The organism is Streptomyces sp. NPDC006512, assembly GCF_040611935.1.
Taxonomy (GTDB): Bacteria; Actinomycetota; Actinomycetes; order Streptomycetales; family Streptomycetaceae; genus Streptomyces.
Genome location: NZ_JBEXPG010000004.1, coordinates 156243 through 211031 on the forward strand (window position 1 = coordinate 156243; position 54789 = coordinate 211031).

The window sequence follows — 54789 nt, forward strand, 5'->3', positions numbered from 1 at the left end:
CTCCACCCCAAAGCCCCACCCCCCCCCCCCGCCTCCCCCGCCCCGGCGGGGGTCCGCGGGGGCCCCCCGCCGCGGGCGCCCCCCCCCCCCCCCCCCCGGGCCCGTGGCCCCGCGGGTGTTACGCGCCGCTCGCCTTCAGCATGCCCTCGCGCTCCACGATCTTCACGCGCTCGCGGCCCTCGGCCTCGCCGAGCGCCTTCTCGGCGGCGTCCAGCTTGTACCAGCCGTCCCAGGTGGTGAAGCGGACCTGGCGCTCGGCCAGGAAGGCCTCCACCGCGGCCGGTTCGGGCGTGGACGGGGTGAGCAGCCGGCCTTCGGCGTGGTCGGCCAGCAGGTTGGCGACGGTCTCGTTGGCGTCGCCCTTGGTGTGGCCGATGAGGCCGATCGGACCGCGCCGGATCCAGCCCGTCACGTACGTCGAGGCCAGGTGCTCGCCGTTCTCGATGACACGGCCGCCCTCGTCCGGCACCGTGCCGGACTCGACGTCCCAGGGGAGCTTGGGGAGCTCGTCGGAGAGGTAGCCGACCGCGCGGTAGACGGACTGGACGTCCCACGTGGTGAACTCGCCGGTGCCCTTGACGTTGCCCGTGCCGTCGAGCTCGGTGCGCTCGGTGCGCAGGCCGACGACCTTGCCGTCCTCGCCGACTATCTCGGCGGGGGACTCGAAGAAGTGCAGGAAGAGCTTGTGCGGGCGGTCGCCGATGTCGCGGATCGCCCAGTTCTCCAGGGTCTTGGCGACCATGTCCGCCTGCTTGTTGGAGCGGCGGGTGGTGATCGAGCCCTCGTCGTAGTCGATGTCCTCGGGGTTGACGATGACCTCGATGTTGGGCGAGTGGTCGAGCTCGCGCAGCTCCATCGGGCTGAACTTCGCCTGCGCCGGGCCGCGGCGGCCGAAGACGTGGACCTCGAGCGCCTTGTTGGCCTTGAGGCCGTCGTAGACGTTGGCCGGGATCTCGGTCGGCAGCAGTTCGTCGGCCGTCTTCGCGAGGATGCGGGCCACGTCGAGGGCGACGTTGCCGACGCCGAGGACGGCGACCTTCTCGGCCTCCAGGGGCCAGGTGCGCGGGACGTCGGGGTGGCCGTCGTACCAGGAGACGAAGTCCGCGGCGCCGTAGGAGCCGTCGAGCTCGACGCCGGGGATGCTCAGGGCGCGGTCGGCGGTCGCACCGGTGGAGAAGACCACCGCGTCGTAGAACGAGTGCAGCTCGTCGAGCGAGATGTCGTTCGGGTAGTCGACGTTGCCGAAGAGGCGGACCTGGGGCTTGTCCAGCACCTGGTGCAGGGCCGTGATGATGCCCTTGATGCGGGGGTGGTCGGGTGCCACCCCGTAGCGGATGAGGCCGAAGGGCGCCGGCATCCGCTCGAAGATGTCGATGGACACGCCGGGAGCGGCAGCCGCCTCGGACTTCAGCAGCGCGTCGGCGGCGTAGATGCCGGCGGGGCCGGCACCGACGATGGCTACCCGCAGGGAGCGAGGCATGACTGGGTTCCCTTCGACCGAAAATCGGACTGATCAAGGGAAACCCTAAACTAAGGACACCCTAACCCGGCACTCACCCCCTGGTTATGACGTCATAACCCGATCTTATGGCTTACCAAAGGCTGACTTTGGGCTGACAGCGGCGGGCCGGACCGGGGTGCCCCGAGGGCCCGTTCACAGCACCGCGATGCCCAGCGGGCGGCTGCCCGCGGGGAGCCGCCGGGTCCCTCCCGTGGTCAGGTCGACGACCGTGATGCCGTTCCAGTACCCGTCCCGGGTGAAGCCGCCGGTCACGTAGGCGGTCTTCCCGTCGCGGGAGACCGCCACGTCCTCGTGGGGACCGCTCAGCGGGTGGACCCGCTCGGTCCCGTCCGGGGAGCGGACCGTGAGCGAGGGCCCCGCGCCGTCCCCGTCGACGGCCCCGGTCCCGACCACCAGGAGGCGGCCGTCCGGCGTGACCGCGGCCCCGTGCTGATGGGTGTTCGCCGTCATGGGTTCGACGGTGGTGCGCCCGGTGCGCGGATCGACGACGGCGAGCCGTTCGCCCTCGAAGGGGAGCAGCAGCATGCCGTCGGCGGGCCGGACCGCCGCGTAGTGCGGCTTCAGCCAGGAGCCGAGCCCGCCCTCGGTGCCGTACGGGGCGACCTCGATGCGGCGGGGCCGGAGCGTGTCCGCGGCGACGGCGGTGACGTCGAAGGAGTCGTGGCCGGTGACGTAGACCTCGCCGCCGTCGCGGGAGACGTCGACGTCGAAGGGACGCCGGCCGACGGGCACGGTGGCGGTGACCTCGCCGGCGGCCGTGTCGATGACCTCCAGCACGCCGTGGGCGCCGGGCACGTTCACCCCGACGTACGCGTGCGCACCGTCCGGGGAGAGCGCGATGCCCATGCCCCCGCCCCGGTACTCGCCGCCGGTGGCCGGGCCAATGGCGGTCCGGTACGGGATGAGCGCGGTCCGGGTGCGGGTGCGGGTGTCGACGACGGCGACGCCCTCGGCCGTGGCCACCCAGGCGCGGCCGTCCGCGCCGACGGCCAGGCCGTACGGGGCCCTGCCGACGGGGACGGAGGCGACCGGGCCGCGCAGCGGGTCCACGAAGGTGACGCCGCCGGCGCCGAAGTCGGCCACCAGCAGGGTGCCGGCCGGGGTCGGGGACGCCGCCGGGAGCGGGGCGGCCGGGGCGACGGCCGGGGCCGGGGCGGCGGCGTCCCGGCCGGGGTCCGCGCCGGCGCAGGCGCCGAGCAGCAGGGCCGCGGAGAGCGCGGCGAGGACCGTACGGGGGGTGCGGGGGATGCGGACCGCGCGGTCGGAGCGGTTCACCGTCCGGCTCCCGGCTCCGCGGCGGCGCCCGGCCGTAGGCCGGGGCGGGGGTCCGGCTGCGGGCCCCGCCGTGGGCCCTGTCCCGGGTCCGGCCCCGGTGCCGCGTCCGGGCGTGCCGCGGCGGCGAGCAGGCGGGCCATGCCGTCGAAGCCGAGCCGGACGGCGTGGGCGTGGGCGGTCACTCCGGCGAGGTCGGCCAGGGCCGGGTCGGCGCCCGCCGCCAGGAGCAGCCGGACGACCTCCTCGTGGCGCGGCCCGCCGTCGCCGAGGATCACCGCCTCCAGCAGCGCGGTCCAGCCGAGCCGGTTGACGTGGTCCACGTCCACGGCGGTCTCCTCCAGCACGGCGCGTACGTAGCCGGTGTGGCCGCGCTCGGCGGCCGGGATGAGGGAGATCCCGCCGAACCGGTTCAGCTGCTTCAGGTCCGGGCCTGCGGTCAGCAGCAGCCGCATCATCCGCACGCTGCCGGTGACTCCGGTGACCAGCCAGGGGCTGTCCGCGCGGGCATCGGCGGCGTCCGGGTCGGCCCCGGCCGCGAGGAGGACCCGGGCCGCTTCGAGGTGGTCGCCGAGCACGGCGAGGAGGAGCGCGGTGCGCAGCTGGTCGTCCCGCGCGTCCACGGCGGCTCCGGCGGCGAGCGCGGCGCTCACCGCGGCCCCGTCGCCGCGGGCGGCGGCGTCCAGCAGCGGTCGGTCGTGCGGGTTCATGGTGTACCTCCGGGTCCGGGGCGGGAGGTGCCGGTGCCCGCTCCCCGGTTCCATGCTGGTCCCGCTCCCCCGGTCCGGCGGTCGGCCCTGTGGAGGGGGCCTCCCAGCGCTCCGGTGGACCTCCGGGTCATCCGATCGGACGATGCGCCGCGGCTGCCGGTCAGGCCTCGTACTCGGTGAGGTCGATGCTGTGGAGGGTGAAGAGGTGTCCGGACTCGCGATCGCTGAGGTTGCCGTCCGATTCCATGCCGAGCTTGCGGATCACGTTCTCCGAGTCCTCGTTGCCCGCGCGGTTGACGCAGATCACCCGGTCGAGGCCGCGGTCCTGGAGGGCGAACTCCAGGGTGGCCTGGGCCGCTTCGGAGGCGTAGCCCTGGCCCCAGTAGGACCGTCCGAGCCGCCAGGTGATCTCCACGGCCGGCATCACCTGGGGCAGATGCTCGGGGACGCTCAGGCCGACGGCTCCGATCAGTTCGCCGGAGGCGAGCAGTTCGACGGCGAAGAGGCCGAAGCCCTCCTCGTCCCACTCGTCTTCCCAGCGCTCGATGGCGTCGGCGGTCTGCTCCAGGTCGAGGGTGGAGCCGTCGCCGATCCAGCGCATCACCTCCGGGTCGGCGTGGATCTCCGAAAGGGGGACGAGGTCGTCGTCGCTCCAGCGGCGGAGGACGAGGCGGGGGGTGCGGATCTCGGTCATGCCCCACATCCTGCCGAACGCGGCCGACCAGCGGTAATCGGGTCCTTCGTTGCCGCCGTATTGCGGGTTCGTGGCCATTTCGGGGCGCCCCTCCCGGGGGCCGGTGCGGGGCCCTACGGTGCGTCGGAACCCGTCGTGAAGGAGTGTCCCGCCCATGTCCCTCGACCTCTCGGACGAGAGCCGGTACGACCGTGCGCGCCTGCGGCAGTGGGCGCGCGGACGCGCCCGTTCCGCCGGCGTGGACCGCCGTCACCTGCTGAAGCTGTTCGCCGCAGGGGCGGCCGCGGCGGGGCCGCTCGGCCTCGGGGCCGGAGCGGGAACGGCCGGGGCGGCCGAGGCCGCCGGGACCGCGGCGCCCGCCGCCGCGCCGGCGGCGCCGGGCATCGTCAAGCCGCTGCCGCCCGAGCTGTTCACCGTGCGGGGCACCAACGCGGAGACGAACTTCGCGGCCCTGCGCGGCACCGGGCCGCTGACCCCGCTCGACCGGTTCTTCGTCCGCAACCACACCTCGACCCCGCGCCTGGAGGCCCGGGACTGGACGCTGCGGGTGTGGGGCGACGGCCTGCGGGGCGGGCCGGCGGAGTTCTCGTACGAGCGGCTGCGCGCGCTCCCGGCGGTCGAGCGGACCCTGTTCATCGAGTGCGCGGGCAACGGCCGCAGCTTCTACACCAGCCAGCAGGGCCAGCAGGTCAGCGGCACCGCGTGGACGCTGGGCGCGATCGGTGTCGCGCACTGGCGGGGCGCCCGGCTCTCGGACGTCCTGCGGCGGGCCGGGATCCGCCGGGACGCGGTCGACGTGCTGCCGCGCGGGCTGGACGACGAGGTGGTGACGAACGGGGTGAACCTGGGGCGGGTACGGCGCCCGCTGCCCGTCTCCAAGGCGCTGGACGACGTCATCCTGGCGTACGAGATGAACGGGCGGCCCCTGCCGCCGGACCACGGGGCCCCGGTGCGGGTGGTGGTGCCGGACTGGATCGGCATCTCCTCGATCAAGTGGGTGGGGGACGTAGAGGTCAGCGCCACCCCGCTCTACACCCCGTGGAACACCGACCTCTACCGGCTGTTCGGGCCCGGACAGCCGCCGCAGGGCAGTGCGCCGCTGACGCGGCAGACCCTGAAGAGCGCCTTCGAGCTGGAGCTGGGCGCGACGGTCCCGGTGCACCGTACCCGGCTGCTGACCGGGCGTTCCTGGTCGGGCGCCGCTCCCGTGCACCGGGTGGAGGTGAGCACGGACGGCGGCGCCCGCTGGCAGCGGGCCCGGCTGCACGACACCCCGCGCCGGGGCGGCTGGGTGCGCTGGTCGGTGCCGTGGACCCCGCGCGCGGCGGGGCCGACGGCCCTGCTGGCGCGGGCCACGGACGCCACGGGCCGTACGCAGCCCGCGACGGCCGCCCACAACACGCAGGGCTACCTGTTCGACGCGGTGGTGCGCCACCCCGTGACGGTCGTCTGACCGGGCCCACCGGGCCGCCGGGGCCGTGGGCCGCCCCCGGTCAGGGCCGGTGGAAGAGGACCTCGGGGGCGTCGGCGGACGGGCCGTCCAGGACGGGCTGGGGCCTGCCCTTCAGGTGCTGGTCGAAGAAGGCGCCGACGTAGCGCCGGGTGAGTTCGAGGGACCGGGCTCCGCCCAGCGGGGTCTCGGCGTCGGGTATGCCCAGCTGGTCGCCGATGAGCGGGAAGTCGGTGAAGGTGAAGTGGCCCGAGCCGGTGAAGGTGATCCAGCGCTTCCAGCCGTCGAGCAGGGGCCAGTCCCGGTCCCAGCTCTGCTGCCCGCCGGGCCCGTTCCCCTCCGCGCCGAGCAGCATGAAGGGGCGGCCGCCGAGCCCGCCCGCCGGGACGGGCGTCGCCAGGGTGCCGTCCATGTCGACGCCGGCGCGGACGCGGCCGTCGGCGGCCATGGCCGCGGCGGCGGAGGCGCCGCCTATGGAGTGGCCGGCCATGGCGATGCGGCGGGGGTCGATCAGGCCGGCGCGGATCCAGGCCGGGTCGCGTCCGGTGAGGCGGTCCAGCAGGAAGGACACGTCCTGGGCGCGGCCGTCGCTGACCGCCCGGTAGCCGCGGTCGCCACCGGCCTTCTCGCAGGCGAGGCACTCCAGTACGCGGCCTCCGGGGAAGGCCGTGCCCGAGGTCTCGTAGGCGTGGTCCACGGCGGCGACGACGTAGCCGCGCGAGGCCAGGTCCTCGGCGAGGGAGGTGAGGGTGGCGCGGGGGACGGTGAATCCGGGCGACAGCACGATCAGCGGGTACCGTCCGGCGACGGGCCGGGCCCCCGACCGGGCGTGTGCCTGCGTGCCCGCCAGGGTCCGGGCGGGGACGGCCTGTTCCAGCCCCCGGTCGGCGAGGAGCAGCCGGGCCTCTTCCTCGGTGAGGTAGCGGACCGGTCCGCCGGTGCCGCGCTGGGCCGGGTAGCGCATCGTCACCATCAGCTCGCGCGGCCCGGATCCCGACCAGTGGTCGGTGCGGGACCGGTCGACGAGGTGGAGGGTGTCCTGGCCGACGGCGAACCTGCCGGTGGGGCGCGGGAGTTCGGGAACGGTGCGGGCACTCGGCGCGGCGGGCGCGCCGGCCGCGGGCGGCGCGGCGGCGACCGCGGCGCCGGCGGCCGCCAGCGGGAGCGGGAGCAGGAGGGCGAGGACGGTCAAGGATGCGGCTGCGCGGCGTCGTGTCATGCGGACGAACCTAGGCGCGGGTCCGTGACCCGGTCGTCAGCTCTCCGGAGGACCGGGGACTCACCTCAAGTCGTAGGCCGTGCAGGGGAGATCATCCCTGCTGGGGACAACTGACCCTGATTCAGGGGACGGTGATCGCGTCGAGTTTCGCCCGCAGGTACACGTGCGAGTCGACCGGTTCGTGCCGCACCCGTCCGAGCGGGGCGGGCAGGGACTCGACGCGGGTGTGGGCGTCGCACTCGTAGAAGTAGACGAGCGAGACCAGTTCCTCGGCCGGGGCGTCGGCGGGCGGTGGCAGGACCCGGTGGCGGCCCGCGCGCCAGCGGTCCCCGGTCCAGCGGGCCAGCAGGTCGCCGATGTTGACGGTCAGGGCCGCCGGGTCGTAGGGCGCGTCCTGCCAGCCGCCGGAGTCCGTGTGGATCTGCAGTCCGCCCGCGCCGGGCTCGCGGTCGAGGACCGTGACCGTCCCGAAGTCGGTGTGCGCGCCGATGCGGAACTGGCCGGGCAGGGGTGGCCCGACGGTCTGCGTTCCCGGGTACCAGTTGAGGTTGAACCCCCAGGTGGGGTGGCCGGTGTGCCGGGTGAAGTGGTCCTCGGGCAGGGTCAGGGCCACGGCCAGGAGTTCCAGGAGCTCGTCGCAGAGGGCCCGCATCCGGGCGAGGTAGCGTTCCGCCAGCGGGCCGAGCCGCGGTGTCTGCGCGGGCCAGACGTTCGGCCGGAACCACTCGGCGTCCACCGAGGCGATCCCCGTCGGGTCCTGCGCCGCGCACGACCAGGATTCCTTCAGGTCGGGCGGGGACGCCGTGCCCTCCGCGTAGCTGTTGGCCTCCGCCCCGGGCCCGAGCCAGCCGCGCCCGCCGACGCTGACGGCGTACGGACGCTTCGCCTCGGCCGGCAGCCGGAAGAAGGCGCGGGCCGCCTCCCTGATCCGGGCGGGCAGCTCCGGGTCCACGCCGTGGCCGGTGACCAGCAGGAACCCGGCCTCCTGGAGGGCCTCGTCGACGCGGGCGGCGATGCGGGAACGCGCGGCGGCGTCGCCCTCCCGCCACAGTCCGAGATCGATCACGGGAACGGGTGAACCGGTCATGCGGGACCTGCCTTCCGGACGGTGGACGGGCATCCGGAGAAAGCGTAGGGGCTGTCGTGCCGATCGGGCCGGGACACGTCGCCGCCGCGAGGAGGGCGCCGTCGGCGTGCGGGTCAGTCCGGGAGTTCCGCGCCGCAGCGGGAGCAGTAGCGGGCGTCGGACTCGGTGGCGAGGCGTCCGCAGCCGGCGCAGACCCGGTGCAGCAGGCAGGCCGTCTCCCCGCCCTCCTCGGCGGGAGCGGGGGCGGGAGGGGCGGCGGGGAGGTCGGCGGGGAGGTCCGCGGGCCGCGCACCGGTCGCGGTGGCGATGCCGAGTCCGGGGCGCCGGGCGTGGACGGTCAGGTACGTGAGGCCGGCCGGTCCGGCGGTGAGCGAGCGCCGGGAGTTCCGCGCCAGCCAGACCACCGAGTGGGTCCGCAGCGCGACCGGGCCGTCCTCGGTGTCGATCCGCCCGCCGCCCCAGACGACGACGAGCAGCACGTCGACGGTCGGCTCGGCGTGTTCCCCGATGACCGTGCCGGGCCGCAGGCGGATGAGGTTCGAGTCCAGACCGCGGCCGGCCTCGGTCAGCCGCCACACCGCACCGGTCGCGTCGGCCGGGGCATCGGCGATCACCGCGTCGAGGTCCGTGAGGACCCCGGCGGGGTGGGGGTGCGTCATCATGCTGGTCCTTCCCTGCCTGCTGAGCGTGCCTTCGCAGTCATACACGATCACGGCCGGCCCGTCGGGCCCGATCAGGGCATTGTTCCCCCACGGTCTCACCCCCACCACGGGGTTCGTACGCGTGCCCGATAAAGTCGCCTTCGGATCGCATCGGCCGGACATGGCACGGATCGCGAAGCCGGCGGGCGGTGGACCACCGCGGCCGGCCCGCCCACCACCCTGCCCTGCCCTGCCTGCCTGCCTGCCTGCCTGCCTGCCCCGCGCGGTCCGCCCGCCACCCGCATCGGAAACCTGCTCCCGCATGAACACCAGCACCACCACCGGTCCCCCGCATCCGCGTCCCGTCGAAGCCGTCCCCCTGTCCCCGCGCGCCCGGCTGTTGAGGGCCAAGGCCCCCGCCCGGCCCACCGCGGCCGCCGCCCTGCACAGCGTCAGCGCGGCGACGACCGTGCTCCTGGCCCTCGTCGGCATCGGAGCCGTGATCCACGAGCCGGTCCTCATACCCCCGCTGGCCGCCAGCGCGGCCCTGGTGCACAGCGCCCCCACCCTGCCGCTGGCCCAGCCGCGCGGAGTCGTCATCGGCCACATGCTGGGCGCGGCCGTCGGGTACGCGGCCCTCGCCGCGGCGGGCAGCAGCGCCTGGACGGCGGCCGTGGCGGCCGGAGTGACCCTGGCCCTGCTCACGGTCGCCCGCACCCCGCACTCTCCGGCCGTCGCCACCGCCGTCGTGACCGTCCTCCAGACCCCGGCTCCCGCCCGCTTCGTCCCCCTCCTCTTCGGCTCGGCCGTGCTCCTCGTCCTCACCGGGTACGCGGGCTCCCGCATCCGCCGCGACGCTCCCGTGTACCCGGCCTACTGGTGGTGACCTGCGGGCGCGCCTACGCGCCGCCGGGGGACCCCGGGCGCTACTCCTAGTGCGGGCGGCGTGGTGGCTGCGGTGGCGGACGAGAGGCGGCACGTATGACGGAGATGACGGCCAAGGACGTGTTCGGGGCGCCGTGCTGGGTGAGCCTGATGGCCCGTGACATGGCCGCCGCCCAGCGTTTCTACGGGGCGGTGGTGGGCTGGCGGTTCCGCCCGGCCCCCCTCGGCGACGCCTTCTCGGTGGCCGTGCTGGGCGGCGCGCCCGTGGCCGGCATCGGGGCCCTGGCCTCCGACCTGGGCATGGCCGTGGCCTGGACCCCGTACTTCGCCGTCGACGACGTGGACGTGGCGGCGAGCCGGATCCGCGAACGCAGCGGGACCGTGGCGGTCGGCCCGGTCTCCTTCCCCTCGGGCGGCCGCGCGGCCCTCGTCGCCGACCTGGAGGGCGCGGTCTTCGGGATCTGGGGCGGCCCCGTCTCCTCCCGCTGGCGCGTGGGCCTGGGCCCGGCGCCGGCCTGGCTGGAACTGCGTACCCGCAACGCCTTCGACGCGGCGCTCTTCTACGGAGAGGTGCTGGAGTGGGCCAGCGGACGGCCCGGGGCCTGCGAGGTGTCGTACGAGCAGGACCAGGTGGTGCTGCGGCAGGGCGGCGAGCCGGTGGCCCGGCTGAACAGCGGGCCGGTCGAGGCGGCCGCGTACACCCCGCACACCCGGCCCCGCTGGCACGTGCACTTCCGCGTCCCGCGGCTGGAACCGGCCGTCGAGGCCGCGGTCGAACTGGGCGGGCGCACCGTCTCGGAGACCACCTCGGACGGCACCGACCGCTCCGTCACCGTCCGCGACCCGGACGGGGCGCTGTTCACGCTCACCACCGCCCTCGCGTGACGGCGCCGGCAGCAGCGCGGGCGGGGCACGTCCCGGTCAGGGCAGTTCCGGTCAGGGCAGTTCCGGGAGGAAGGGCAGGTACTCCTGGTCCGGATCGGACGGGATGACGACGTAACTGGCCTCGGGAAGCTCGTTCCACACGCCCGGCAGGTCCCCGAGCGGCTCCGACACCACCAGCCGGGAGGCGTCGGAGACCTCCCGCAGGAAGTCGATCTCCGGGTGGAGCTGCCGTACGGTCTCGGCCCGGCTGCTGTAGAACAGCGAACGGGACCTGCCCTCGCTGGAGTAGCGGAACGCCCACACGCGCTCGCCGTCGCTGACCGCGACCGTCATCTGGAGCGGATCGGGGACGCCGTGTTCCTTCCCGAGCCGCTCCACGAGGCCCGCCATGCGGGCCACCGCGCCCGGGACGTCCTGGTCGAGGCCGAAGGTGACCGCGAGGTAGAACATCACCTCCGAGTCCGTCGACCCCTCGATGGACGGGAACAGCGCCGGGTCGACGGCCATGCACAGGTCGCGCTGGAGGCGCTGGAAGTCGGTGATCGCCCCGTTGTGCATCCACAGCCAGCGTCCGTGCCGGAAGGGGTGGCAGTTGGTCTGCTGGATCGCCGACCCGGTGGAGGCGCGGACGTGCGCGAAGAACAGCGACGAACGGACGTGCGCGGACAGTTCCTGGAGGTTGCGGTTGTTCCAGGCCGGTCCGATGTCACGGAAGACCGCCGGCGTGCCGTCGCCGTCCTGGCTGTACCAGCCGATGCCGAAGCCGTCCCCGTTGGTGGACTCCACCCCCATGCGGGCGTGCAGGCTCTGGTTGATGAGCGAGTGCTCGGGGCGGTAGAGCACGGCGTCGAGCAGCATGGGCGAGCCGGAGTAGGCAAGCCAGCGGCACATGGGCATCATCCCTTTCACAGCCAGTACCGAGCCTAACGCGGCAGCGGTCGCCGGGCCTCGGCGGCATTGCGACACTGGGCGCGGGAGGAGGTACGCGCATGGACCCGGTGGCCGCGCTGGACCGGATCGCCTTCCTGCTGGAGCGGGCGCAGGCACCCACGTACCGGGTGCGGGCCTTCCGTACGGCGGCGGCCGCGCTCACGCGGATGGGAGAGCGGGAGGTCTCCGAGCGGGCGGCGGCCGGCACGCTGGAGGCCGTCAAGGGCATCGGTCCCAAGACGGCCCAGGTGGTCCGGGAGGCGCTCGGTGGTGGGGTTCCCCAGTACCTCGGCACCCTGGAGGACGAGGCCGCGGCCCTCCCCGAGGGTCCCCCTCCCTCCCCCGCCGCGGCGGCGCTGCGCGCGGCCCTGCGCGGGGACTGCCATCTGCACTCGGACTGGTCGGACGGCGGCAGCCCTATCGACGCCATGGGGCGGGCCGCCGCGGAACTGGGCCACGCCTGGGCGGTGCTCACCGACCATTCGCCGCGGCTGACGGTCGCCCGGGGGCTCTCCCCGGAGCGGCTGCGCGAACAGCTGCTGGTGGTGGCGGAGCTGAACGCGGCGTGGGCGCCGTTCCGCCTGCTCACCGGCATCGAGTGCGACATCCTGGCGGACGGTTCGCTGGACCAGGAGCCGGAGCTGCTGGAGCGGCTCGACCTCGTCGTCGGGTCGGTCCACTCGAAGCTGCGGATGGAGTCGCCCGCCATGACGCGGCGGCTCCTCACGGCGGTCCGCAACCCGCTGATGGACGTGCTCGGGCACTGCACGGGACGGCTGGTGACCGGCCGGACGCGGCCGGAGTCGCAGTTCGACGCGGAGGCGGTCTTCGCGGCGTGCGCGGAGTCCGGGACCGCCGTGGAGATCAACAGCCGTCCCGAGCGGCTCGACCCGCCCCGGCGGCTGCTGAAGCTGGCCGTGGCGGCCGGCACCTTCTTCGCGATCGACACCGACGCGCACGCCCCGGGGCAGCTGGACTGGCAGGTACTGGGCTGCGCGCGGGCCGTGGAGTGCGGGGTGCCCACCGGCCGCGTGATCAACACCTGGGAAGCGGAGGACCTGCTCACGTGGACCCGCACCCGGCGCCCGCCCGCGCCGTAGGCCGTCTCTTCCGGATCGTGCCGGCGACCGCCGCGGGTTCATCGCGTACCGGCGCCGTGCAGCAGGAGCAGCAGGACGTCGGCGCCCGCGACCGCCATCGTGCCCAGGAAGGGGATCCCGCCGCGCGCCCGGCCCGTCGCGAGCAGCAGCGCGGCGGTCAGTACCAGCAGCCCCCAGCCGTACGGGGTGACCCGTCCGGGCGGCCCGGCCACGAGGCACACCGTCGAGGCGGCCACCAGCAGCCCGGCCAGCGCGGCCGACCACCGGGCGCCGAGCCGCTGCGGCAGCCCGCGGACGCCCGTGGCGAGGTCGTCGGCGATGTCGGGCAGCACGTTGGCGAAGTGCGCCCCGGCGCCCAGCAGCGCCGCCGCGCAGGTCAGCCACGGTGGAGGCCAGGGCGCGCCGGGCAGGCCGAGCGTCACGAAGGCGGGGAGCAGGCCGAAGGCGAGGGCGTACGGGACCCAGGACGCGGCCGTGCCCTTGAGGCGCAGGTTGTACGCCCAGGCGGCCGCCACGCCGAGCAGGTGCACGGCTCCCGCCAGGGCTCCGCAGGCGACCGACAGCACGACGCACACGAGTAGCGCGCCGAGCGCGGCAGCGGTCACGGTGTCGGGCCGTACGGCGCCCGTGACCAGCGGTTTGTCCCGGCGGCCGGTGGCGAGGTCACGCCGCAGGTCGGCCCGGTCGTTGCACCAGCCCACCGAGAGCTGCCCCGCGGCCACCGCCGCGGCGGTGAGGGCGGAGCCCGCGGCCCCGCGCCCGGAGGCCACCGCCAGCGCCGCCGAGAACACCGTCACGGCGGCGGCCGGCACCGGATGGCAGGCCCGCAGCAGGCCGCCCGCCACGGCGCCCGCTCCCGCGGGCCGCCCGGCGGCGGACCCCTCCCGGGCGGGAGGGTCCGGGGCGGCGGGCCGCGGGGCCGGGCGGGTGCGGTCGGGGCGGGCTCGGGCGGGCACCGTTCCACGCTACGCCGTGGGGGCACGCCGGGCCCGCACACCCCGCGTCATTCGTGATGCGGCGTCAGTTGTTCCCTATGTTGGGCCAATGACACGTGTCCTGGCAGTGAGCAGCGTGTTCCCGCCCCACCTCTACCGGCAGTCCCAGATCACGGAGGCGCTCGTCCGCTTCCTCCCGCAGGGCTCGGACGCCGGACTGCTGCGCCGGGTCCACGCGTCGGTGCGGGTCGGCTCCCGCCATCTCGCGCTCCCGCTGGAACGCTACGGTCCGGACCTTTCCTTCGGGGAGACCAACGCCCTCTTCCTGCGCACCGCCCTGGACCTCGGCGCCCTGGCCGTCGCCCGCGTCCTCGCCCGGAGCACGCTCCACGGCGGGGACGTGGACCTGGTCATGTCGACCACCGTGACGGGACTCGCGACCCCCTCCCTGGAGGCCCGTCTCGCCGCCCGCGCCGGGCTGCGGCCGGACGTACGGCGGGTGCCGCTCTTCGGCCTCGGCTGCGCGGCGGGCGCCGCCGGGCTGGGACGGCTGCACGACCACCTGACCGGCCACCCCGGCGACACCGCCCTGCTGCTGTCGACGGAGCTGTGCTCGCTCACCCTCCAGCCCACCGACACCTCGATGGCGAACCTGGTCGCCGGCGGGCTCTTCGGGGACGGCGCGGGGGCCCTCGTCGCGGTGGGCCGCGGCCACCCCCTGTACGAGAGCGGGCCCGGGCCCACGGTCGTCGCCTCCCGCAGCCGCCTCTACCCCGGCACCGAGCACCTGCTCGGCTGGGACATCGGCGACTGGGGCTTCCGCATGGTGCTGGGCCGCGAACTCCCCGAGCTGGTGCGGCTGCACGTGGCGGAGGAGATCGAGTCCTTCCTCGCCGCCCACGACCTCAAGGCCGCGGACGTCGACGCCTGGATCTGCCACCCGGGCGGCCCGAAGATCCTCGACGTCCTGAGCGGGGCCCTCGGACTGCCGGAGCGCGCCTTCGCGGCGAGCCGCCGGTCCCTGGCGGCCGTCGGCAACCTCTCCTCCGCGTCCGTGCTGCACATCCTCGGCGACGTCCAGGCCGCCGGGCCGCCCGCTCCCGGATCCGTCGGCCTGATGCTGGCCTTCGGGCCGGGCTTCGCCTCCGAACTCGTCCTGCTCCGCTGGTGAGGTCCTGATGCCGACTGCGTACACCGCCTATCTGATCCTGCTCGCGCTCGTCGCCGCCGAGCGGCTCGCCGAGCTCGTCACCGCCCGCCGCAACGCCACATGGAGCCGGGAGCGCGGCGGCCGGGAGTACGGGCGCGGCCACTACCCGGCCATGGTGGCCCTGCACACGGCCCTGCTGGTGGGCTGCGCGGTGGAGCCGTGGGCGGCGCACCGGCCGTTCCTCCCCGCCCTGGGCTGGACGGCGCTGGCCGTGGTCCTGGCCGCGCAGGGGCTGCGCTGGTGGTGCGTCACCACGCTCGGACCGCGCTGGAACACCCGGGTGATCGTGGTGCCGGAGCTGCCGCTGGTGGCCTCGGGGCCGTACCGGCTCCTGCGCCACCCCAACTACGTGGCGGTGGTCGTGGAGGGGCTCGCGCTGCCGCTGGTGCACTCGGCGTGGCTGACGGCGGCCGGGTTCACCGCCGCCAACGCCCTGCTGCTGCGGGTGCGGATCCGCTGCGAGGACACGGCGCTGTCGGATGCCGGCCGGGCCGCGCGGCTCGTGGGCGCCGCCCGGTGATCGACCTGCTCGTCGCGGGCGGCGGCCCCGCCGGACTGGCGACCGCGATCCACGGGGCGTTGGCCGGGCTGGAGGCCGTGGTCGTCGAGCCGCGTCCCACCCCCGTCGACAAGGCCTGCGGGGAGGGGCTGATGCCCGGCGCCGTACGCCGCTTCGAGGAACTGGGCGTGGCGGTGGGCGGGCGGCCGTTCCACGGGATCGGCTACGTCGACGCCGTGACGGGGCTGCGGGCGCAGGGGCTGTTCCGCTCCGGCCCCGGGCGCGGCACCCGGCGTACCGAGCTCCAGGAAGCCCTGGCCGCGCGGGCCGCGGCGCTCGGCGTCCGGACCGTGGCGGGGCGCGTCGGGGAGGTCCGCCAGGACGGCGGCTCGGTGCGCGCGGCCGGGCTCACGGCCCGCTACCTCGTGGCCGCCGACGGGCTCCACTCCCCGGTACGCCGGGCGCTGGACCTGGGCGTGCCGGCCGCACCGGGCCGGCCCGTGCGCTACGGGCTGCGCCGGCACTACGCCGTGCCGCCGTGGAGCGACCTGGTCGAGGTGTACTGGTCGCAGGGGTCGGAGGCCTACGTGACCCCGCTCGGGCCCGACCGGATCGGCGTGGCGGTGCTGACCTCGGAGCAGGGCCCGTACGACGTCCAGCTGGCCCGCTTCCCGCAGCTGGCCGGCCGGCTGCCGGCCGGGCCCACCGGTCCGGTGCGCGGGGCGGGTCCGCTGCGCCAGGCGGCCCGGACGCGGGTGGCGGGGCGGGTCCTGCTCGTGGGGGACGCCGCCGGGTACGTCGACGCGCTGACCGGTGAGGGGCTCACGCTGGCGGTGGCGGCGGCGCGGGAGCTCGTGCGGTGCGTGTGCGCGGGCCGGCCGCAGGAGTACGAACGGGCCTGGCGGCGGCTGTCGTTCGGCTACCGCACCCTCACCGGGTCACTGCTGTGGGCCCGGCGCCGGGCGCCGCTGGCGGGCCGGATCGTCCCCGCGGCGGCCCGTCTGCCGCGGGTGTTCACGGGGGCGGTGAACCTGCTCGCGCAGTGAGCCGGTGCCCCGGAACGGGCAGGGCCCCGGCCGCGTGCGCACGCGGCCGGGGCCCTGCCGTCGGTGTCCGGTCAGGCACCGCCGCCGGCGCGGGTGCGGTCCGGCGGGTACTTCAGGGCGACCCCGGCGAGAAGCGCCGCGGCTCCGGCGCACAGGACCGTCGCGATCCCGGCCCATGCGTGCGGACCGCCGAGCGCGCCGTCCAGGGGGTCGTAGAAGACGACGCCCCCGACCACGTGCAGCGCGACCACGGCGAGCGCGGTCACCGCCGCGGCCCGCCACACCAGGGCGGTGTCCCGCACCGCCAGCAGGGCGCCGAGGCCCAGGCAGAGCAGGGCGACCGCGAGGGCCGGCAGGTCGCCGGGCCCCGGTGCGGGGCGCAGCGCCAGGTCGCCCGGGAGGTGCACCACCCCGCAGAGCAGCAGTACGGCGGCGGTCGGCCAGCGCAGCAGGTGGCGCAGCGGCCCCTGGGGCCGGGCCGGGTTCCGGGCCGGTGCCGGGCGCGGGGCCCCGCGGCCCGGGTCGCGTTCCCTCTTCACCGGGTCCCCCCATGCCCGCTCCGCCGCGGGGGCGGGCGGCGGTGGGGCCGGTGCCTGCGCGCGGTCCGTCCGGGGGGTCCCGTCGGGTCCGAGGATGCTCACGAGCAGGGCCACGTCCTCGATGGACCGGCCGACGGCCGCCGCACGCAGCGTGACGTCGGCCTCGCCCTCCTCGTGGGGGTGCTCGCCGAGCAGGGCGACCATGTGCCGGACCTCGTGGACGGGGCGGGACACGGCGGCCGCGCGGAGCGCCTCGTGTCCGCGGTCGGGGAGCTGGCCGGTCTGCTTGAGGAGGCTCACCAGCGCGGTGACCTCTTCGACGGGGCGGCAGGTGGCCGCCGTCTCCAGCAGGGTGCGTATGGGCTCGGAGTGGGGATCCTGGGCCGGGGCCTCGGGACCACCGCCCGGTGCGGGCTGGGCCGTCGGGACGGCCGTGGCGGTCGCCCCGGCCTCCGGCGTCGGCGTGACCTGGACGGCAGGGGCGGCCGGGGGGACGGGGTCGGTCGGCGCGGCCGGGGTGACCGGCGGGGCGGGGGCGGCCGGGGCGGCCGCGATGGGGGGTCCGGTGGTCGGGTCCGGGGTGGGGGGAGGCCCGTCGCGGTCGTCGTGAGCCGTGGTCGCGAGGGTGCTGGGGTCATTCATGGAAAGCTCCGTTCGCCGACACGCGGGTCTACACATCGCGCGCCGGTCATCGTGCGTCATGGGAATCGCACGCTTTGTTACATTCAGCCGGACGTCCCCGCACTGCGCCATTCGGGGCGGGCAAACGGGGGGCCCGCCGGGGCCGGGCCGGACACGCCGCCCGTGACGCGGGCCCGGGGGCGGCGGCCGCGCCACAGTGGGCCGGGCACTCGCTCAGAAGGGGGGCCGGTCATGCCGCAGCCCGGAACCGTCCGACCGCCCGGGACCCTCCGGCCACCCCTGGCCCGCCGGCCGGCCGGGGCGCAGCGCCGCGGGCTGCCCGCCGCGCTGCTCGCCGCCGCGTTCCTGCTCGGCGCCGCCGCGGCCGGACCCGCCGCCGCCCGGGGCGGGGGCGCGGAGCACCCCGTCGTGGAGACCGCCGAGGGCCCCGTACGAGGGCGCGCGCACGGCTCGTACGACACCTTCGAGGGGATCCCGTACGCCGCTCCGCCGACCGGCCCGCTGCGCTGGCGGCCGCCGCGGCCCGCGCCGCACAGGGCGGACGTGCTCGACGCCGGGGCGCCGGGCCCGGTGTGCGTGCAACTCCCGCCCCTGCGGCCGCCGGTGCCGACCGGGTCGGAGGACTGCCTGTTCCTGAACGTCACCGCCCCGGCGGGCCCCGCGCGGGCCGGGCGGGACCGGCCGGTCATGGTGTGGTTCCACGGGGGCGGCTTCCAGAACGGCGCGGGTGCCGCGTACCGGCCCGGTCCGCTGACGGTACGGGGCGGCGCGGTGGTCGTCACGGTCAACTACCGGCTCGGCGTCTTCGGCCTGTTCGGGCATCCCGCCCTCGCCGGCGCCCCGAACTTCGCGCTCGCCGACCAGCAGGCCGCCCTGCGCTGGGTCCGGGCGAACGCGGGCCGCTTCGGCGGCGACCCGGACCGGGTCACCGTGTTCGGGGAGTCGGCGGGCGGGCTCGGCGTCTGCGCGCACCTCGTCTCGCCCGCCTCGGCCGGGCTGTTCCGGCGGGCGATCGCGCAGAGCGGGTCCTGCTCGACGACGATGCCCCCGTACGCGCTGCTGCCGACGCTCGGCACCTACGAGCCCTTCGTCCCTGAGGCGCGCACGGTCGCGGCGGGTGTCGCGGCGGCGGACGCGCTGGGGTGCGGGGCCCGGCCGCCGGACGCCGTCCTCGACTGCCTGCGCGGCCTGGCACCGGCCCGGCTGGCGACGCCCGGGCTGATGGAGCGGTTCTCCCTGCTCTCCTACGGGAACCGGACGCTGCCCGAGGCTCCGCGGCGGGCCCTGGAGTCGGGGCGCTTCCACCGGGTACCGGTGGTACAGGGCACGAACCTCGACGAGATGCGGCTCTTCCTCGCGCAGACCCTGGCGGCTCATCCGGTGGCCGATGAACGGACCTACCGGGAGCGGCTCCTGGCCTCCTTCGGGCCGTCGGCTCCGGCCGTCGGGGCGGCGTACCCGGCGGCCCGGTACCCGACGGCCGCGCTGGCGTGGGCCGCCGCGCTGTCCGACGCCTCGTTCACCTGCCCCGCGCTGCGCGACGGCCGGGCGCTGGCCCGTCACGTGCCCACGTACGGCTACCGGTTCGACGACCGTGACGCCCCGAACTTCCTGGGACTGCCGGAGCCCGTGAGTTTCCCCTACGGCGCGGCCCACGGCTTCGAACTCCCCTACCTCTTCGGGATCGTGCCCCTGGCCCCGCCCCAACAGGCCCTGTCCGAGCGGATGGCGGAGTACTGGACCCGCTTCGCCCGCACCGGATCGCCGAACGGGGCTTCCTCCGGCCCCCGGTGGCCCCGCCTCCCCTCCGTCTCCTCCCCCGGGCCCGCGTCCGTGCTGTCCCTGGCTCCGGGCCCGGGCGGCATCCGGCCGGTGGACGCGACGGCCGCACACCACTGCGCCCTGTGGGATTCCCTGCCCGCGTTCCACGACTCCGACGGAAGGTGATCCGATGACGGGACTGCGCGAGGTGCTGGAGACGCACACCGGCGGCGGGGTGCTGCCGGGCGCGGTGGCGCTGGTGGCCCGGGACGGCCGGGCCGAGTGCGTGGCGGCCGGCCGCGCCGAGGCCGGCGGCGGGACCCCGATGGCACGGGACTCGCTCTTCCGGATCGCCTCGCTGACCAAGCCGGTGACGGCCGCGGCGGCCATGATGCTGGTCGAGGAGGGCCGGATGGCGCTGGACGCCCCGGTGCGGCGGTGGCTGCCCGAGCTGGCGTCGCCGGTGGTCGTCCGCACGCCGTCGTCCCCGGTGGACGACGTGGTACCGGCCGTGCGCCCCATCACCGTCGAGGACCTGCTCACCTTCCGGGCCGGGTACGGGTTCCCGTCGGACTTCTCGCTGCCCGCGGTCGGCCTGCTGTTCAGCGAGCTGAAGCAGGGCCCGCCCCAGCCGCAGCACGTCGCGCCGCCGGACGAGTGGATGGCGGCGCTGGCCCGGATCCCGCTGCTCCACCAGCCGGGCGAGGCCTGGCTCTACCACACCTGCTCCGACATCCTCGGCGTGCTGGTCGCACGGGTCTCGGGACGGTCGTTGCCGGAGTTCCTGGCCGAGCGGATCTTCGGTCCGCTCGGGATGGCCGACACCGGGTTCGAGGTCACCGGGGACCGGCTGGGCCGGTTCACGGGCTACTACCGCGCCGGGCCGCGGGGCGGTCCGGCGGAACTGGTCGACGCCCCCGGCGGGCAGTGGAGCCGTCCGCCGGCGTTCCCGGCGGGCGGGGGCGGGCTGGTGTCCACCGCCGACGACTGGTACGCCTTCGGGCGGATGCTGCTCGCCGGGGGTACGGCCGACGACGGGCGGGTGCTGCTCTCGCCGGACTCGGTGCGGCAGATGACCACCGACCATCTGACGCCGGCCCAGCGGGCGGGCGGCGAGCTGTTCCTGGAGGGCCAGGGCTGGGGGTACGGCGGCTCCGTCGACGTCGAGCGGCGCGATCCGTGGAACGTGCCCGGGCGCTACGGCTGGGTCGGCGGAACGGGTACGGCCGCGCACGTCGTCCCGTCCACCGGGGCCGTCACGATCCTGCTGACCCAGCTCGAAATGTCCGGGCCGACCCCGCCCGCCCTGATGCGCGACTTCTGGCGGTACGCGGCCGGCGCCTGACGCTCCGCGCGGGTCAGAGGCGTACGTTCCAGGTCGCGGTGGAGCTCAGGGTCTTCGCGATCGCGGGGTCGCGTACGGAGTCCGTGCGGTCCCGCGCCGTCACGGACAACCGGTGCCCGCGCAGGTCGAAGAGCCACAGTTCGGCGACCCGGACCTCGGTCCGGCCCTCGAACCGCTTCAGTTCCCGGCCGTCGAGGTACCAGCGGACCTCGATCCGGCGGCCGTCGGCGGCGGCCAGGGCGGGTACGGCGGCCCGCGCGGTGTGGCGCAGGCGCAGGGTGCGGTCGGTGGGGGTGAGCGGGGTGACGACGTTCGCGTGCCGGTGGAAGCCGGCGATCATCGCTTCGACCCCGGGCAGGTTGAAGGGTTTGCCGAGGACCCTCATCAGGGAGTTGTCGGTGGGGCGTCGGAGTCCGGTGGCGTAGTAGCCGGCACCTTCGTACGCGGCGACCGTGCCGCCGTCGGGGGAGGTCTCACCGAGCCAGCGGTACCACTTGGTCCGCTGGGCCGCCATCCCTTCGGCGTCGAGCGTGGAGGTGTTGGGGTCGGCGGGCTCGGGGCCCGTGTACTTCTCGTAGTCGGGGACGCCGGGGTAGAAGTACTCGTCGGCGAGCTTGCCGAGGGAGTGGCCGGTCTCGTGGATGGCGACCTGACCGGACTTGGGGTGGCCCGCGGAGGCGGTGGAGATGCCTTCGTACCCGAGGGCGGCGCTGGGCTCGTTGTAGCCGGCTCCGCCGTACTTGGCGCTGTTGGCGAGGACGATGACCAGGTCCGCCTCGGGCGCCCGGGCCACGTACGCGTCCACCTTGGGCTGGTCGACGCAGAGCAGCCGCTCGATGTCCTCGCACCAGAAGCGGCTGCCGAGCGCGGTGTCACGGACCGTGCCGGGGTCGGGGTCGCCGGAGACCCCGGACTGGACGGACACGGCGTCCACGGTCCACAGGTTGAAGAGGGTGCGGTAGGTGGCGTAGGGCTCGACGGCTTCGACCTCGGCCCATTTCGCCCGGGCGTCGGCGTGGAACCGCGCGAGCTCGTCGGCGGTGTAGCCGTCGCCGACGACGACCACGTCCAGGCGGTCGGCGGTGGGGCCGTTGTCGATCACCTTGGTGACCTTGCCGTCGGCCGTCCGCGCCGACGCGGAGGGGCGGGGGGAGGCCTTCGCCGGTCCGGCCGCGGGCACGAGCACGTGGCCCGATCCGGCCTCGCCGCCGTGTTCGGGCCCGGGTATCTCGACCTCGACGCGCCCGGGCCGCGGCGGGCCGGCGGCCGTCGCGGGCACCGGGGCGCTGAGCAGGACGGCGCTCGCGCAGGCGGCCGCGAGGGCCGCGCGCAGGGCCGGACGGACGGAACGTCTCATCAAGTCCTCCACGGGGAGAGGGAGTTAAGAAGGGAGTTAATTCGAGTGAATCGGTTGCTTAAATTAGGTGGCGCACGGGGCGTGCGCAATGGTCCGCCCCGGCTGAATACTGGTGGGCGCGCACAACACGCTCCACAGCAGGGGGTTTTCATGGACGAACCGGCCGAGATCGGGCGCCGGGTGCAGCGGCTGCGCGGCGAACGCGGGCTGACCCAGCGGCAGTTGGCGGAGCCCTCGTACACTCCGGCGTACGTGTCGACCCTGGAGGCGGGCAAGGTCCGGCCTTCCGAGACCGCCCTGCGCTTCCTGGCCGGGCGGCTCGGCACCTCGTACGAGGAACTGACCACCGGGCGTCCGGCCCGGCTGGCGACCGAGCTGCGGCTGGCCCTGACCGATGCCCAGCGGACCCTGGCCACCGGGTCCGCCGAGGAGGCCGCCGCCCACTTCCGGCGGCTGCTCGCCGAGGCGGAGGAGCTGGAGCTGGCCGACGAGCGGGCCGAGGCGCTGCTGGGGCTCGGCGACTGCGCGCTGGAGTCGGGCGCGCTCTCGCAGGCCATCGCCCGCTTCGAGGCGGCGGAGGCGCTGCTGGCGGGCGAACCGCTGCCGCGCCGGGCCCGTCCGGTCCGGGGCCGGGCCGTGGCCCACCTGCTGGCGGGGGAACTGCGGTACGCGTGCTACCTGCTGGAGTCGGCGATCGACGCGCTGAACGCGGAGGGCTTCGCCGATCCCGAGGCGCTGCTGCTGCTCTACTCGGCGGTGATCGGGCCGTACATCGACATGGGCGCCCACGCCCGTGCCGCCCACGCGGCGGAGCTGGCGCTGGCGCTGGCACCGCAGGTCGGGGATCCGGCGCTGGTGGCGGGCATGCACCGGCAGGTGGCGCGGACGTTCCTCGCCGAGGGACGGGTGGCCGACGCGGACGCCTCCCTCGCGAAGGCGCAGGCGGTCTACCGGCAGCTGCGGCTGCGGACCGACCTGGCGCACTGCCACTGGATGCGCGGCTACGTCCAGGCGCAGCACGGGGAGCTGGAGTCGGCCGAGCGGGAGCTGCGGACGGCGCGGGAGATGCTCGCGGCCAAACGGGCGGCCCTGTACACGGCACAGGTGGAGGTGGAGCTCGCGGACGTGCTGCGGCGGCTGGGCCGGTACGCGGAGGCCGCGGAGCTGGTGTCGGCGCTGCTGGAGCCGGGCGGCGGCCCGGTGGCGGGGCCGGGGAGCGTGCACGCGGGCGGCGCGCACCGGCTGCTCGGCCTGATCGCGGAGGAGCGCGGGGAGACGGAGGCGGCCGAGGAGCACTACGTACGGGCGCTGGCCCTGCTGGAGCGCAGCGGCGCGGGCGGGGACCTCGCCGACCTGTGCCGGCTGCTGGGCGATCTGCTGCGGCGTACGGGGCGGACCGAGGCGGCGCTGGACGCCTACCGCACCGGGCTCGGGCACCGGTCGGCGCCGGGGACGACGACGCTGGGGCCGGCTCCCGCCGCGCCCGCGTTCCGTCCGCCGACGACACCGCTCCCGGCGCCGCGGTGAGGGCGGCGCCGGGAGCGGTCCCGGGCGGGGCCGGTGCCCCTCGACGGGCCGGCGCCTCTGGACGGGTCAGTGACCCTCGGTGGGCCGCAGGTCGCGGGGGATCATCGCCCAGGTCGTGGCCGCGGCGGCGAGGGCCAGGGCTCCGGCCATGAGGAACGCCGGGGTGATCGCCAGGGTGTAGGCCTGGGAGGCGGTGTTCAGCAGGGCCTCGCCGACGGCGCCGCCGAGCCGCTCGGCGGTGTGCGCCGCCTCGCCCACGGAGTCCCGCACCGCGCTCGCGGCGGGACCGTCGAGGTCGAGCGCGGGCAGGTTGTCCCGGTAGAGGACGGCGGCGGTGCTGCCGAGGACGGCGACGCCCATCGCGGAGCCCAGTTCGTAGCAGGTCTCCTCGATGGCGGCTGCGCTGGACACCTCGTCGGCGGGCGCGGCGGAGATCAGGGTGACGGAGGCGACGGTGGTCGCGATGCCCGCGCCGAGCCCCATCACGGTCAGCGCCGCCGCGAAGGCGGGGTAGCCGAGGCCGGTGAACTGCTGGACGGTCCAGGGCAGGGCCATGCCGGCCGCCAGGACGAGCAGTCCGGCGCCGAGGACGTGCCGGATCGGAAAGCGCTGCATGAGCGTGGGCGCCACCATCGAGGCGCAGATCAGTGCGAGGGGGGCGGGCAGCAGGCGCAGTCCGGCCTCCAGCGGGGTGTAGCCCTGGCCGTACTGGAACCACTGGGTGACCAGGAACAGGATCGCGCCCATGCCCACCATCGGCAGGAAGATCGCGGTCGCGGCGACGCTGAAGGCGGGCTTGGTGAACAGCCGCACCTGGAGCAGGGGGTTGTCCAGGCGCAGCTGGCGGCGGACGAACACGGTGAGCGCGACGGCGGCGAGGATCAGCAGGGCCCAGGGCAGCGGGTCGGCGACGCCGCTCTTGCCGAGCTGCTTGATGCCGCCCGCGAGGGCGAGCATGCCGACGATCGACTGGCCGACGCCCCACCAGTCCCAGCGGCCGGTGCTGCGGGGGGAGCGCGATTCGGGGAGGTAGCGCAGTCCGGCGGCGACGATCACGGCGGCGACGGGCAGGTTGAGGAGGAAGGCGGAGTGCCAGCCGTAGTCCTGGACGAGGAGGCCGCCGACGACGGGGCCGAAGGCCATGCCGCCGCCGAACACGGCGGCCCAGACGGCGAGGGCGAAGGCGCGCTCCTTGGCGTCGGTGAAGACGCCGCGCAGGATGGACAGGGTGGACGGCATGATGGCCGCGCCGCCGATGCCGAGCAGGGCGCGGGCCGCGATGACGTGCCAGGCCTCGGTGGAGAGCACGGCGATCAGCGAGGCCGCGGAGAAGATGCCGAAGCCCGCCATGAGCAGCCGCTTGCGGCCCCAGCGGTCGCCGAGGGCGCCGGCGGTGACCAGCAGTCCGGACAGGGCGAGCGCGTAGACGTCGATGATCCACAGCTGCTGGACGGCGCCGGGCTGGAGGTCGCCGACGAGCGAGGGGAAGGCCACGTTGAGGATCGTGGTGTCCATCGAGATCAGCAGGAGGCTGCCGGAGAGGATCGCCAGGACGATCCAGCGACGCGGGTCCGGCGTGGGGGTGCGCATGGGTTTCCGTTCGGTGTGGTGCACGGGTCGGCGGGGCACCCGGGGCGGACCCGGGCGGTGGAGGCGGCGTCCGGTGAGCCTTCTCCGTTCACCTTGATGAGCCCCCATCGCCTCGAATGATACAAAGCTGTCTCACTTGATGCAAAGATGCCTCAGTAGTGCCCAGGTTCGGGCTGCCCGTCGTCACCGTGGGACACGTCGAACGCCTCCCCGGATCCGGGGAGGCGCTGCTGGTCGACGACGGTGCCTACGGCGCGCTGCGCGAGGACGTGGTCACGGAGCTCTGTGCCCGCCGCGGGGCGCCGCGTCCGTTCTTCGGTGGCGCCCGGGTTTGAGGGGCGCCGCGCCGGGCAAAAGCCGACTGCCGCCCCGCGCATTCGCGGGGCGGACCAGTTTTCCGGTCAGTCCTCCCCCGCCGAGCGGGCGCGGGCTCCCGAGCGGGTGCGGCCAGCGGTGGGTGTGCGCTGCGGGTGACGGCGCACGTACTCGTCCTCCAGCTCCTTGAGCCGCTGCGTGTGCGTGGCCAGCGCGTCGTCCGACCCGTACAGGAGCGTCTCGTGGCGCGTGCGGTGGATGGTTTCCAGCTCCTTGAGCAGCCGGCCGTCCTCCAGCTCGCGCGCCTCCGGTCCGCCGGCGTGCTCTGCCATCGCGACCACCTCCACGTCTTACGGTAGGGAGTCCTCCGCCCCCGCGCGCGCGGGCCGGTCCCCGGTCAGCCGGCCGGCCCGGGCGGGGCGGCCGGGGTGAGGGCGGCGTGCGCGCGCAGGGCCGTACGGACCGACCAGACCACCGAGACCAGCGGTACGGCGACCACCGCGCCGACCACCCCGGCGGCGATGGCCCCCGCCACCACGGAGACCGCGACCACCAGCGGATGCAGCCGTACCGCCCGGCTCATCACCAGCGGGTGCAGCAGGTGCCCCTCGATCTGGCCGATGACCACGATCAGCGCGACCACCAGGGCCGCGACGACCGGCCCCTTCGCCGCCAGCGCGACCACCGCGGCGACGCCCAGCGCGACCGGTGAGCCGACGAGGGGCACGAACGCGGCGAAGAACTCCAGCAGCGCGAGCGGCACGGCCAGGGGGACCCCGAGGAAGTACAGCGCCAGCCCGACGAGCACCGCGTTCGTCGCGGCGACCAGCACGATCCCGTGGGTGTACCCGGTGAAGGTGCGCCAGGCCGCGCGCCCGGCGACCCCCACCCGCTCGCGCGCCGGTTCGGGCAGCTGCGCGCAGAACCACGACCACTGCCGGTCCCCGCCGTGCAGGAAGAGCACCGAGGAGAACACGGCGAGGGCCAGCACCGTCAGCACCTGCACGACGTGCCCCGCCCCGCTGACGGCGGTGCTGAGCAGGGTCGAGCGGTGGCTGGAGAGGTAGGCGCCGATCTTGGACTGGACGTCGGACAGCGCCTCGGGATCCAGGCGGAACGGCGGCTTCTCCAGCCACTCCTCGATGCTGTCGAGGCCGTCGCGGAACTCCCGTGCCAAGGTGGTGCTCTCCCCGGCCACCGCCTCCCCCACCAGCGCGAACACGCCGAGGACGAGCACCGCGGTACCGGCCAGGGTGGCCGCGACGGCGAGGGAGCGCGGCAGGAAGCGCGTGAGGCGGCGGGTGGGCGGGCCCAGCAGCGCGGTCAGGACGAGACCGAGGAAGAGCGCCACGCCGATCTCGTGGAAGCGGCCCAGCACGGCGAAGACCGCGTACACGGCGGCGCCGACGACGAGCAGGCGCCAGGCGTAGGAGGCGGCCGTACGCAGGAGCGGGGACACCGTCGGCATGGTCCATGGGTGCCACGGCGGACGGGCCCTGCCACGCGCCGGTGACCGATTTCGCCCGTCCGGGGAGAAAACGCGTTGCCCGCGCGGGCCCGGACACGGACGATGGCACGTCGTGAGTACCTCCCGTTTGACCGCCGTGCTGCCGGATCTCGCCCCCTGGCGGTCCAGCCGCGACTTCCGGCTCCTCTTCTACCAGGGGACCGTCACCTTCTTCGGTTCGTTCATGGCGATGATCGCGCTGCCGCTCCAGATCAAGCACCTGACCGGCTCGCCGCTGGCGGTCGGTGCCATGGGTGCGGTGGAGCTGGTTCCGCTGGTGGTCTGCGGGCTGTACGGGGGCGCCCTGGCCGATGCGGTCGACCGGCGCCGGCTGATCCTGCTGACCGAGGCCGGACTCGGTCTGCTGGCGCTGCTCCTGCTGGTCAACGCGCTGCTGCCGGAGCCGCTGCTGTGGCCGCTGTACGTGGTGGCGGCCGGGGTGTCGGCGCTGACCGGGCTCCAGCGGCCGGCGCTGGACTCGTTGATGGCGCGGATCGTGCCGCACGACCAGCTGTCCGCCGCTGCCGCCCTCAACGGGCTCCGGTACCAGTTCGGAGCGATCGCCGGTCCCGCGCTGGCCGGTGTGGTCGTGGCCTGGGCCGGGTACGCCTGCGCGTACGCGGTCACGGTCTCGGGCTTCCTGGTATCGGTGCTGCTGTGCGCGCGGCTGCGGCCGGCGCCGCCGGCGGGAGGCGCCGTGCGGCCGTCGCTGCGGGCGATCGGGGAGGGCGCGCGGTACGCGTGGAGCCGGCCGGTGCTGCTGGGCACGTACGCCGTGGACCTGGCGGCGATGTTCTTCGCCTTCCCCAACGCGATCCTCCCCTTCCTCGCCGACGAGCTCGACGCGGTGTGGGCGCTGGGCCTGATGTACGCGGCCGGCGCGGTGGGCTCCCTGGTGCTGGGCATGACCAGCGGCTGGGTGTCGCGGGTGCGGCGGCACGGGCTGCTCGTGGTCTTCGGCGCCGCCGCTTGGGGACTGGCGATCGCGGCCGCCGGATGGTTCTCCGGGATCTGGCTCGTCCTGCTGTGCCTCGCGGTGGCGGGCGCCGGCGACATGCTGAGCGGGCTGGGCCGGGCCACCATCTGGAACCAGACGATCCCCGAGGAGCTGCGCGGGCGGCTCGCCGGGATCGAGGTGCTCTCGTACAGCGTCGGGCCGCAGCTCGGCCAGGTCCGGGCGGGCACCATGGCCGGCTGGACCGGAACCCGGCCGGCGTTCTGGAGCGGCGGTCTCGCCTGCGTAGCCTCGGTGGCCGTACTGGCGGCGCTGCTGCCCAAGCTGATCTCGTACGACGCCGGGACCGACGAGGACGCGCTGCGCCGCCGGGCCGCCCGGGAGGAGGCGGACCGCGAGGAGGATCCGGACCGGATCCCGTCGTAGGCGCGGGCGACGGCGCCGCCCCCGCGACACCCGGAACGGCGGCTTCCGCGATGCGGTCGGGTGGCTTCTCCGGGAGGGTGACGGCATGGGCGCGTGGTGGTACCGCAACATCCTCGAACCGGGCAAGCTGCCGCTGCTCCTGGCGCTGTCCGCGTTCGTCGTCACCTTCGCCGTCACCCGGGTCATCACCCGGATGATCCGGGCGGGCAAGGGTCCCTTCCGCAACGTGACGCCCGGCGGCCTGCACGTCCACCACGCCGTTCCCGGGGTGGTGCTCATGACCGTCGGCGGGTTCACGGCGATCGGGGGCGGCCGCACGGGCTGGGGGGCCGCGCTGTCGGCGGTGCTGTTCGGGATGGGGACCGGTCTCGTACTCGACGAGTTCGCGCTGATCCTGCACCTGAGCGACGTCTACTGGAGCAAGGAGGGCACGGTCAGCGTCGAGGTGGTCATCATGACCACGGCCCTCGCCTCGCTGCTGCTCTGCGGGTTCCTGCCGCTCGGCGTCGACGGGCTGACTCCGGACGAGGAACAGAGTCGCATGACCCTGGTGTCCACGGTGGTGCTCAACCTGCTGCTGGCCGTGGTGGCCCTCTTCAAGGGCAAGCCCCGGATGGCCGTGCTGGGGGCGGTGGTTCCGGTGATCGCCCTGTTCGCGGCGGTCCGGCTGGCCCGGCCCGTGTCCCCGTGGGCCCGGCGCTTCTACCGGACGAGGCCGAAGACGCGGGCCCGGACGATGCGGCGGGCCTACCGGCACGACCGGCGCTGGAGCGGACTGCGGCGCCGGGTCGAGTACCTGATCGGCGGCGCCCCCAGCCGGTAGCGGCCGGGGGCCCGCCCGCGGGTCAGGCTCCGGCCGGCGCGGGGGCGGACTCCCCTTCGAGCTCCCACGCGTGCCGCTTGAACTCCCGCCGGAAGTCGGCGTGGTCCTCCCACTGCCGGGCGATGCCGCGCAGCACGTCCCAGTGGTGCTCCACCGACTGGTCGATGACGTTGCGCATGCGCTGGTCGGCGGTGGCCCGCTTCTCGATCAGCCCCTTCACCGCGGACGCCTCGAGCACGCTGTTGCGCAGGGCGCGCAGGGCCCGGGAGGTGTCGTCCATCGCGAAGCCGCGCTCACTTCCGGTCTCCGCGTCGAACAGCGGGGTGAGCCGCGCCTCGATGAACGCGGTGATCCGCTCGAAGTGCTGCACGTCCATCAGGGGTCTCCGTCTCCTGCCGCGCCGGTGAGCGGCTCGGGTACACGATACGAGGGCCGGACCGCCCCCCGGAGCAGGGGACCCCGCGTGACCGGCCGCTCCGTGTCACCCCGTCAGCGGGGGCGGCGGGGTGACCGCGAGGACGGGGGGCGCCGGTGAGGTGGCGCGGTGTCCGCAGGGCTCGAAGACGAGGACGACGGGTCGGCCGGGCCGTTGGCGCCAGGAGATCCGCTCCGGGGCGGCCGCGCACTCCGGGCAGTCGGGCAGCGGGCCCGGCCGGGTCCGGCCCTCGGGCACGGCCACGAGTACCGACGGCATGGGGTGCGGATCGCGCATGGAGGCTCCCTGGTACGGCGGTTGTGCTCCTGGCACTGTGCCATGCGCACCCCCTCGTCCGCACGGGCGAATCATCCAGTGTTCTCGCTGGTCAGCGGTTCGGGCGCCGGGCGGATTCGGGTCCTCTGCGGGCACTTGGTGATCAAGTGGTCCTCCGTTCGGCCTCGACCAGCCCCGACTCGTAGGCCGCGATGACCGCCTGCGCGCGGTCGCGGACGCCCAGCTTGCCGAAGATGCCGGTGATGTGGTTCTTGACCGTGGAGACGCTGATGTCCAGGTCGGCGGCTATCTCCGCGTTGTCGAGTCCGCCGGCGAGCAGGCGCCAGATCTCCAGCTCGCGGGGGGTGAGCGCGGCGGGCGCGGCCGGGGCGGGCCGGCGCTCGCGCGGGGAGGAACGCACGTAGGCGGAGATGAGCCGGGTGAGGAGCCGCGGGGCGACGGCGGCCTCGCCCGCGTGGACGGTTCGGACGGCCGCGATCAGCTCCTCCGGGGAGATGTCCTTGGGCAGGAAGCCGGAGGCTCCCGCGCGCAGGGCGGCGACCACGTACTCGTCCATGTCGAAGGTGCTCAGGGCCAGCACGCGGGCGCCGGGCCGCAGGGCGGCCAGCCGTTCGGTCGCCCCCACCCCGTCGAGCACCGGCATCCGGATGTCCATGACCACCACGTCCGGGTCCAGCCGCAGGGCCATCTCGACGGCCTCGGCGCCGTCGCCGGCCTCGCCGACGACCTCGACGTCCGGATCCGGGGCCAGGATCAGGGCCAGACCGCGCCGCACCAGCGGCTGGTCGTCGGCGATGAGCACGCGGATCATCGGCGGTGTTCCTCTCGCTCGGCGGCGCCCGCTCCCGGTGCCACCGGGAGCCGGGCCGCGACCCGGAAGCCGCCCGCCTCCAGCGGGGCGGCCTCCAGGGTGCCGCCCTGCAGGGCGACGCGTTCACGCATTCCGATCAGACCGTACCCGCCGCGCCCCGGGGGCCGTGCGGCCGCCGTGCGCCGGCCGGGAACGCCGCCCTGCCCGCCGCCCGTTCCGTCGTCGCTGACCTCTACGGCGACCTCGTCCGCGCGGTACGTCAGCCGGACCCGGGCCCGGGCGTCACCGGCGTGCTTGCGGGCGTTGGTCAGGGCCTCCTGCACGACGCGGAACACGGTGAGGCCGACGGTCGGCGGCAGCTCACGCACCGTTCCGTCGACGGTGAACTCGGTGTCCATGCCCGCCAGCCGGGCCTCCGTGACGATCCGTCCGAGGTCCTCGGCCCCGGGCTGCGGGGCGGGCGGGGTCGCCTCGGGTTCCTCACCGGCCCTCAGGACGTCGAGCAGCTGGCGCATTTCGGCCAGGGCCATCCGCCCCGAGCCCTCCAGGATGACCAGCGCCTCGCGGGCCGCCCCCGGATCGTGCGCGAGGTTGGCCCGGGCTCCGCCGGCCATCAGCTGCATGGTGGTGATGTGGTGGGCGACGATGTCGTGCAGCTCCCGGGCGATGCGGCGGCGTTCCTCGGCGACGGCCCGGTCGGCGAGCCGTTCGCGGTCGGCCTCCGCCTCCCGCTCCCGGTGGTTCATGACCAGGGCCGCCACGACGACGAGCAGCGCGGCGACCGCGTTGGCGGCGACGCCCCAGCCGCCGGGGAGCAGCATGCCGCCCTGTCCGACGGAGGGCATCGGCACCGCGGCGAGGGCCGCCGCGGCGACCACGGCGGGCCGGCAGCTCCGGGCCAGCGTGTACAGGGCGATGATCAGGGCGAGCCCGAAGTGCGGTGCGACCGGACCGGCCGTGTTCACGACCACGCCGAGGGCCAGTACGGCCGTGAACACCAGGACCGGGTGGCGGTGCCGGGCGATCAGGGACATGCCCGCGAGGAGCAGGGCGAACGCCGCGGTGACCTCGATCGGGTTGCCCTCGAACTGGTTGCCGACGGAGAAGCCCAACAGGTCTCCCGCGGCGGCCCCGACCGCCACCAGGGCGTCGTTGCGCGTCCATGCCGGCCCGCCGGCGCGCGTGCTCATCTTCCCGGTCCTCCCCCGGCCCGCTCCGCCCGGCCGGTGCCGGGCCCGTCCGCGGGCGGACTCCGTGGATCCATTCTGGCACCGGCCCGGACCCCCGCCACCGTCCTGCGGTCGGGTCCCGGACCAGGACTCCGGTCCTGGTCCGGGCCGCCGGCCGGACCGTGGTCCCGGTGGCGGGATCCTCCTGTGCCGGGACGCGCGCGGCCCTGGTCACTGATGGTCTGGAGGGGTCCCGGCGGGTCCGTCCGGCGGGACCGCACAGACCGGAGGAGACCAGTGATCCGCGCCCTGACGGGATGCTCGACGAGAAATCCGTGGAAGGTGATCGCCCTGTGGGCGGTGCTGGGCATCGCCCTGACCATCCTGGGCCAGATGTTCGTCTACCGCGCGATCCAGACGGGAAACGGCGACTTCCTTCCCGCGCGCTACGATTCCGCCGCCGCGCTGAGGATCGCCGAGGAGAGCTTCGGGGTGCGGCCGGACTCCAACCCGCTGACGGTGCTGGTGGCGCGGACCGACGGGGCCGCTCTGTCCGCCGACGACGAGCGGCGGGCGGACGAGGTGACCGCGCGGCTGTCCCGGCAGCGGATCGTCATGCCCGTCACCAAGGACACCATGCCCGGGGCGCAGGACCATTCGCAGGTGCCCTCGTTCGGCGGGAGCATGACGGCCCCGGACCGCGCCTTCCGGCTCCAGTCCGTGGAACTGAAGGGCAACCCGGAGGACCCGGGGGTGCAGGACACCTACCGGGCCTTCCGCGACCACACCCGCGAGGCCTTCGGTGAGGCGGGCCTGCGGACCGGGTTCACCGGCGGCCCGGCGAGCACCGTGGACGCGGCCGATGCCGAGAAGACTCGCGCGACGGTCGTCGGCGCGGTGATGACGGGTCTGATCGTGCTGCTGCACGTGCTCGTGTTCCGCAGCCTGGCGGCCGCCCTGCTGCCGCTCGTGGCGGTGGCGATCGTCGGCGGCGCGGCGACGGGGGTGGTAGTCGGGGCCTCCATGCTGACCGGCATCCGGCTCGCCCCGTCCACGCCCGGACTCGTCAACGTGGTGCTGGTGGGCATCGGCATCGACTACTTCCTCTTCCTGCTGTTCCGTTTCCGCGAACGGCTGCGGACGCACCCGGAGCAGTCGGGCCGGGAGGCGGCCCGGGAGGTGGCGGGCCGCGTGGGCACCGCGGTCACCTCGGCGGCGCTGACGATCGTGGCCGCGTTCGCCACGCTCGGGATCGCCTCCTTCGGCCAGTTCCGGGTGCTGGGCCCGGCGATCGCGGTGTCCGTGCTGGTGATGCTGCTGGGCAGCCTGACCCTGATGCCCGCGCTGCTCGCCGTCACCGGCCGGGGCATGTTCTGGCCCTCGCGCTCCCTCAAGCGCGAGCCGCGCGCCGGTACGGCCGGATCCCTGGGCGGGCTGGTGGCCCGGCGCCCGCTGGTGCTGGTGCTCGCCTCGGTGGCGCTGCTCGGGGCCCTGTCCGCGGGCCTGGCCGGGATCCGCATGGACTACGGGCAGGGCGGCGCGGCCGGGGAACGTACGGCCGCCGTGGACACGGCGCGGGAGATCGCCCGTTCCCTGCCCGCCGGGGTCTCCGACCCGACCGGTGTGTTCGTCATCTCGCAGGACGGCGCCCCGCTGAGCGCCGAGCGGCTGTCAGGGCTGGCGGGGGCGCTCGGCGGGGTGCCGGGGGTGGGGCGGGTCGCCCCGACCGTGCTGAGCGAGGACCGGCGGGCCGCGCGGATCGACCTGTCGCTGACCGTCGAGTCGGGCCGGCCGGAGGCCCGTGCCCTGGTGGCGGGTCCGGTCCGGGAGACGGTGCGGGCGAAGGCGCCGGCCGGGACCGGGGCGCATGTCGGGGGTACCGCCGCGGTGTTCGCCGACATCGCGGTGGCGGTGGACGAGGACCTCAAGGTGATCTTCCCGGTGGCGGCCGCTCTGATCGGGATCATCCTGCTGGTGCTGCTGCGGAGCCTGCTCGCGCCGGTGGTGCTGATGATCGCCGTCGGGCTGGGCTTCGCGGCCACGCTGGGTGCTTCGGCGCTGGTGTTCCAGCACGGGCTGGGGCGGCCGGGTGTCGACTTCACCCTGCCGCTGGTGCTGTTCCTGTTCGTGGTGGCGCTCGGTACGGACTACAACATCCTGATCGGCGACCGGATCCGGGAGGAGATGGGGAAGCCCGGTTCCGCCCGTGCGGCGGTGGCCCGCGCCGTCCGGCACACGGCGCCGGCCATCGCGACGGCGGGTCTGGTGCTGGCCGCCTCCTTCGGGAGCCTGGCGGTGAGCCCCCATCCCGGTACGCAGCAGATCGGCTTCGCGACGGCGGTGGGGATCCTGCTGTCCGCGTTCGTCCTGTCGGTCGTGCTGGTGCCCGCCCTGACCGCGCTGCTGGGCCGGGCGACCTGGTGGCCGCTGGTGCCCCGGCCCGCCGCCGCCCCGCACGCGCAGCCCGCCGCGGACCCGGAGCGCGTACCCGTCGGCTGAGGACGGCGGCCGGGCGCACGGGGGCGCCGGCGCGCGGAGACCTCGTACGGTCCGCCGCGCACCGGCGCCCCGGGCTCACTTCAGTGCGGCGATCTCCGGGTGGTCGGCCAGCCAGGCGCGGACCGCCTGCTGTTCCTTGCCCTTGCCGGTCTCCTGGATCTTCGCCTCCAGGCCGGTGAGCTGCTCCTCGGTGAGCTTGAAGGAGCGCAGCCACTTCGCCACCTCGGGCTCGTCGGCGGCGAAGCCCTTGCGGGCGAGGGTGTGGATGCCGTCGCCCTTGCCCCAGACGCCCTTCGGGTCCTCCAGCTTGGTCAGCTCGTAGGACGAGTAGGCCCAGTGCGGGGACCACAGGACGGCCACGACGGGTTCCTTCTTGTCGTAGGCCCGCTTGAGTTCGGCGAGCATGCCGGGGGTGGAGCCGTCGACGACCTCGTACTCGCCTTCCAGGCCGTACTCCTTGAGGACCTTGTCCTTGAGGATCCCCATGGCGCCGGCGCTGGGTTCGATGCCGATGATGCGGCCCTTGAACTGCGCGGACTTGCCCTTGAGGTCGGCGAGGGAGCGGACGTCCTTCACGTACGAGGGGACGGACAGCTCCAGCGAGGTGGGGCCGTACCAGGAGCCGAGGTCCTCCAGCTTGTTGCCGTACTTCTCCATGTACTGGGCGTGGGTGACGGGCAGCCAGGCGTCGGTCTGGAAGTCGATCTGGCCGCCGGCGAGGCCGGTGTACAGGGCGCCGGCCTCCAGCTGGCGGGCGTCGACCTTGAAGCCGCGCCGCTCCAGCAGTTCCTTCCAGAGGAAGGTGGAGGCGATGCCCTCGTCCCACGGGATGTAGCCGAGGGAGACGGTGCGGCCCTTGCCGATGTCGGCGGCGCCGGCCGGTCCCTCGTCGGAGGCGGAGCCGCCGAAGGTGTTCAGGCCGCCGGCGACGAGGGCGAGGACCACGGCGGCGGTGACGGCGTAGGCCGGCTGCGGGCGGTGGTTCCACACCTTGGCGGCGCCGCTCGCGGCGGCCCGGGCACGGGCGAGCGCGCGCCGGCCGAGGGGGGACACCTGACGGCCGAGGGCGCCGGTCATCCGGTCGAGGTACATGGCGAGGATGACGATGGACAGGCCCGCCTCGAAGCCGAGGCCGATGTCGACGTTGCCGATGGCCCGGTAGACGGCGCCGCCGAGGCCGCCGCCGCCGACCATGCCGGCGATGACGACCATGGACAGGCCGAGCATGATGACCTGGTTGACGCCGGCCATGATCGTGGGCAGGGCCAGCGGGAGCTGGACCCGTACGAGCGTGTCGCGCGGGGTGGTGCCGAAGGCGTCGGCGGCTTCGACGAGTTCCGTGTCGACCTGGCGGATGCCGAGCTCGGTCATCCGTACGCCCGGCGGCAGCGAGAAGATGATGGTCGCGATGATGCCGGGGACGACGCCCACGCCGAAGAAGATGATGCCCGGGATCAGGTAGACCATGGCGGGCATGGTCTGCATGAAGTCGAGCACGGGCCGCAGGACGGCGCTGACCCGGTCGGAGCGGGAGGCCCAGATGCCGAGCGGGACCGCGAAGGCCAGCGTGACCAGGGTGGCGACGAGGACCAGGGACAGGGTGGACATCGCGTCCTCCCACAGCCCCAGGGAGTCGACGAGCGCGAAGCCGGCGAAGGCGAGCACGCCCGCGAGGAGTCCGCGCAGCCACCAGGCGGCGACGGCGAGGATGCCCGCGAAGAGCAGCGGGGCGGGGGCGGACAGGACGGCGTCGATGCCGTCGTAGAGGCCGGTGACGAGCGAGCTGATCGCGTCGAACAGCCAGGACAGGTGGCGCTGGAGGACGTCGACTCCGCTGTCGACCCAGGCTCCGAGGTTCAGGCGGGGCATCAGGCGGCCACCTCCGTGCAGGCCAGCGGGGGCCGTTGTTCGTCACCCATGAAGGCGACGAGGCGGTCCTGGGGGACGGTGCCGAGGACGGCGCCGTCCTCGCCGGTGACGGCTACGGGGTGCGGGACGCGGGCGCTGACGGCGCAGAGGTCGGCGAGCGAGGTGCCGGCGCTGACGGTCGGGCAGTCGCAGGCGTCCGCGTCGGCGGGGGCCTCGTCCATGACGGCGTCGGCGGTGAGCACGCGGGAGCGGTCGACGTCCTGGATGAAGGAGGCGACGTACTCGTCGGCGGGTCGGGTGAGGATGTCCTCCGCCGTGCCCTGCTGGACGATGCGGCCGTCGCGCATGACGGCGATCCCGTCGCCGAGGCGCATGGCCTCGTTCAGGTCGTGCGTGATGAAGACGATGGTCTTCTTCAGCCGCTTCTGGAGTTCGAGGAGCTGGTCCTGCATGTCGCGGCGGATCAGCGGATCGAGCGCGCTGAAGGACTCGTCCATCAGGAGCAGGTCGGCGTCGGTGGCCAGGGCGCGGGCCAGGCCCACGCGCTGCTGCATGCCCCCGGAGAGCTCGTCGGGCCAGGACGTCTCCCAGCCGCCGAGCCCGCACAGCGCCAGCGCCTCGGCGGCGCGCCGTTCGCGCTCGGCCCGGGGGACGCCCTGGACCTCCAGTCCGTAGGCGGCGTTGGCCAGGACGTCGCGGTGCGGGAACAGCGCGAAGTGCTGGAAGACCATGCTGATCTTGGTGGAGCGTACGTGGCGCAGCTCACGCGGGGTGAGGGCGGTGAGGTCCTCGCCGTCGAAGAGGATGCGGCCGGCGGTGGGCTCCAGCAGTCCGTTGAGCATGCGCAGCAGCGTGGACTTGCCGGATCCCGACAGGCCCATGACGACGAAGATCTGGCCGGGCTCGACGCTGAAGGTGGCGTCGATCACAGCCGCCGTCGTTCCTTCGGCGCGCAGCTCGTCGCGGCTGGCGCCGCGTGCGAGGGCGCCGACCGCCGCCGCGGTCTCGTCGGGGTGTCTCCCGAACAGCTTGTAGACGTGTTCGGCCTGGAGCGTGGACACATGCACCTCGGGGGTCGTACCGGATCCGGCCCGCCGATGGGTCCGGCGGGACGGGGAGCGGTGCGGGATCGGCCCGCGCGCGCCTCGTCCTCCGGCCCGTAGGCCGGAGGACGAGGTTCCGCTCCAGCCGCGCGTTTGCCCCGGCGAATGCGGGGCAAACGGGGAGGTGATCCAGCTCACGCCCCGCGCGGGGGTTCGAATCCGCGAGGGCGGGTTCAGGACCGGCCCGCGACGGCGGGGTGCGCCGCCGTTTCGGGATCCTCCAGCATCGAGGTCCGCAGGTGGGCGAGGAGCCGGGTCAGCAGCCGGGAGACCTGCATCTGGGAGATGCCGAGGGCGGTGCCGATCTGGGCCTGGGTGAGCTCTTCCCCGAAGCGCATCTGCAGCATGCGGCGCTCGCGGTCGGTGAGCTGTTCGAGCAGCGGGGCCAGGGTCTGGATGTCCTCGACGAGCTCCATCGCGGGCTCTTCCTCGCCCATGACGTCGGCGAGGGTGTGGCCCTCGGTGGGCCCGTCGCCGTGCTCGGTGTGGGGGGCGTCGAGGGAGCCGCTGGTGTGCCCGTTGGCGGCCACGAGCCCCTCGACGACCTCCTCGTGCGTGAGGTCGAGGTGGGCGGCGAGGTCGGCGACGGTCGGCGAGCGGTCCAGCCGGACCGTCAGCTCCTCCTTCGCCTTGGCGATGTCGATGCGCAGCTCCTGGAGCCGGCGCGGGACGCGGACGGCCCAGCTGGTGTCGCGGAAGTGCCGCTTGATCTCGCCTGTGATGTACGGCATGGCGAGGGTGGAGAACTCGTTCTCGCGGGCCGGGTCGAAACGGTCGATGGCCTTGATGAGGCCGATCGTACCGACCTGCACGATGTCCTCTATGTCCCCGTTCTCACCGCGGCTCCGGAATCGCCGGACGGCGTACTGGACGAGTGAGGCGTTCATCTCGATGAGCGTGTTGCGGACGTACTGGTACTCCGGAGTGCCCTCGGAAAGTTCGCGGAGCCGCTTGAAGAAGGCCTTCGACAGCTCCCTCGCGTCCGACGGGGCGACTTCCCGGGGCTCGTCGATCCGGGGCAGGCCCGCACTGCGGGCGGCGGCCTCGGCGCTCCGGCGGGGGCCGGGCAGGACGGCGGCACTGGCGGCGTCGGTGTCGGTGATGTGGGCGATGGGGGCGGGTACCGGCATGGGGTTCGCTCCTTGGGCTGGTCGGCTTGCGGCGCGGGACCTTGACTGCCGTAGATGTTGGCCTCCTTCCGCTCGTACGTCAAGAAATACCGGAAACCGGTTTCGCGTCTTGCATCACATGAATCAAGTGGCGCATCATGACTCCATGGGGAGCATGACACGTCGACAAAACTGGACATTCCTAACGAATCACGCCCGCGTTCTGGTGACGATCGCCCGGGACCCGGCCGTGCGTCTGAGGGATGTCGCCGTGACGTGCGTACTGACCGAGCGGACGGTGCAGACGATCGTCGCCGACCTGGAGTCGGACGGGTACCTCCGGCGCGTCCGCGACGGCCGGCGCAACCGCTACGAGATCTCCCCGGGCGCCGTCTTCAAGCACCCCGCCGAGGCCGGCGTCCAGGTGGCCGGCCTGCTCGCCCTGCTCACCGGGGCGCCTTCCGCACCGGGCGTCCCGGAACCGCCCGCGGGGGGTTCCGGGTCCGAGGAGCTCGATCTGCCGGAGCTGGACGAGGCCGCACCCGACGCCGTCGCACCGGACGCCCCCGAGGGGGATCCCGCACCGGACCTCAGCGCCGGCCGGCGGGCCCCTTCGGGCTCACCGGGCGGCGCACGGCTCAGGTGACGCGGAAGCCGATGGCCTCGGGGTCGCGGTGGAAGGTGAGCCGGTCCCAGGTGGGGAAGGACAGGTCGGTGACGGCGATGAGCCGGCCCGAGGCGTCGTGCAGGGTACGGCGCACGGACAGTCCGCAGGAGGCGGCCGTGTCCGCCGGCCGGCTGGTGCGCGTCATGGTGATGGTCTCCGCCGCCCGGCCGTGCGCGGCGGCCCGCTCCAGCCAGCGGTGCAGCGGCCTCAGGTCCTCGTCGCGGGCTGCGCCCTCCCGGTCGAGGTAGCCGGCCAGTTCGGGGGTCCGGGCGACGGTGCGCGGGCAGAGGTGGGTCACCGCGTGCTGGAGCGTCTCCCCGGAGGGGCCGTAGGTGCGGTGGTGGTGGACCAGGGTGCGCTCGCCGCCGCTCATGCCGAGCAGCGCGGCGAGCGAGGGCGGCACCGTGACCAGGGTGAGCCGGGTGCGGGAGGACGGGGGCGGCGGGCCCGCCGCGCGGCCCGGCGCGTACGTCGCCCGCACCGTGTACGCCGCCGGCCGCGCGGCCGGTTCCGGCCTGCGGCGCGGCGGCGCGGCCGTCACGCCGGTCGCGGCCGTCACGCCGGAAGCGGCGGACGCGGCGGACGCGGCCCGGGTACCCCGCCGGCCGGTGACGATCAGCCCGTCGGCGCGCAGTTCCTGGAGGGCGGCGCGTACGGTCTGCCGGTTGACGCCGTAGCGGGCGGCCAGACTGCGTTCGGAGGGCAGCCGGGCGCCCCCGGAGGCGGGGTCGGTGCGGTCGAGTTCGTCCCGCAACGCTGCGGCGATCCGCTGGTACTTGGGCGTGGCGGCCGGGCCGCCGCCCCGCGAGGGGGAGGGCATGGCTTCTCCTCTGACGGGTGGTCAAGGACTGCGCGGTCTGCCCGACCAACGTAGCATTGGTCTATACCTTTCGGTACGGGTGTGGCCCCGACCGGCGCCACCTTGGCCGAATCCCCACTCCGGGAGCCGCGCCCCCTCAGCCGCGCAGGGGGTTGGGCAACGGCAGGTAGCGCGCGTCGGCGCCGTCCGCCCGGGTCCACCGCAACAGCAGGTTCGTCTTGGCCGGAAGCCCGGCGGCGGTGAGGAGTCCGGCGATCTCCGGGAGCCCGTACGCGGCGTCGTAGCGCAGGAACTCCTCGCGGACCGCCGGCCACACCGACCCGGCGCACTGCGGATGACGCTCGGCCAGGATCCCCGCGATCTCCGCGAGGTGGTTGACGACGAGGCAGTACACCAGCCGCTGCCAGGCGTCCTCCCGCGGCACGTCCCCGGGGAGTTTCACCCCCTCCGCGTCGCGGAAGAGGGCCTGCACCGGCATGCCCCGGCCGTCGACGGCGACGAGGCAGTTCTGGAGGTGGGCCTCCAGCACGATCCCGTGCCGGGCGAACAGGTCCAGCACGGGAGGCACGACATGGCGCAGATAGGCACGCCACCACGCCTCCGGCGCGACGGCGCCCGCCGGCGCGCCGCAGGGGAAGCCCTCCGCCAGTGCGGCGGCCAGCAGCGGCGTCGCGCCCGGGACCACGGCCGCGCGCAAACCGTCGCGGACCAGGACGGCGAGTTCCTCGAAGGCGAACGAGGCCGTGCGGTACCCCAGGTCCCGGAGCCAGACCGCGTTCGATCCCGTACGCGTCCGCAGTCCGGCGAACCCGGCCTCCACGGCGGCGTCGACGCGCCGCAGCCTGAGCAGGTCGTGCCGCCACAGCCGGCGCACGTCGTTGGTGATCCGCACGTCGAGGCTGAACTTCGCGAACAGGTCGGCCTCCGGGTCCGGCGCGTACACGGTCCGGATCGAGGCGGTGGGCCACACCGGGAGCCGGGTCGGTCCGAGCCGCAGCAGGCGCCCGTCGGCGAAGGCCTCGCGCACGCCCGGGCGTCCGGCGACCAGGTCCAGCTGCCAGGGGTGCGCCGGCAGCGACCGGTAGCCGGCGGGCGGACGCGGTCCGCCCAGGAGCTCCCCGAGCGCGTCGACCGCGTCGGACGCCGCCGGGCCGCCCTCCTCGACGGCCTGGTCCTCGCGCAGCCCGAGCAGGACCAGCGGGAAGCTCGCGCGGGCCTCGGGGGCGTACGGCAGCCAGCCCGAGGCGGGGGCCCCGCCGCGGGCCTTGGGGGCGGGGTGGTGCGGATGGCCCATCACCAGGGCCTGTTCCGACCGGAGGTACGGGTCCTGCGGCGGCTCGGCGAGGGCCCGCGCGGCCAGCAGCGCGGCGACGGTGTCGCGGCTGTCGGTGATCTCGCCGGGGAGCTCGTCGTTGGGGACGCCGGTGTACCGGAGCAGTTCCTCGGAGGTCAGCTTGACCAGTTCCGCGTGGGTGAGCGGATGCCAGCCGTTCTCGGTGGCCAGTTCCGGGTCGGTGGGCCGGCGCCCGCCGCGCACCCGGAGCCGGCGGCCGCTGCCGCGCAGCCGGTGCACCTGCCCGCCCTCCGCGTCGGCCGCTTCCCGCAACAGGCAGTTCAGGAGCGGAGTGGCGGCGTATGCGTCGGCGGCGGCGTTGAGGTCCACTGGTTCCATTCGGTCCATCCGGAGCGCCGGCGACCCGCGCGCGGGTCATCGGCCGTGATCTTCAGTATCGGCGATGATGACATGATCATCAGGCAAAGCGATCCGAAAGGAACGGGACCCTGGACCGCAGCACGCACCTCCCCGACCCACCCGGCTCACCGGACCCGTCGGGATCGTCCGCCCCGTCGGAACCGTCCACCCGGCCGGATGCCGTCGCCCCTCCCGGCCACCCTGCCTCACCCGCCGAGGAGGGCGTCGCCGCCGCGCTGGCCGGCGTACGCCCCGCCCTCGGGCCGGCGTACGAGGCCGCGCTGGACGGGGCGCGGGCGGCGGTGCTCACCCGGCTGTGGCGGGCCCTGGCCTTCGAGCCGCTGCCGTGGGTGCTGCACCGGGAACACGGCCCGGACTCGCTGACGCTGCGTCTGACGGGGGGCCGCCGGCTGGAGGGGCCGCCCGCGGACCCGTACGCGACCGCGGCCTACGTGAGCGAGGTGCGCCTCGACGGGCGCGTCCACCGGCAGGCCGCACGGCTCGTCACGGCACTGGACGTACCGCACGGCGCCGCCTTCGCCGCCGAGCTGGACGACAGCACGGCCTCCCTCGCGCTGTCCCGGGCCGGGCAGCCGGCGGGACCGCGGGCGGACCCGACGAGCACCTGGGAGTGGGAACAGCGGGTGGTCGACGGGCATCCCTACCACCCCAACTGCCGCTCCCGGCCCGGCTTCTCGGTGGCCGAACAGCTGGCGTACGCCCCCGAGCACGGGCCGCTGGTCGAGCTCGGGCTGCTCCCCGTCCGGGCCGAGGAGTGCCTGGTGACCGGGGAGTGGCCGCAGGAACTGCGGGACGGCGGCCGGATCCTGGTCCCGGTCCACCCGTGGCAGGCAGCGCACGTGCTGAAGGGCGAGGGCGCCGCGCCGGCCGGCGGTGCGGGCGGGATCGCGGCGCATCCGCTGATGGCGCTGCGCACGCTCGCCCCGGCGGACGGCGGCGCCCACGTGAAGACGGCGCTGAGCACCCGGCTGACCTCCTCCGTACGGGACATCTCCGGCTACTCCATCGAGACAGCGGCCGTGGTCTCGGCATTCGCCCACGCCCTGACCGAGCGGCTCGACGGCCGGCTCCACATCACCCGCACCCTGGGCGCGGCCACCGCGCACAGCCCGGACCTGGCGGCGGTGCTCCGCGAACCTCCGGAGGCCTACGCCGGCCCCGGGGAGCGGGTCGTGCCGGTGGCGGCGCTCGCGGGCACCCCCCTGGCCCGTTCCGCCGCGTGGCGGGCCGGTTTCGCCCGCCTCGCGCTCTCGGTGTGCCTGCGGGTCCTCGACCTCGGGGTGGCCCTGGAGGGCCACGGCCAGAACCTCCTCGTGGTCCTCTCCCCCACCGGTGACCCGCTGCGCCTGGTCTACCGGGACCTCGCCGACATCCGGATCAGCCCGGCGCGCCTGGCCCGGCACGGGCTGCCGGTACCGCCCCTGTCGGGCCGGCTCGTCACGGACGACGAGGGGGTGCTGCGGCGCAAGCTGTTCGGGTCGCTGGTCGCCGGGGCACTCGCCTCGACGGCGGGTTCCGGGGCGGCCTTCGGGGAGGACCTCGCGGCTGCGCTCGACGGGGTCGCGCCCACCGCCGACACCGGGGCCCTGCGCGCCAGGCCGCTGCCGGTGAAGGCGCTCACCCTGATGCGACTGAGTCCGGGCGTGGCCGGGGACCAGTGGGCGCGGCTTCCGCAGCCGCCGGGCGGAGGCTGATCGGGGGTGAGTCGCGGGGCCGGGCGGGCTACGTTCAGGGCATGACAGAGACCTCGTACCTCCATTCCGTACGGGCGTCCTACGACGCCGTCGCCGTCGACTGCGCCCGGCTGGCCGGGCCGGCCATGGCGGCCAGGCCGCTGGACCGGGCGATGCTGGCCGCGTTCGCCGAATGCGTGCGCGGTGGTGGCGGGGGCGGGGCGGTCGCCGACCTGGGCTGCGGCCCGGGCCGGGTGACGGCGCACCTGGACGGGCTCGGCGTACGGACGTTCGGGGTGGACCTGTCCCCCGCGATGGTGGCGGTGGCCCGGCGCAGCCATCCGGGGCTGCGGTTCGAGGTGGGCTCGATGGCCGCGCTGGACGTGGCAGACGGAGTACTGGGCGGGGTCGTGGCCTGGAACTCGACCGTTCACGCCCCACCCGGGGAACTCCCGGCCGTCTTCGCGGAGTTCGCGCGGGTCCTGGCGCCGGGCGGCTACGCGCTGGTGGCCTTCGAGGCCGGGGAGGGGCGGCGCCGGCTGGAGCATGCCTACGGCCATCCGGTCGACCTCGACGTCCACCGGACCCCGCCCGCCCTGATCGCCGACCTGCTGACCGGGGCCGGCCTGCCGGAAACGGCCCGCCTGACCCGCGAGCCCACCTCCGACGAAGGCTCCCCACAGGCCTTCCTCCTGGCCCGCAAGCCCCCGGCGGGCTGACCCCGGAGCGCGTGGCCCGCCGGAGGGCCTCGGAGCGGGGGCGCAGGGCCCGGGGCTCGTACGGGTGCGCGGTGCGATAAGCCGTTCGGGCGACAATAGGGTGCGGGCGGGCCCGCCTTCTCCGCGTTCGGGCCGCGCGGTGGCAGGAAGGGGGGATGACCCTCCCACGCCGCCGGGTCCTGGCGGGCACTGCCGCCGCCGTCCTGGCCACCGCCGGGGCCGCCGGCCGGGCCCCCGACTTCGGGGCGCTGGCGCGGGCGATGGACGGCCGGCTGATCCTTCCGGGTGACGGGGACTACGCCGAGGCCCGGCAGCTGTTCCAGCCCCGCTACGACTCCGTCGCACCGGCGGCCGTGGCCTACCCCGCGCACGCCGGTGACGTCGCCGTCTGCCTGGACTTCGCCCGCCGCGCCGCCGTACCGGTGGTGCCCCGCGGCGGCGGCCACAGTTACCCGGGGTGGTCCACCGCGGCCGCCGGGCTCGTGGTCGACGTGGGGGCGATGGCCCGGATCACGGTCGGCGGGACCGAGGCCCGGATCGGCGCGGGCGCCCGCCTCGCCGAGGTGAACGCGGTCCTCGCCGCGCGGGGCCTGGGCGTCCCGGCCGGGCTGTGCCCCTCCGTCGGCATCGCCGGCCTGACCCTGGGCGGCGGGCTGGGCCTGTCCTCCCGCGCCCACGGAACCACCTCCGACCGGCTCCTCGGCGCCCGGGTGGTGACCCCCGACGGGGTGGTGCGGGAGACCGACGCCGGAACCGACCCGTCGCTGTACTGGGCCCTTCGCGGGGGCGGCGGCGGCAACTTCGGGGTCGTCACCGAGTTCCGGTTCCGCACCCATCCGGTCGGTGACGCCGCCACCGCCGAACTGCACTGGCCCGCCTCCGATTCCCCGTCCGTGCTGGGCGGATGGCAGCGCTGGCTGGGCGAGCTCCCGGATCCGTTCTGGAGCCAGGTCGAGTTCACCCTGGAACCGGGTACCGCGTCCGTTCCGGCCGTACGGGTCGTCTGCCTCGACGGACGTGCCGAGCTGGAGCGGCAGCTCACCCGGCTCGCCGGCCTGGTGGGGCGGGAGCCGCGCGACAGCCGGGTCGTCGTACGGAGCCACGGGGACACCCTGCGGGCGATGGCCGGCTGCCAGGAGCGGACCGAGGCACAGTGCCGGCTGCCGGGCACCCTGCCCGGCCGGGACCCGCGCGGCCGCCTGGGCCGGGACTCCTACGCGGCCCGCTCCGACTTCTGGAACGCGCCCGGACTGACCGACGGCGCGGTGCGCGCGGTGCTGGACGCGGTCCGGCGGTACGAGCGGGCCGTACCGCCCGGCGGGCGCGGGGTGATCCAGCTCGACGGGGTGTGCGGCGGGGCCGTGAACCGGGTACCGGCCGCCGCGACCGCCTTCGTCCACCGCGACAGCGCCTTCCTCGCCCAGTACCTCGTCTACTGGCCCGATTCCGCGACCGCCGCCGAGGTCGCCCGGCACCAGGGCTGGCTCGACCGGCTGTGGCAGGACCTGCGCCCGTGGGCGGGCGGCCGTGCCTACCAGAACTACGCCGACCCGAAGCTGACGGGCTGGCGGGAGGCGTACTACGGGCCGAACCTCCCCCGCCTGGAGGAGGTCCGGCGGTCCTACGACCCCGGCCGGCTGTTCCGTTTCCCCCAGGCCGTCTGATCCGTCACGAACAGGAGCAGGGCATGCGACGTATGTTGACGGCGGTGGCGGCCACGGCCGCACTGCTGCTGCCCGGCGGGCCGCTGCCCGCCGCCGGGACGGCGAGCGCGGAGGCGGCCGCCGGACAGTGGTCCGCGCGCGAGGCCGCCGCGTTCTGGACGGCGGAACGGATGGCCTCCGCCCTCCCGGTACCCGACCCGCCCGCCGATCCTCCGGCCGGCTCGGCCGCGCCGGAGCCGGCGGCTCCGGACACCTCCGCGCCGGACGGCCTGACGGCCGGAACCCCGGCGGGCCCGGGTCCGGCGGGCGCGGCCCCGGGGGCCGCGGACCCGGCGGCGGGAACTCCGGCTCCGGCAGCCCCCGTTCCGGCCGAAGAGGCCCCGGTGGGGCAGGACCCGGCGGCGGGAACTCCGGCGGGGCAGGTTCCGGAGTCGGGACAGGCCGCGACCGGGCAGGCGCCGGCCGGGCAGGTTCCGGCGGCCGACGTCCCGGCCGGACCGGCTCCCGTACCGGCTCCCGGGGCGGAGCCACCGGTGGCCGGGAACGCCGGGCCGCAGGAACCGGCCGCCCCGGCGTCCACACCGGCTCCGGCGGGTGAACCGGCCCCGCCCGGCCCCGCGCCGGCTGTCCCGGAGGCCGGCACCGGCGTCCCCGCGGCCACCGGCGCCCCCGCGGCTCCGCCGTCCCCGGCCGGCAGCCCCGCTCCGGCGGCTCCGGACGTGCCCGTCCTCCCCGGCGCTCCCGCGACCCCGTCGGCCCCCGTCACCCCGACCGGGCCGGCGCTGCCGACGCCCGTCCCCGCACCGGTGCCCGCACCCGCCGACACCGTTCCCGCGCCCGCCCCGCGTCCCGTGCGGCCGGTCCCGAAGCCCACGCCGAAGCCCGTCGCCGCGCCGATCCCCGCGTCCGCACGGGCCGGTGTCGGCAAGGACTTCGACGGGAGCCCGGCCGTCGGGCGGATGTTCGTCATGAAGGGCGGCGGCGCGTACTTCTGCACCGCCAGCGTGGTCTCCTCCCCCGGCCGCAACCTGGTGCTCAGCGCGGCGCACTGCCTGCTCGGTCCGGACTCCCGGCAGGTGGCCTTCGTACCGCGCTACACCAAGGCGAAGCCGCAGCCGTACGGCATGTTCCCCGTGCTGCGGGACGCCGCCGGGCGCCCGAAGATGTGGATCGACCCCCGCTACCGCCGCGAGGGGGCCGACCGCGCCGCCACCCTGGACGCCGCCTTCGCCCAGGTCGGCCCGAACGCGCGGCGGACGGCCGTGGAGACCGCCGTCGGCGGGAACCGCCTCGTCACCGGGGCCACCTTCGCGCACGCGCGGGTGACGCTGATCGGCTACCCGTCGTCGGCGGCACGCCCGCGCGTGTGCTTCAACCGGACGACGAAGTTCACCAGCCGGGACGCGAAGATCCCCGGCTCGTTCCTGCGGATCGCCTGCACCGGCTATCCGGGCGGCACCAGCGGCGGCCCGTTCCTCACCCGCTACGACCAGCGCACCGGCACCGGTGACGTGGTCGGCGTCATCGGCGGCTGGAAGACCGGCGGGACCCACCCCGACACCTCCTACAGCGCCTACTTCGGCGCGCAGATCAGGAAGCTGTACCAGGCTGCGGTCGCCGGGGCGCGGGTGGGGTGAGCACCCGCACCCAGCGGGTGCGGCGCGGGTTGCCCACCGTGCGCGGGGTGGCCGGGACACCGTCCCCGGCGGTCAGCGGGTCGGCCGGGGCGAGGGCGAGCTGGCGGCGCAGGTCGGCGAGGGCGGCGTGCACCGGCGCGAGGATGACCTCCGCGCGGGGGTGGATGAGGGCGAGGGCGTGCGCGGTGGTCTCGATCGTCTCGGCGGCGTCCTCCGCGGCGGTACGGCTCCACCCGCCGGGTTCGCCGTCGCCCCACGGCACGACGGCGTCGTAGAGGTGACAGGCGGCATCGGCCGCGGCGTCGGCCCGTTCACCGACGCCCGGCGCCGCGATGGTCGGCAGCAGCTCCATGCCCGGTCAACGAGCGGGGCCCGCCGGGGGAACGAGGACCCGGGCCGTCACTTCCCCCGGAGGCGGCGTGCGACGGCGTGCGACCCGGCGGTGGCCGCGGCGGCGAGGCCGAGGCCGAGCGCCAGGTCCCGTACCCGGGTGGGACGCAGTACCCCGGCGCGACGCAGCCGGCCCCGGGCCCAGAGGGTGAAGGGGACGACCACGAGCGGGGAGGTCGCCGCGCCGGGGGTGTAGCCGCGGGCCGCGGCGGCCTGGGCGAGGTGGACCAGGCCGTGGAGGCCGAAGCCGTCGAGGGCGCACTGGTAGAAGGCGGAGCGTCCGCCCGTGCGGTGGCCGTCGGCGGCGGCGGCCGCGACGACGGCGCCCATGACGGCGACGGCGGTGGCGAACTCCCGGCCGTCGACATCGGTGACGGCGCGCCACACGCGGTCGGGGACGCCGGGATGGCGGGCGCGCAGGACCGGTACCCGGGTCCGGGACCAGCGGGCCATGGTGGCGACTTCCTCCAGGTCGTGCACCGCCCAGGCGGCGAGCAGTCCGAAGGTGGCGAGGGCGAGGGCCGGTGCGTCCGGCGTGTCGGCGTTCACAAGGCGACAGTCTGCAACAGGGGACGACGCGGGCCGTCGCGGGCCCCCGGCGCATAGGCTGGGCCGATCATGAGCCTCAGAGTCCGTTCCCGTGACCGTGGCGCCGAGGGCGGCCGCGTCCCCGGCCGTGCCCGTACCGGCCGCCGGAAGCCCGGTGCGCTGGCCCAGCTGTCGCTGGTGCTGCGCACGCCCGCCCGGGCGGGCGAGCCGCTGTTCGCGCGGGCGCCCTCGCGCTGGCAGCGGATGTTGCCGTACCTGGTCGTCGGCGTGTTCGTGGTGACGCTGATACCGGTGACGATCGCCGTACTGGTCAACGACTACGCGCTGGCCGGCGGCTGGGCGGGGGCGCTGGGCGTGGCGCAGACCGTGCCGCTGCTGCTGGCGGTGACCCGGCCGATGGCGGCGTGGGGCATCGTGCTCGCCGCCGACGTGGCCGGTGCCGTGCTGCTCATCGGCGCCGACCGGGTGGCCGGGCACGCGTGGCCGTGGCCGCCGATGGTGGTGGTGGGTTACCTGGCGCTGATGGTCTGCCTGGGGCTGCGCGAGTCCATCCGGACGCTGGTCCAGGTGTGGCTGGTGACGGGTGCGGCCGGGGTCGTGCTCGGCTTCTTCGACCCGGACGGGGTGACCAACACCGCCGCCCTGCTGTTCGTGCTGGCCGGAGCCCTGCTGGCGCTGACCGGGGCGCTGCGCGGGCTGGGTGACGCGCAGCAGCGGATCGCCGAGCAGGAGAGCATCAGCGAGGCGGAGCGGGCCCGGCGGACGCTGCTGGAGGAACGGGCGCGGATCGCGCGGGAGTTGCACGACGTGGTGGCCCACCACATGTCGGTGATCACCGTGCAGGCCGATTCCGCGCCGTACCGGCTGCCCGGCATGGCGGAGCCGGTGCGCGAGGAGTTCGAGGCGATCGCCGCCAGTGCGCGCGAATCGCTGGGCGAGATGCGGCGGTTGCTGACGGTGCTGCGCGGTGACGGTGCGGGCGGCGCGGCCGGCGGTGACGGAGAGCGGGCCCCGCAGCCGGGGATCGGCAGGCTCCAGCAGCTGGTGGAGGCGACCGTACGGGCCGGGCAGCCGGTGGAGCTGTCGCTGGCCGCCGGTGCGGGCGAGGGGGTGCCGCCGGCGGTGGACCTGTCGGCGTACCGGATCGTCCAGGAGGCCCTCGCCAACGTGGTGCGGCACGCGCCGGGGGCGCGGACCCGGGTGTCGGTGTCCCGTGACTCCGGGGAGGTGCTGGTGCTGGTGGTCAACGGGCCGGCCCGGGACACCGTGGTGGAGCTGGAGGGTTCGGGCACGGGGCACGGTCTGGTCGGGATGCGCGAGCGCGTACGGTTGACCGGCGGCACGCTGGACACCGGGCCGCTGCCCGACGGGGGCTTCCGGGTGGCCGCCCGGCTGCCGCTGGACGGCGGGGCGGACGCACCCGGCGTGAACGAGACGAGCGAGGACAGCAGTTGACCATCCGCGTGATCATCGTCGACGACCAGGCCATGGTGCGGGCGGGGTTCGCCGCGCTGTTGTCGGCGCAGGCCGACATCGACGTGGTGGGCGAGGCCGCCGACGGGCGCCAGGGCGTCCAGGTCTCGCGCACGGTGCACCCCGACGTGGTGCTGATGGACGTACGGATGCCCGAGCTCGACGGGCTCTCGGCGGCCCGCGAGCTGCTCGATCCGCCGCCCGGGGTGGTGCACCGGCCGAAGGTGCTGATGCTGACCACCTTCGACATCGACGACTACGTCTACGAGGCGCTGCGCGCGGGAGCGTCCGGGTTCCTGCTGAAGGACGCCCCGCCGGCGGATCTGATCGCTGCGGTCCGGGTGGTCGCCTCGGGCGAGGCGCTGCTGGCCCCCTCGGTGACCCGGCGGCTGATCGCGGACTTCGTCCGGCAGCGGCCGGCCCCGCGCAAGGACCCGGCGCTGCGCCTGAACGGGCTGACGCCGCGTGAGACCGAGGTGCTGGAGCTCATCGCGCGCGGCCTGTCGAACCAGGAGATCGCCGCCCATCTGGTGCTGGCGGAGCAGACGGTGAAGACGCACATCGGGCGCGTGCTCGGCAAACTGGACCTGCGCGACCGTGCCCAGGCGGTCATCTTCGCGTACGAGGCCGGTCTGGTGCGGCCCGGCGACTCGGCCTGACCGCGAGCGGTTCCTCTCCTCCACCCCCTACCGGGGTATGACATCCGGGTTGGCTCCCCGGTGCGACGTGCCGCCGGGTACCTCCTTCTTACCTTCCTCCTCGTCACGAGGAGAGGAGAAGGGGCATGCGCCGCTTCGCAAGGACCATGGGGGCGGCCGCGCTGGCCCTGGCCGTCGTCGGGGGAACCGCCGGCTGGGCCGCGGGGGACAGCCAGGCCGTGGTCACCGGGCCGCCTCCGGGCACCGCCGCCTGGCGGGCCGACAGCTCGGCGGGGCGCCCCCTGCCGGACCCGCAGACGGCCCCGCCGGCCGAGGTCGCCCGGTTCTTCGCCGGCCTGGACGAGACCCGCCGGCGGGAACTCCTGCGCGCTCACCCGCTGGTGGTCGGCAATCTGGAGGGGGCGCCCCTCCCCCTGCGGTACGAGGCCAACCGGTTGGCCGTCATCGCCACGGGCGAGGCCAGGTACGCCTCCCTCGCCGCTCAGGGCCGCCGGATCCTGGCCTTCGACCCGCGGGGGCGGGGCCAGGTCGCCGAGGTGTTCGGGGACCTGGAGCACGCGGCGCACGTCTCGGTGATCGTGCCGGGGTCCGACAACGACGCGACCTCCCACGACGCCCCGCGCACACCGGCCACCGGCCCGGCCGGCATGGCGAAGTCCCTGCGGGCGGCGACGGGCGGCCAGGGCGCCGTCATCGCGTGGACCGGCTACACCACGCCGGTCGGGGTCGGCCTGGACGCGGCGGGCGGCCGGCTCGCCGAGGCCGGCGCGGTCCGGCTGGCCCGGTTCACCGCCGGGCTGGACGCGGTCGGCGCCCCCGACCCGGTGCTGTTCTGCCACAGCTACGGCTCGGTGGTGTGCGGGCTGGCCGCCCGCCACACCGACGCCTCCGACATCGTCGTGTTCGGGTCGCCCGGGATGCGGGCCGGCCACGTCAGCGCCCTGCGCACCGGCGCCCGCGTCTGGGCCGCGCGCGGCCCGTCCGACTGGATCGCCGACGTTCCGAACGTCGAGGTCGGCGGGATCGGCCACGGCGCCGACCCCGCCTCCCCCGCCTTCGGTGCCCGCCGGGTCCCCGCGGCCGACGTCCAGGGCCACACCGGCTACTTCGCCCCGGGCACGCGCTCCCTGGCCGCCTTCGCCACGATCGCGAAGGGGGAGTCCCGATGAACGCGACCCTCCTGCGCGGGGCGGCCGAACGGATCGACCGGCGGACCCCCGCCCACCGCGACCGGGCCGTCGACGGGCTGCGCGCACTCGCGCTGCTGGCGGTGCCGACCGGGCACTGGCTGCTCGGCGGCTTCACCGTGGACGCCGGGGGCGGACTGCACAACGCGAGCCCCCTCGCGTCGTTCGGCGGGCTCGCCCCGGCGAGCTGGGTGCTCCAGATGCTCGGTGTCTTCTTCCTCGTCGGCGGCTACGCCTCCGTCCTCTCCTTCCGGCGGCGCCCGGGTTCCACCCGTGCCTGGCTGAAGGGGCGGATCGTCCGGCTGGGGCGGCCGGTGCTCGGGGTGACGGCGGTGTGGGCGCTGGCCGCGCCCCTGCTGTACGCGGCGGGGGTCCCTGAGGCCACCTTGCGGACCGGGGCCACGCTGGTGGTCCAGCCCCTGTGGTTCGTCGGGGTGTACGTCGTCGTGACCGCGCTGACCCCGTACTGCGTGCGGGCCGCGCACCGGCTCGGGGGGTGGGCGGCGGCCCCGCTGCTCGGTTCGGTCGCGGTGGTGGACTTCCTGCGCTACGGGCCGTTCGCCGAGGCGGTGCCGTCCTGGCTGTCGGTGCTGAACGTGCTGCCGGGCTGGCTGTTCGCGTACCAGCTGGGCGTGTCCTGGGGCGAGCGGCGCATCGGACGGCGCGGGGCGTGGCTGCTGCTGGCGGGAGGGGCCGCGCTGTTCGCCGTCCTGCTGGTGGTCTTCCACTACCCGGCGTCGATGGTCGGGGTGCCGGGTGAGGCACGCACCAACTCGCACCCGCCGTCGTTGCTGGTGCTGGCGCTGGCCTCGGCGCAGTCGGGGGCCGCGATCCTGCTGCGGGACCGGCTGGCGCGGCTGCTGGCCCGGCCGCTGCTGTGGGCTCCGGTGGTGGTGGTCAACCTGTGCGCGATGACGATCCTGTGCTGGCACCAGAGCGCCATGCTGGCGGCGGCCGTGCCCGCTTCGTTCGTGGGCGGGGTGGCCGGTCTGACGACGGCGCCCGTGACCGTGGGGTGGATCGCCGCGCGGCTGGCGTGGATGCCGCTGTTCGCGGTGCTGCTGGTGGTCATCGCCCGGTACGCGCGCCGGTTCGAGGAGCCGCCCGCGGACGGCCGGGGGGCTTCGCCGGCCCGCAAGGCCGTGGCGGGGGTGCTGGCGGCGGGGTTCGCGGTGTTCGCCCTGGGCCTCGCGTAGGCGCACGGCCCGGGATGCCCGGACGGCGGCGGGGGCCCGCGCCCCCGTGGACGGCGAGAGCGCCGCTCCCTGTGGGGGGCGGCGCTCTCGTCAGGTGCGGTGCCGGGTGCCGTCCCGGCCGCCGGGTCAGGCGATGGAGGCCGCCACGATGGCGGCGACCGCGAGGTTGCAGCAGGCCGTGACCCAGACGGCCGGGTGCGGCTCCGGGTCGACGACGATGGCGCCGAGCTTGCCCGGGGTGACCAGGTCCAGCACCAGGAAGGCCACCGCCATCAGGATCAGGCCGAGCAGGCCGAACGCGGCGGTGGACAGCAGGCCCTTGCCGAAGTCGTCGTACGTGGTCCAGATGGAGGTGAAGACGATGCCGCCGATGCCGAGGAGCGCGGAGCTGAGCAGGAGGGCGGCGTTGCGGTTGCGTTCCTCCCAGATCTGCTTCGGGAGCTTCCCGGGCGTCAGCACGTCCACCAGGACGATGCCGAGGATCAGCAGCACCAGGCCGAGGGCGCCGAACGCGCTGGTCCGGCCAAGTCCGTTGATGATGTCGCTCATTGAGAAGCCTGTCTCCGGGGTGGGTAGGAAGGGTGGCGTACCTGCCGTGGGCTGGCCGAATCTATCGCACGGCCCGGCGGTGGACCATGGGGAGGTCAGGAAATGGCAAAGGTCAGGGCCGCGCGGGCCGGGGAGGCGCCGGAGCTGACCGCGCTGGTGCTGCGTTCCAAGGCGTACTGGGGGTACGACGCGGAGTTCCTGGCCGCGTGCGCACCGGGGTTGCGGATCGGCGGCGGGGAGGTGGCGGCCCGGCGGATCGTGGTGGCGGAGGACGAGCGCGGGCGGGTGCTGGGCCTCGCGTCCCTGGAAGATCCGGAGGAACCGGAGGAACCGGAGCAGGTGGTTCCCGAAGGGGTGGGCCCGGGGCCGCGGGCGCGGCTCGGGCTGCTGTTCGTGGAGCCGGCCGCCATCGGCCGGGGCGTCGGGCGGCTCCTGTACCGGGACGCGCTGCGCCGGGCGGCCGCCCTCGGGGTGCGCAGGCTGCTCGTCGACGCCGATCCGCACGCGGTGGGCTTCTACCGGGCGATGGGCGCGGTGCCCTCGGGCCGCTCCCCCGACGGTCTGGTCCGTTTCGAGGTCGCTCCGGTGCCGCTGCCGGGCTGGGCGCGGGCCTGGACGGGCGGGGCGCCGGCCGTGCACGTGGGCAACGTGGCCGAGTTCAACGCGCAGTTCCGTGACCCGTCGCTGGACGTGGGGCAGCGCGCCGCCCACCACTACGCCTGCCTGGCCGCCTTCTACAGCCCCTGCCCGGCGGTGCTGGTGCTGCCCCGGGCGGTGCCGGCGGGCTGGGTCCGCCTGGTCGGCCGGCAGTTGGACTGGGGGCCGGAGGTGGAGGTGTACGACGGCCTGGCCGAGCGGGGTTCCGGCCTGTCGGAGGCCGTACGGGCCCGGCCGGTGCTCGCCCGGCGGGTGACCGGGCGGGGGCTGCCCCTCGTCCCGTGGGGGCGGACGGCGGGGTTCGCGCGGCTGGCTGGCCGGCCGTGGCGGCCCGAGGAGCTGCGGTACGAGTCCAAGTCGGCGGCGCACGCCCTGTTCGGCCGGATCCTGGCGGGCGGAGGGCATCCGGGGATCGTGCTGCCCACGCAGTGGCGGGCCGGAAACCGCTGGACGGCGCGGCGGCTGCTGGCGGCGCGGGCCCGGGCGGGCGAGAGCACCGTTCTCAAATCGGAGCACGGTGTCGGGGGTTCGGGCACGACGGTGGTGACGCCCGCCCGGGTGCGGGAGGCGGGCGGGCCCCGGGCGGTGCTGCGCGGGCTGCCGCGGGGGCCGCTGCTGGTGGAGGAGTACGTACCCGGTCCGGCAGGAGCGGACGCGGGGCCGCGGGACCTCACCTACGACGGGTTCGTGGACGACGCCGGCCGGGTGCACGAGGTGGGCGCGGCGGTGATGGACGTGGCCGACGGCGCCTACCGGGGCGCGACGGTCGGGCCCGGTGTGGTGCCCGGGCGGCTGGAGGGGCCGCTGCTGACGTTCGGGCGGGCGGTGGGCCGGGAGCTGGCCGGCTCCGGGTACCGGGGCTGGTTCGACGTGGACTTCGTCGCCGACGCGGCGGGCCGGCTGGCGCCGACCGAGACCAACCTGCGGCTCACCGGCCCGTCGGTCGCCTTCATGGTGGCGGCGCGGCTCGACCAGCTCCGTGGTGCGGGGCACCTGGTACGGATCGTCGACCGGGTGGGGCTGGGGGCCCGGCTGCCGGACGCGCAGCTGGAGGAGTTGTGTGCCGGCCTGGCGCGGGAATGCGCGGAGCT

49 protein-coding genes and 1 pseudogene (1 of these 50 cut by a window edge) are annotated in these 54789 nt (G+C 75.3%); 24 read left to right on the plus strand and 26 right to left on the minus strand.

Annotated features, from left to right (window positions below; translation table 11 throughout):
• Positions 1-118 precede the first annotated feature (118 nt).
• The 4 genes from ABZZ17_RS04505 to ABZZ17_RS04520 form a co-directional block, all read right to left on the minus strand.
• On the minus strand, positions 119-1480 hold the full coding sequence (locus tag ABZZ17_RS04505; RefSeq protein WP_356871891.1) for an FAD-dependent oxidoreductase: 1362 nt from the start codon (positions 1478-1480) through the stop codon (positions 119-121).
• Between the two features lie 174 nt (positions 1481-1654).
• The gene (locus ABZZ17_RS04510; RefSeq protein ID WP_356871893.1) at positions 1655-2797 is read right to left on the minus strand and encodes a YncE family protein; all 1143 of its coding nucleotides are present in this window, start codon (positions 2795-2797) and stop codon (positions 1655-1657) included.
• Positions 2794-3504 (minus strand): ankyrin repeat domain-containing protein, encoded by a 711-nt coding sequence (locus ABZZ17_RS04515; RefSeq protein ID WP_356871895.1) that lies wholly within the window; start codon positions 3502-3504, stop codon positions 2794-2796. Before ABZZ17_RS04515 ends, ABZZ17_RS04510 begins: the two co-directional genes overlap by 4 nt.
• Positions 3505-3664: 160 nt before the next feature.
• Positions 3665-4198 (minus strand): GNAT family N-acetyltransferase, encoded by a 534-nt coding sequence (locus tag ABZZ17_RS04520; protein WP_356871897.1) that lies wholly within the window; start codon positions 4196-4198, stop codon positions 3665-3667.
• Positions 4199-4352: 154 nt separating this feature from the next.
• Between ABZZ17_RS04520 and ABZZ17_RS04525 the strand changes: the two genes are divergently transcribed.
• Entirely contained in the window at positions 4353-5651 is a 1299-nt protein-coding gene (locus tag ABZZ17_RS04525; protein ID WP_356871899.1) for a sulfite oxidase, read from the plus strand.
• Positions 5652-5691: 40 nt separating this feature from the next.
• Here the strand turns inward: ABZZ17_RS04525 and ABZZ17_RS04530 are convergent, their stop codons facing one another.
• From ABZZ17_RS04530 to ABZZ17_RS04540, 3 genes are all read right to left on the minus strand, one after another.
• Positions 5692-6867, minus strand: coding sequence for an alpha/beta hydrolase (locus ABZZ17_RS04530; protein WP_356871901.1), 1176 nt, complete (start codon positions 6865-6867; stop codon positions 5692-5694).
• A 121-nt stretch (positions 6868-6988) separates the two neighbouring features.
• Positions 6989-7954, minus strand: coding sequence for a 2-oxoglutarate and iron-dependent oxygenase domain-containing protein (locus ABZZ17_RS04535; protein ID WP_356871903.1), 966 nt, complete (start codon positions 7952-7954; stop codon positions 6989-6991).
• Positions 7955-8067: 113 nt separating this feature from the next.
• Positions 8068-8616 (minus strand): hypothetical protein, encoded by a 549-nt coding sequence (locus tag ABZZ17_RS04540; RefSeq protein ID WP_356871905.1) that lies wholly within the window; start codon positions 8614-8616, stop codon positions 8068-8070.
• Between the two features lie 301 nt (positions 8617-8917).
• Between ABZZ17_RS04540 and ABZZ17_RS04545 the strand changes: the two genes are divergently transcribed.
• Together ABZZ17_RS04545 and ABZZ17_RS04550 are read left to right on the plus strand one after the other, a co-directional pair.
• On the plus strand, positions 8918-9481 hold the full coding sequence (locus ABZZ17_RS04545; protein ID WP_356871907.1) for an HPP family protein: 564 nt from the start codon (positions 8918-8920) through the stop codon (positions 9479-9481).
• A gap of 95 nt (positions 9482-9576) precedes the next feature.
• Entirely contained in the window at positions 9577-10365 is a 789-nt protein-coding gene (locus tag ABZZ17_RS04550) for a VOC family protein (protein ID WP_356871909.1), read from the plus strand.
• Positions 10366-10416: 51 nt separating this feature from the next.
• Here the strand turns inward: ABZZ17_RS04550 and ABZZ17_RS04555 are convergent, their stop codons facing one another.
• Positions 10417-11256: a class II glutamine amidotransferase gene (locus ABZZ17_RS04555; RefSeq protein ID WP_356871911.1), complete on the minus strand. Its 840-nt coding sequence runs from the start codon at positions 11254-11256 to the stop codon at positions 10417-10419.
• 98 nt (positions 11257-11354) lie between these two features.
• Between ABZZ17_RS04555 and ABZZ17_RS04560 the strand changes: the two genes are divergently transcribed.
• Positions 11355-12395, plus strand: a complete 1041-nt coding sequence (locus ABZZ17_RS04560; RefSeq protein WP_356871913.1) for a PHP domain-containing protein — start codon at positions 11355-11357, stop codon at positions 12393-12395.
• Between the two features lie 38 nt (positions 12396-12433).
• On the opposite strand, the gene ABZZ17_RS04565 is transcribed toward ABZZ17_RS04560, so the two are convergent.
• On the minus strand, positions 12434-13351 hold the full coding sequence (locus ABZZ17_RS04565) for a UbiA family prenyltransferase (protein ID WP_356871915.1): 918 nt from the start codon (positions 13349-13351) through the stop codon (positions 12434-12436).
• 88 nt (positions 13352-13439) lie between these two features.
• Between ABZZ17_RS04565 and ABZZ17_RS04570 the strand changes: the two genes are divergently transcribed.
• Genes ABZZ17_RS04570 through ABZZ17_RS04580 form a run of 3 tightly spaced genes read left to right on the plus strand, consistent with a single transcriptional unit; the run spans position 13440 to position 16085 of the window.
• Entirely contained in the window at positions 13440-14501 is a 1062-nt protein-coding gene (locus ABZZ17_RS04570; RefSeq protein WP_356871917.1) for a 3-oxoacyl-[acyl-carrier-protein] synthase III C-terminal domain-containing protein, read from the plus strand.
• Between the two features lie 7 nt (positions 14502-14508).
• Complete coding sequence (locus ABZZ17_RS04575) at positions 14509-15060, plus strand: isoprenylcysteine carboxyl methyltransferase family protein (protein WP_356871919.1); 552 nt, start codon at positions 14509-14511, stop codon at positions 15058-15060.
• Positions 15057-16085, plus strand: coding sequence for an NAD(P)/FAD-dependent oxidoreductase (locus tag ABZZ17_RS04580; protein WP_356871921.1), 1029 nt, complete (start codon positions 15057-15059; stop codon positions 16083-16085). The genes ABZZ17_RS04575 and ABZZ17_RS04580 overlap by 4 nt, the downstream gene beginning before the upstream one ends.
• A 71-nt stretch (positions 16086-16156) precedes the next feature.
• Here ABZZ17_RS04580 and ABZZ17_RS04585 read toward each other — a convergent pair whose 3' ends face one another.
• Positions 16157-17266, minus strand: a complete 1110-nt coding sequence (locus ABZZ17_RS04585) for a hypothetical protein (protein ID WP_356871923.1) — start codon at positions 17264-17266, stop codon at positions 16157-16159.
• 231 nt (positions 17267-17497) lie between these two features.
• Here ABZZ17_RS04585 and ABZZ17_RS04590 point away from each other — a divergent pair, with 231 nt between their 5' ends.
• Complete coding sequence (locus tag ABZZ17_RS04590) at positions 17498-19213, plus strand: carboxylesterase family protein (protein ID WP_356871925.1); 1716 nt, start codon at positions 17498-17500, stop codon at positions 19211-19213.
• A gap of 4 nt (positions 19214-19217) precedes the next feature.
• A complete protein-coding gene (locus ABZZ17_RS04595; RefSeq protein ID WP_356871927.1) occupies positions 19218-20372 on the plus strand; it encodes a serine hydrolase domain-containing protein in 1155 nt (384 codons plus the stop codon).
• Positions 20373-20385: 13 nt separating this feature from the next.
• Here ABZZ17_RS04595 and ABZZ17_RS04600 read toward each other — a convergent pair whose 3' ends face one another.
• A complete protein-coding gene (locus tag ABZZ17_RS04600; RefSeq protein ID WP_356871929.1) occupies positions 20386-21729 on the minus strand; it encodes a M64 family metallopeptidase in 1344 nt (447 codons plus the stop codon).
• Positions 21730-21879: 150 nt separating this feature from the next.
• On the opposite strand from ABZZ17_RS04600, the gene ABZZ17_RS04605 reads away from it, so the two are divergent.
• Positions 21880-23256, plus strand: a complete 1377-nt coding sequence (locus tag ABZZ17_RS04605) for a helix-turn-helix transcriptional regulator (protein ID WP_356871931.1) — start codon at positions 21880-21882, stop codon at positions 23254-23256.
• A gap of 66 nt (positions 23257-23322) precedes the next feature.
• On the opposite strand, the gene ABZZ17_RS04610 is transcribed toward ABZZ17_RS04605, so the two are convergent.
• Positions 23323-24846 carry an MFS transporter gene (locus ABZZ17_RS04610; RefSeq protein ID WP_356871933.1) on the minus strand — a complete coding sequence of 508 codons (1524 nt, stop codon included), beginning with the start codon at positions 24844-24846 and terminating at the stop codon, positions 23323-23325.
• Positions 24847-25004: 158 nt separating this feature from the next.
• Between ABZZ17_RS04610 and ABZZ17_RS04615 the strand changes: the two genes are divergently transcribed.
• Positions 25005-25181, plus strand: coding sequence for a hypothetical protein (locus ABZZ17_RS04615; protein ID WP_356871935.1), 177 nt, complete (start codon positions 25005-25007; stop codon positions 25179-25181).
• 66 nt (positions 25182-25247) lie between these two features.
• Here ABZZ17_RS04615 and ABZZ17_RS04620 read toward each other — a convergent pair whose 3' ends face one another.
• Together ABZZ17_RS04620 and ABZZ17_RS04625 are read right to left on the minus strand one after the other, a co-directional pair.
• A complete protein-coding gene (locus ABZZ17_RS04620; RefSeq protein ID WP_356871937.1) occupies positions 25248-25493 on the minus strand; it encodes a DUF6158 family protein in 246 nt (81 codons plus the stop codon).
• Between the two features lie 65 nt (positions 25494-25558).
• Positions 25559-26629, minus strand: a complete 1071-nt coding sequence (locus ABZZ17_RS04625; protein ID WP_356871939.1) for an AI-2E family transporter — start codon at positions 26627-26629, stop codon at positions 25559-25561.
• Positions 26630-26741: 112 nt separating this feature from the next.
• On the opposite strand from ABZZ17_RS04625, the gene ABZZ17_RS04630 reads away from it, so the two are divergent.
• Both ABZZ17_RS04630 and ABZZ17_RS04635 read left to right on the plus strand, forming a co-directional pair.
• Positions 26742-28049 carry an MFS transporter gene (locus ABZZ17_RS04630; RefSeq protein WP_356871941.1) on the plus strand — a complete coding sequence of 436 codons (1308 nt, stop codon included), beginning with the start codon at positions 26742-26744 and terminating at the stop codon, positions 28047-28049.
• Between the two features lie 85 nt (positions 28050-28134).
• A complete protein-coding gene (locus ABZZ17_RS04635; RefSeq protein ID WP_356871943.1) occupies positions 28135-28872 on the plus strand; it encodes a hypothetical protein in 738 nt (245 codons plus the stop codon).
• A 22-nt stretch (positions 28873-28894) separates the two neighbouring features.
• Here the strand turns inward: ABZZ17_RS04635 and ABZZ17_RS04640 are convergent, their stop codons facing one another.
• The 4 genes from ABZZ17_RS04640 to ABZZ17_RS04655 form a co-directional block, all read right to left on the minus strand.
• Entirely contained in the window at positions 28895-29248 is a 354-nt protein-coding gene (locus ABZZ17_RS04640; protein ID WP_356871945.1) for a hypothetical protein, read from the minus strand.
• A 105-nt stretch (positions 29249-29353) separates the two neighbouring features.
• Positions 29354-29584, minus strand: a complete 231-nt coding sequence (locus tag ABZZ17_RS04645; RefSeq protein WP_356871948.1) for a hypothetical protein — start codon at positions 29582-29584, stop codon at positions 29354-29356.
• A gap of 142 nt (positions 29585-29726) precedes the next feature.
• The gene (locus ABZZ17_RS04650) at positions 29727-30395 is read right to left on the minus strand and encodes a response regulator transcription factor (RefSeq protein ID WP_356871950.1); all 669 of its coding nucleotides are present in this window, start codon (positions 30393-30395) and stop codon (positions 29727-29729) included.
• The gene (locus tag ABZZ17_RS04655; protein WP_356871952.1) at positions 30392-31585 is read right to left on the minus strand and encodes a sensor histidine kinase; all 1194 of its coding nucleotides are present in this window, start codon (positions 31583-31585) and stop codon (positions 30392-30394) included. The genes ABZZ17_RS04650 and ABZZ17_RS04655 overlap by 4 nt, the downstream gene beginning before the upstream one ends.
• Positions 31586-31861: 276 nt before the next feature.
• On the opposite strand from ABZZ17_RS04655, the gene ABZZ17_RS04660 reads away from it, so the two are divergent.
• Entirely contained in the window at positions 31862-34063 is a 2202-nt protein-coding gene (locus ABZZ17_RS04660; protein WP_356871955.1) for an MMPL family transporter, read from the plus strand.
• A gap of 75 nt (positions 34064-34138) precedes the next feature.
• Here ABZZ17_RS04660 and ABZZ17_RS04665 read toward each other — a convergent pair whose 3' ends face one another.
• The 3 genes from ABZZ17_RS04665 to ABZZ17_RS04675 all read right to left on the minus strand — a co-directional run bounded on the left by ABZZ17_RS04665 (position 34139) and on the right by ABZZ17_RS04675 (position 38165).
• Positions 34139-35932, minus strand: a complete 1794-nt coding sequence (locus ABZZ17_RS04665) for an ABC transporter permease/substrate binding protein (protein WP_356871957.1) — start codon at positions 35930-35932, stop codon at positions 34139-34141.
• Entirely contained in the window at positions 35932-36993 is a 1062-nt protein-coding gene (locus tag ABZZ17_RS04670; RefSeq protein WP_356872034.1) for a betaine/proline/choline family ABC transporter ATP-binding protein, read from the minus strand. Before ABZZ17_RS04670 ends, ABZZ17_RS04665 begins: the two co-directional genes overlap by 1 nt.
• Before the next feature lie 215 nt (positions 36994-37208).
• Entirely contained in the window at positions 37209-38165 is a 957-nt protein-coding gene (locus ABZZ17_RS04675) for a SigB/SigF/SigG family RNA polymerase sigma factor (RefSeq protein WP_356871960.1), read from the minus strand.
• A 145-nt stretch (positions 38166-38310) separates the two neighbouring features.
• Here ABZZ17_RS04675 and ABZZ17_RS04680 point away from each other — a divergent pair.
• Positions 38311-38592, plus strand: a pseudogene (locus tag ABZZ17_RS04680) (MarR family transcriptional regulator); the annotation flags it as partial.
• Between the two features lie 190 nt (positions 38593-38782).
• On the opposite strand, the gene ABZZ17_RS04685 reads toward ABZZ17_RS04680, so the two are convergent.
• Positions 38783-39631 (minus strand): GntR family transcriptional regulator, encoded by an 849-nt coding sequence (locus ABZZ17_RS04685; protein ID WP_356871962.1) that lies wholly within the window; start codon positions 39629-39631, stop codon positions 38783-38785.
• Between the two features lie 136 nt (positions 39632-39767).
• A complete protein-coding gene (locus ABZZ17_RS04690; RefSeq protein WP_356871964.1) occupies positions 39768-41312 on the minus strand; it encodes an IucA/IucC family protein in 1545 nt (514 codons plus the stop codon).
• A gap of 248 nt (positions 41313-41560) precedes the next feature.
• Here ABZZ17_RS04690 and ABZZ17_RS04695 point away from each other — a divergent pair, with 248 nt between their 5' ends.
• The 4 genes from ABZZ17_RS04695 to ABZZ17_RS04710 all read left to right on the plus strand — a co-directional run bounded on the left by ABZZ17_RS04695 (position 41561) and on the right by ABZZ17_RS04710 (position 47038).
• Positions 41561-43039 carry an IucA/IucC family protein gene (locus tag ABZZ17_RS04695; protein WP_356872036.1) on the plus strand — a complete coding sequence of 493 codons (1479 nt, stop codon included), beginning with the start codon at positions 41561-41563 and terminating at the stop codon, positions 43037-43039.
• A 41-nt stretch (positions 43040-43080) separates the two neighbouring features.
• Positions 43081-43737 carry a class I SAM-dependent methyltransferase gene (locus ABZZ17_RS04700; RefSeq protein WP_356871966.1) on the plus strand — a complete coding sequence of 219 codons (657 nt, stop codon included), beginning with the start codon at positions 43081-43083 and terminating at the stop codon, positions 43735-43737.
• A 155-nt stretch (positions 43738-43892) separates the two neighbouring features.
• A complete protein-coding gene (locus ABZZ17_RS04705; protein WP_356871968.1) occupies positions 43893-45401 on the plus strand; it encodes an FAD-binding oxidoreductase in 1509 nt (502 codons plus the stop codon).
• A 23-nt stretch (positions 45402-45424) separates the two neighbouring features.
• Complete coding sequence (locus ABZZ17_RS04710; RefSeq protein WP_356871970.1) at positions 45425-47038, plus strand: trypsin-like peptidase domain-containing protein; 1614 nt, start codon at positions 45425-45427, stop codon at positions 47036-47038.
• Here the strand turns inward: ABZZ17_RS04710 and ABZZ17_RS04715 are convergent.
• Together ABZZ17_RS04715 and ABZZ17_RS04720 are read right to left on the minus strand one after the other, a co-directional pair.
• Positions 46992-47390 carry a hypothetical protein gene (locus ABZZ17_RS04715; protein ID WP_356871972.1) on the minus strand — a complete coding sequence of 133 codons (399 nt, stop codon included), beginning with the start codon at positions 47388-47390 and terminating at the stop codon, positions 46992-46994. The genes ABZZ17_RS04710 and ABZZ17_RS04715 overlap by 47 nt on opposite strands.
• A 47-nt stretch (positions 47391-47437) precedes the next feature.
• A complete protein-coding gene (locus tag ABZZ17_RS04720) occupies positions 47438-47977 on the minus strand; it encodes an HXXEE domain-containing protein (protein WP_356871974.1) in 540 nt (179 codons plus the stop codon).
• Between the two features lie 69 nt (positions 47978-48046).
• Between ABZZ17_RS04720 and ABZZ17_RS04725 the strand changes: the two genes are divergently transcribed.
• From ABZZ17_RS04725 to ABZZ17_RS04740, 4 genes are all read left to right on the plus strand, one after another.
• On the plus strand, positions 48047-49432 hold the full coding sequence (locus ABZZ17_RS04725) for a sensor histidine kinase (protein WP_356871976.1): 1386 nt from the start codon (positions 48047-48049) through the stop codon (positions 49430-49432).
• Positions 49429-50109: a response regulator transcription factor gene (locus tag ABZZ17_RS04730; protein WP_356871978.1), complete on the plus strand. Its 681-nt coding sequence runs from the start codon at positions 49429-49431 to the stop codon at positions 50107-50109. The genes ABZZ17_RS04725 and ABZZ17_RS04730 overlap by 4 nt, the downstream gene beginning before the upstream one ends.
• Before the next feature lie 125 nt (positions 50110-50234).
• Positions 50235-51278 (plus strand): alpha/beta hydrolase, encoded by a 1044-nt coding sequence (locus tag ABZZ17_RS04735; RefSeq protein ID WP_356871980.1) that lies wholly within the window; start codon positions 50235-50237, stop codon positions 51276-51278.
• Positions 51275-52492, plus strand: a complete 1218-nt coding sequence (locus tag ABZZ17_RS04740; protein WP_356871982.1) for an acyltransferase — start codon at positions 51275-51277, stop codon at positions 52490-52492. The genes ABZZ17_RS04735 and ABZZ17_RS04740 overlap by 4 nt, the downstream gene beginning before the upstream one ends.
• A gap of 126 nt (positions 52493-52618) precedes the next feature.
• Here the strand turns inward: ABZZ17_RS04740 and ABZZ17_RS04745 are convergent, their stop codons facing one another.
• Complete coding sequence (locus tag ABZZ17_RS04745; protein WP_356871984.1) at positions 52619-53041, minus strand: DUF350 domain-containing protein; 423 nt, start codon at positions 53039-53041, stop codon at positions 52619-52621.
• A 102-nt stretch (positions 53042-53143) separates the two neighbouring features.
• On the opposite strand from ABZZ17_RS04745, the gene ABZZ17_RS04750 reads away from it, so the two are divergent.
• Positions 53144-54789, plus strand: partial view of a GNAT family N-acetyltransferase gene (locus ABZZ17_RS04750; RefSeq protein ID WP_356871986.1) — the 5' portion only. The gene runs 208 nt beyond the window's last position; the window shows 1646 of its 1854 coding nt (coding positions 1-1646); the start codon lies at positions 53144-53146; its stop codon lies off the right edge, out of view.

Bases quoted from the DNA above. Each gene is read 5' to 3' on its own strand.
- ABZZ17_RS04505 (WP_356871891.1), bottom strand. From the start codon at position 1,480: ATGCCTCGCTCCCTGCGGGTAGCCATCGTCGGTGCCGGCCCCGCCGGC.
- ABZZ17_RS04515 (WP_356871895.1), bottom strand. From the start codon at position 3,504: ATGAACCCGCACGACCGACCGCTGCTGGACGCCGCCGCCCGCGGCGAC.
- ABZZ17_RS04520 (WP_356871897.1), bottom strand. From the start codon at position 4,198: ATGACCGAGATCCGCACCCCCCGCCTCGTCCTCCGCCGCTGGAGCGAC.
- ABZZ17_RS04525 (WP_356871899.1), top strand. From the start codon at position 4,353: ATGTCCCTCGACCTCTCGGACGAGAGCCGGTACGACCGTGCGCGCCTG.
- ABZZ17_RS04530 (WP_356871901.1), bottom strand. From the start codon at position 6,867: ATGACACGACGCCGCGCAGCCGCATCCTTGACCGTCCTCGCCCTCCTG.
- ABZZ17_RS04535 (WP_356871903.1), bottom strand. From the start codon at position 7,954: ATGACCGGTTCACCCGTTCCCGTGATCGATCTCGGACTGTGGCGGGAG.
- ABZZ17_RS04540 (WP_356871905.1), bottom strand. From the start codon at position 8,616: ATGATGACGCACCCCCACCCCGCCGGGGTCCTCACGGACCTCGACGCG.
- ABZZ17_RS04545 (WP_356871907.1), top strand. From the start codon at position 8,918: ATGAACACCAGCACCACCACCGGTCCCCCGCATCCGCGTCCCGTCGAA.
- ABZZ17_RS04550 (WP_356871909.1), top strand. From the start codon at position 9,577: ATGACGGAGATGACGGCCAAGGACGTGTTCGGGGCGCCGTGCTGGGTG.
- ABZZ17_RS04555 (WP_356871911.1), bottom strand. From the start codon at position 11,256: ATGTGCCGCTGGCTTGCCTACTCCGGCTCGCCCATGCTGCTCGACGCC.
- ABZZ17_RS04560 (WP_356871913.1), top strand. From the start codon at position 11,355: ATGGACCCGGTGGCCGCGCTGGACCGGATCGCCTTCCTGCTGGAGCGG.
- ABZZ17_RS04570 (WP_356871917.1), top strand. From the start codon at position 13,440: ATGACACGTGTCCTGGCAGTGAGCAGCGTGTTCCCGCCCCACCTCTAC.
- ABZZ17_RS04575 (WP_356871919.1), top strand. From the start codon at position 14,509: ATGCCGACTGCGTACACCGCCTATCTGATCCTGCTCGCGCTCGTCGCC.
- ABZZ17_RS04585 (WP_356871923.1), bottom strand. From the start codon at position 17,266: ATGAATGACCCCAGCACCCTCGCGACCACGGCTCACGACGACCGCGAC.
- ABZZ17_RS04590 (WP_356871925.1), top strand. From the start codon at position 17,498: ATGCCGCAGCCCGGAACCGTCCGACCGCCCGGGACCCTCCGGCCACCC.
- ABZZ17_RS04595 (WP_356871927.1), top strand. From the start codon at position 19,218: ATGACGGGACTGCGCGAGGTGCTGGAGACGCACACCGGCGGCGGGGTG.
- ABZZ17_RS04600 (WP_356871929.1), bottom strand. From the start codon at position 21,729: ATGAGACGTTCCGTCCGTCCGGCCCTGCGCGCGGCCCTCGCGGCCGCC.
- ABZZ17_RS04605 (WP_356871931.1), top strand. From the start codon at position 21,880: ATGGACGAACCGGCCGAGATCGGGCGCCGGGTGCAGCGGCTGCGCGGC.
- ABZZ17_RS04610 (WP_356871933.1), bottom strand. From the start codon at position 24,846: ATGCGCACCCCCACGCCGGACCCGCGTCGCTGGATCGTCCTGGCGATC.
- ABZZ17_RS04620 (WP_356871937.1), bottom strand. From the start codon at position 25,493: ATGGCAGAGCACGCCGGCGGACCGGAGGCGCGCGAGCTGGAGGACGGC.
- ABZZ17_RS04625 (WP_356871939.1), bottom strand. From the start codon at position 26,629: ATGCCGACGGTGTCCCCGCTCCTGCGTACGGCCGCCTCCTACGCCTGG.
- ABZZ17_RS04635 (WP_356871943.1), top strand. From the start codon at position 28,135: ATGGGCGCGTGGTGGTACCGCAACATCCTCGAACCGGGCAAGCTGCCG.
- ABZZ17_RS04640 (WP_356871945.1), bottom strand. From the start codon at position 29,248: ATGGACGTGCAGCACTTCGAGCGGATCACCGCGTTCATCGAGGCGCGG.
- ABZZ17_RS04645 (WP_356871948.1), bottom strand. From the start codon at position 29,584: ATGCGCGATCCGCACCCCATGCCGTCGGTACTCGTGGCCGTGCCCGAG.
- ABZZ17_RS04650 (WP_356871950.1), bottom strand. From the start codon at position 30,395: ATGATCCGCGTGCTCATCGCCGACGACCAGCCGCTGGTGCGGCGCGGT.
- ABZZ17_RS04655 (WP_356871952.1), bottom strand. From the start codon at position 31,585: ATGAGCACGCGCGCCGGCGGGCCGGCATGGACGCGCAACGACGCCCTG.
- ABZZ17_RS04665 (WP_356871957.1), bottom strand. From the start codon at position 35,932: ATGCCCCGCCTGAACCTCGGAGCCTGGGTCGACAGCGGAGTCGACGTC.
- ABZZ17_RS04675 (WP_356871960.1), bottom strand. From the start codon at position 38,165: ATGCCGGTACCCGCCCCCATCGCCCACATCACCGACACCGACGCCGCC.
- ABZZ17_RS04685 (WP_356871962.1), bottom strand. From the start codon at position 39,631: ATGCCCTCCCCCTCGCGGGGCGGCGGCCCGGCCGCCACGCCCAAGTAC.
- ABZZ17_RS04690 (WP_356871964.1), bottom strand. From the start codon at position 41,312: ATGGACCGAATGGAACCAGTGGACCTCAACGCCGCCGCCGACGCATAC.
- ABZZ17_RS04700 (WP_356871966.1), top strand. From the start codon at position 43,081: ATGACAGAGACCTCGTACCTCCATTCCGTACGGGCGTCCTACGACGCC.
- ABZZ17_RS04705 (WP_356871968.1), top strand. From the start codon at position 43,893: ATGACCCTCCCACGCCGCCGGGTCCTGGCGGGCACTGCCGCCGCCGTC.
- ABZZ17_RS04710 (WP_356871970.1), top strand. From the start codon at position 45,425: ATGCGACGTATGTTGACGGCGGTGGCGGCCACGGCCGCACTGCTGCTG.
- ABZZ17_RS04715 (WP_356871972.1), bottom strand. From the start codon at position 47,390: ATGGAGCTGCTGCCGACCATCGCGGCGCCGGGCGTCGGTGAACGGGCC.
- ABZZ17_RS04725 (WP_356871976.1), top strand. From the start codon at position 48,047: ATGAGCCTCAGAGTCCGTTCCCGTGACCGTGGCGCCGAGGGCGGCCGC.
- ABZZ17_RS04735 (WP_356871980.1), top strand. From the start codon at position 50,235: ATGCGCCGCTTCGCAAGGACCATGGGGGCGGCCGCGCTGGCCCTGGCC.
- ABZZ17_RS04740 (WP_356871982.1), top strand. From the start codon at position 51,275: ATGAACGCGACCCTCCTGCGCGGGGCGGCCGAACGGATCGACCGGCGG.
- ABZZ17_RS04745 (WP_356871984.1), bottom strand. From the start codon at position 53,041: ATGAGCGACATCATCAACGGACTTGGCCGGACCAGCGCGTTCGGCGCC.